This is a genomic window from Nocardia rhizosphaerihabitans, assembly GCF_014646295.1.
In the GTDB taxonomy this organism is placed as follows: domain Bacteria; phylum Actinomycetota; class Actinomycetes; order Mycobacteriales; family Mycobacteriaceae; genus Nocardia; species Nocardia rhizosphaerihabitans.
This window is the reverse complement of record NZ_BMNE01000004.1, coordinates 281,748-339,418: the sequence shown is the minus strand read 5'-3', so window position 1 is coordinate 339,418 and position 57,671 is coordinate 281,748. Positions and strand designations below refer to the sequence as shown.

Here is a 57,671-nt window from a genome sequence, read left to right as displayed (position 1 = left end):
CCGGAGGACGTCGAGGCCGCGCGCCGCGCCGAGGCGAAGCAGGAACTCGACGACGCCGAATCCGCGCTCGAGACAGCCCGTTCCGCGCGCGACGAAGCCGAAGCCGCCGCCACACGAGCCAAAACCGAACTCGAAGAGATCGAGTCCCGCATCGACAAGTTGCGCACCGAACTCGAGCACGCCGAGCAGCAGCGCCATTTCGCCCGCACCGCCGAGCATCAGGCACGCGGCGAATTGACTTCGGCGCGTAGTCAATTCGAGCGAATGCAACGATGGGCGGACCGCGCCCGAGCCCGGATGGACGAGGACTGACAAGGATTCAGCCAGCCAACGTGCCCGGGTAGAGAAATGCTTCCCGCGGCGGCGACGTCGAATCCAGCCACTCGCCCAGGAATTCACCGAGCGGCATCGAAGTCCGGCTCTGCAGGAACTCCCGGAATTCCGGCATCGAGGCATGGCCGTCACGACGCGCGTGCACGAAATCGCGGATGGCCGTGAAGAACACGTCCTCGCCGAGCAATTTGCGCAGCGCGTGCAGGAACAGCGGGCCGCGGTAGTAGACCGAGGTGAACTCGTTGCCCGCACCCGGATTCGCGAGCGCGATCTCCCAGAACTCGGGCTCGTCACGGAATTTCGCGATCGTCTCGCGGTATTTGGTGTCGACGTCGGCCTGCTCGACCCGCTCGATCCAGAGGTAGTCGGCGGTGTAGCTGGCGAAACATTCGTTGAGGCAGATGTCGGACCACTGCTTCACCGACATGGTGTCGCCCCACCACTGATGGGCCAGCTCGTGCACCACGGTGTTCAGATCGGTCCACGGCGCGTAGGTGGGCCGGGTCTGGGTTTCCAGCGCGAACGGGATCTCGGCGTCGACGTAGATGCCACCGGCGACGTCGAACGGGTAAGGGCCATACAAGTTTTCGAGGAAGTCGAGGATTTCCGGCAGGCGCTGTTCGTCCTCACGATTGCTTTCGGACTCCGGCGCGAAGGCGCTCAGCACCGGGGTGCCGTTCGCCCGCCGCTGTTCGAGGAAGGTGAAGTGGTCGACCGCGACCGTGGTCAGGTACCCGAGGACGGGCGACCTGGTCTCCCAGGTGGTGACGAGCCTGCCGTCGCGCACCTCGTGCACGGTGCGGTCGCCGGTCGACATCACCTCCCAGTCGGCGGGCACGGTGGCGTGCAGGGTGAAGGTCGCCTTGTCCAGCGGTGTGTCGTTGAGCGGATACCAGGTGCTCGCGCTGTGCGGCTGGCCGACGGCGAACGCGCCGCCGCTGGGCGCGTAGGTCCAGCCCTCGCCCGCGGTTTCGGCGGGCTGACCGGCGTAGTCGACGACGATCCGCATCGGCAGGCCGGGCGGCAGCGGGAGCAGCGGGGTGACGACCAGTTCGCGGTCGCCGTCACGGGTGAACGCCGCGGGCTGCCCGTTCACCGTCACCATCAGCACCTCGGGGCCGCGGTAGTCGAGGTTGAACTGGGCCAGCGGCTGGGTCGCGCCGGCATCGATGCGCGCGGTGCCGCGCAGGAAGGAGGTGGGCGGGTCGTAGTCGAGCGTCAGCTCGTAGTGGGCGACGTCGTAGCCGCCGTTGCCGTCCAACGGGTAGTAGGGATCACCCAGCCCCGGCGCCCCGATCAGCCCCGGATCCGCGTCGACCGGGCGGATACCGAGCGTCAGTATCGCCAGGATCGCGCAGATGGAGGCCGGCCATCGCATCTGGACAGGCACCTTTCGCCGGATCGAGCCCCGCGGACACAGTCCATCGTCCCAGCCGCGCCGCCAGGCTCCTAGCCAAGGTCGCCGGGCAGCTGCTGCGGATCGAGCAGCAGGCGCTTGGTCGCCGTGCGCCGCACCCGCGCGGCCAGCGAGAGGTTCGCGGCGAGCAACTGCCACTCGACCTCGGTGATCTCGCCACGGGCCCGCTCGATCACGGCGCTGTCGCGGGTGCCCCACGCGATCGGCATGGCCGTGACCAGCTGCCAGCGTTCGCCCACCTGCCGCGGCGCGCTGTCGGTGCGGACCGCGACCGCGGGCACCCGCTCCCCCGGCTCCGGCGCGTGGCCGGGCAGCGTGCGCACCTTGCGGGTGATCAGCGCCCAGCTACGCGTGGCCGCCGTGGGCTCGGCGACGTCGACGAGGGCGAGCAGCACGATGCCGGAACCCTCGGTCTCGGTGACCACGGCGGGCACCAAAGCACCGTCCTGGTACAGCTTTTCGATACTGGAGCGGTGCGGAGTCCACAGCGCGACCCACAGCGCGATCGCCGCGACGAGGACACACACCACCGCCAGCAGGTATCCCCACGCCTGCCCGCTCCCCAGCAGCGCGGTCGTGGCCGCGACGGCGAGCCCGGCGACCAGCAGTGCGACAACGCGCATCCTGCGTAACCCGGTGAACGTCTCGTTGACCGCATGAGCGTGCTCACGGTCGACCACGAATTCGAAGCGGCGCACGGTTCCTTCCTAGCACAAGTTGCGGAGGAGTTGCCTCCACTTATCTGGCGAGGACTTCACCGCACGGTACCGCGATCCGACCTGCCGATCAGCGCTACGCGCCGTCCATACAGGCGATCAGCGGCTCGAGCAGATCAGTCACCGATCGGCGGTCCGAGCAGATCGTCGGCATCGGTGATGCGGTACGCGTACCCCTGTTCGGCGAGGAACCGCTGCCGATGCGCGGCATACTCGGCGTCGAGGGTGTCGCGCGCGACCACGGAATAGAAATGCGCCTGTCCCCCATCCTGTTTCGGCCGCAACAGTCGACCGAGGCGCTGCGCCTCCTCCTGTCGCGAACCGAAGGTGCCCGAAACCTGCACCGCCACAGACGCTTCCGGCAGATCGATGGAGAAGTTGGCCACCTTGCTCACCACCAGCACCGGCACCTCGCCGGACCGGAACGCGTCGAAGAGCGCCTCGCGTTCCTTGTTCTTGGTGGCGCCGGTGATCACCGGGGCGTTCAGATCGATGCCGAGTTCCTCGAGCTGATCCAGGTACGCGCCGATCACCAGCGTCGGCGCGTCCTTGTGCCTGGCCAGGATGGACTCGACCACCGGGATCTTGGTGCGCGCGGTGGAGCACAGCTTGTAGCGCTCCTCCGGCTCCGCGGTCGCGTACGCCATCCGCTCGGCGTCGGTGAGCGTGACCCGCACCTCGATGCAGTCGGCGGGCGCGATCCAGCCCTGCGCCTCGATGTCCTTCCACGGCGCGTCGTAGCGCTTCGGGCCGATCAGCGAGAACACGTCGCCCTCGCGGCCGTCCTCGCGCACCAGCGTCGCCGTGAGGCCGAGCCTGCGGCGCGACTGCAGGTCCGCGGTCATCCGGAACACCGGCGCGGGCAGCAGGTGCACCTCGTCGTAGATCACCAGGCCCCAGTCGCGGCTGTCGAACAGCTCGAGATGCTTGTACTCACCCTTGGTCTTGCGGGTGATCACCTGATACGTGGCGATCGTGACCGGGCGGATCTCCTTGCGCTCACCGGAGTACTCGCCGATCTCGTCCTCGGTCAGCGTGGTGCGCGCCAGCAGTTCGCGGCGCCACTGCCTGCCCGCGACGGTATTGGTGACCAGGATCAACGTGGTCGCCTTGGCCTTGGCCATGGCGGCGGCGCCGACCATCGTCTTGCCCGCGCCGCAGGGCAGCACGACCACTCCCGAGCCACCGGCCCAGAACGAGTCGGCGGCCATCTCCTGATAGTCGCGCAGGTGCCACTTGGCGTCGGTGTAGTCCAGGCCGATGTCGTGCGCCTCGCCGTCGACGTAGCCGGCCAGGTCCTCGGCGGGCCAGCCGATCTTCAACAGCATCTGCTTGATGTGGCCGCGCTCGGACGGATGCACGATCACCGTGTCGTCGTCGATGCGGGCACCGAGCATCGGCGCGATCTTCTTGTGCCGCAGCACTTCCTCGAGCACCGCGCGATCCAGGCTCACCAGGCACAAGCCGTGCGCGGGATGCTTGACCAGCTGCAACCTGCCGTAGCGGCCCATCGTGTCGACGATGTCGACCAGCAACGGCTGCGGCACGGCGTAGCGCGAGAAGTTCACCAGCGCGTCGACGACCTGCTCGGCATCGTGCCCGGCCGCGCGGGCATTCCACAGCGCCAGCGGCGTGATCCGGTAGGTGTGCACATGCTCGGGCGCGCGCTCCAGCTCCGCGAACGGCGCGATGGCCTGCCGCGCGTTGCCTGCCAGCTCGTGGTCGACTTCGAGCAGCAGGGTCTTGTCGCTCTGCACGATCAATGGACCGTCGGTCACAGTGCTCCTCGGCGGCCGGAGCCGCGGGTTCGTGGCCTCGCGACCCTCGACTCAGCACTCGAGACTCGCGCCTGCGGCGCATGCGCTTCGACTGCTGGGGCGAGGGGCAGCCCCGAAAGGGCTCGTCAGCCCTGTGCGGGGTGCGTTCGGCCGGGATGTATCTCCGGTAGGTGCCGACGCGAGGGGGCGCTTCGGCAGCCTTTGTCGATTGTACGGACCGGGACCGACACGACCTGGGCCGATTCGCCTCGCCCGCGCGATGCCCGGGGTCCAGCTGGTGCCGACTGGACCGCGACAAGGCCGGGCTGACCAGGTCAGACTCGATGGGTGCTTCAGACAACGGCGGTTCTCGGGGTTGCGGCGGCGGCGCTCGGCATGGTGCTGACGCCGGGGCCGAACATGATGTATCTCGTCTCACGGACGGTGTCGCAGGGGCGGCGGGCGGGGATGATCTCGCTGGCCGGGGTCGCGGCGGGGTTCGGGGTGTATCTACTGGCCGCCGCGGCGGGGATCACGGCGGTGTTCGCGGTGGTCCCCGGGCTGTACGTGGGGATCAAGCTGGCCGGGGCCTGCTATCTGCTGTGGCTGGCCTGGCAGGCGGTACGGCCGGGCGGGGTGTCGGTGTTCGCGCCCGCCGAGCTACCGGTGGATCCGGCGCGCCGGCTGTTCACCATGGGATTCGTCACCAATCTGCTCAATCCGAAGATCGCCATCATGTACATGGCGCTGATCCCGCAGTTCGTCGATCCGGAGCGCGGGACGCTGTGGTTGCAGAGCCTGTCGCTCGGTGCGGTGCAGATCACGGTCGCGCTCACGGTCAACGCGCTGATCGTGCTCGGCGCCGCCGGTCTGGCCGCCTTCCTCACCGCGCGGCCGCTGTGGCTACGGACCCAGCGGTATCTGATGGGGACCGCGCTCGGCACCATCGCGGTGCTGCTCGCCACCGACAAGGCGCGGCCCGCGCCCGCCTGAGCTCTCTGCCCGCGGCGCGCCACGGTGAGGCCGGGTGGTCGCCGGTGCGCTCCTGCGTGTCACGCTGCTGGGTGGATCAGGCGAGAAGGAGTGAGCGGTGAGCGTTGGGGTGCTGGTGGCGGAGCTGGATTCCGCGGTGACCGCGGTGCATCACGGCGGCGAGCTGCTCGGGGTGATCTCGTTCGCCGCCTCCGGCGCGCTGGTCGCCGTCCGCAAGCGACTCGACCTGTTCGGCATGGCGGTCCTGGCCGCCGCGACCGCGCTCGGTGGCGGCATCGTGCGCGACCTGCTGATCGGGCGCACCCCACCGGCCGCGTTCACCGATCTCACCTACCTGTCCGCTTCCCTGCTGACGGCCTTCGTCCTGTATTTCATCGCGCCGTCGCCCCGGCTCACCAAGGGTCCGCTGGAGATCGCCGACGCGATCGGGCTCGGCCTGTTCTGCGTCACCGGAACCGTGATCGCCGACTCGGCGGGCCTCGGCGCACCCACCGCCGCGCTGCTCGGCATGACGACCGCCATCGGCGGCGGCGTCCTGCGCGACGTGCTCAGCGGCGAGGTGCCGAGCGTCCTTCGTCCCGATCAGGACCTCTACGCCATCCCCGCCCTGTTCGGCGCGGCCACCACCGCCACCCTGCTGCACTTCGACCTGTACCGGGCGTGGACCGGGCTGCTCGCCGCCGCCGGAGCCATCGGCTTCCGGCTGCTTGCCCGCCACTACCAGTGGCACGCGCCGCTGGCCCGGCACGCTCGCGACTGAGCCGTCAGCGCACCGGCATTCCCGCGCGCAGGCGCCGCACACCCTCGTCGATGGTCTCGTCGCGCTTGCTGAAGGTGAAGCGCACCAGGTGTTTCCAGTCGTCGGGATGGTCGGTGAAGACACTCACCGGCACCGCGACGACACCGAGGCGCGCGGGTAGTTCGCGGCAGAAAGCCAGGCCGTCCACAGCGCCCAGCGGACGGATGTCGGCGCAGACGAAGTAGCCGCCGGAACTGGCGGCGACGCCGAATCCGGAGTCGCGCAACGCGGCCGAGAGGCGCAGCCGCTTGTCGGACAGGTCGTCACGCATGGCGTGCACCCAATCGAGCTCGGCGTTGATCGCGTGCGCGACCGCGGGCTGAAACGGTCCGCCGCCGACGAAGGTGAGGAACTGCTTGGCCGCCAGCACGCCGTCGAGCAACGGTGCGGGCGCGCACACCCAGCCGATCTTCCAGCCGGTCACATTGAAAGTCTTTGCCGCGCTGGACACCACGACGGTCCGCTCGCGCATGCCGGGCAGGGTGGAGATACTGATGTGCTCGGCGCCGTCGTAGACGAGGTGCTCGTACACCTCGTCGGCCAGCACCAGCAGATCGTGTTCGCGGGCCAGTTCGGCGATGGCGGCGAGATCGGCGCGATCGAGCACCGAGCCGGTCGGGTTGTGCGGTGAATTGATCACCAGCATGCGGGTCTTCGGGGTGATCGCGGCGCGCAGGCTGTCCAGGTCGAGCACGAAACTGTCGCCGTCGGGGACCAGGCGCGCGGTCCGGCGCCGGGCACCGGCCAGCGCGACCGCGGCGGCGTAGGAGTCGTAGTACGGCTCGATGAGCACCACTTCCTGGTCCGGCTCGACCAGTCCGAGCAGGGCGGCGCTGATTCCTTCGGTGGCGCCGACGGTGACCAGCACCTCGGTGGCCGGGTCGTAGGCGGTGCCGTAGCGGCGGGCGCGGTCGTCGGCGATCGCCTGGCGCAGCACCGGCATGCCGCGCCCCGGCGGGTACTGGTTGAGCCCGTCGGCGATGGCCGCCCTGGCGACCTCGAGCATGCCGGCGGGCCCGTCGGTATCCGGAAATCCCTGACCCAGATTCACCGCGTCATGGCGGACAGCCAGTTCGGTCATCTCGGCGAAGATGGTCGATCCGAACGGGCGCAAACGGGAGACAGTGGGCGGCGCAGACGACATCTCCGCAGCGTATCCCACTTTTCGCGCGCGTTGCCGACCGATAGCGAACACGCATGTTTCACAAACGTTTTGCAGGCTTGACCTGCGCTATTGTGCGATCACCCAGGCTGAGCTAGCCTCGCCGTGTTCTACCTCACACACCACTGCGTGGTGGTATATCGAAAGGGGCTCCTTATGGCCTCACCTCTGCTCGATTTCATCGCCGGACCGGCTGCGTCGGAGGTTGCCGGTTCCGCTCTGCGATTCATCCACGACCATCTGATGGGCAGCCCGATCGTGGACTACTTCACCGGCTCGGCGACCCCCGACAACAACATGGGTTCCTCGACCGGCGACCACAACCTCGGCTCGTCGACCGGCGACCACCAGTGGGGGTCGACCTACCCGTAGACACTCGTAGCATCGGACCGGATCGCGCGGGTCCGGTCCGGTGCGGGAGTTCAGCGCAGCCGCGCGCCCGACAGCTTCATCACATTGGCGAAATCGTAAGCAGCCCAGACTTTTCCGTCGCGCACCGAGAATCCGAGGACGCGCACCGGCCGCCCGAACGGCGAGTTCGGATCGGTGAGCACGAGGCCCGATTGCCCGTTCACCGCGGCGAATCCCATGTCCAGCCCCGGTTCTTCCAGGTGCTTGCGCCACAGGCCCAGCGCGAGGCGCGCGATCTTCTCCGCTCCCGCAACCACATTCAGCGCGGTCTTGGTCGTTCCGCCCGCATCGGCGACGAAGGTCGCGTCCGGGTGCAGGGTGGCCGCCACCGCGACTACGTCGCCGGTCGCCAAGGCGGCGAGGAACTTCTGGACCGCCTGATCGTGCACCTCGTCGGGGACCGGTTCCGGCGCCTGCGCCGCCGCCTTGCGCGCCCGCACCGCCAATTGCCGTGCGGCATCGGCGGATACGCCCAGGATCTCGGCGATCTCGTCGAACGGCACGTCGAGGCTGTCGTGCAGGACCAGCGCCACGCGCTGCTGCGGCGTCAGCGCGTCGAGGACCACCATCGCCGCCATCCGGCTGTCCTGGTTGCGGACCACCACGTCCAGCGGATCAGGGGTGCGCGACGGCGTGGTGACGATCGGCTCCGGAAGCCACTGCCCCACATAGGATTCCCGGCGCACCGCCGCACTGCGCAGATGATCGAGACAGATCCGGCTGACCACCGTCGTCAGCCAGGCCCGCAGATCGTCGATCTCGGACTGGTGCACCCCCGCCATCCGCAGCCAGCTCTCCTGCACCGCGTCCTCGGCATCGCCGACGCTTCCGGTGAGCCGGTAGGCGACCGAAAGCAAGTGCGCTCGATGCGATTCGAACAGGTCGGCGAGAAGCGGGGAAACCATCGTCGATGATCCTACGGACCGGAAAACCTGCTGAGAAACCGGGCGTCGACCTGTCAGGATGACACGATGTACGAGCACACGCTCACCGACGGCACGGTCTGGCTCACCCGCCCGACCGGCGCCGACATCGACCGCATCACCGAGTGCTGCCAGGACCCCGAGGTGGGTCGCTGGACGACGATTCCCGTCCCGTACAGCCGCTCGGACGCCGAGCAATTCCTCGACCTGGTCGTCGCACCCGGCTGGGCGGGCAACGCGCCCGTCTGGGCGATCCGCACCGCCGAGAACGGGCAGGTCGAAGGCATGATCGGCCTGCACACCCGCGGCCCCGGCGTCTGCGAGATCGGCTTCTGGCTCACCGCCGACCACCGCGGGCACGGCCTGATGTCACGCGCCATCGCCCTGGTCTGCGACTTCGCCTTCGCCCCCGACGGCCTGGCGCTGGCCCGCATCACCTGGCGCGCCATGGTCGGCAACCACCCCTCGGCCGCCACCGTCCGCCGCAACGGCTTCCAGTACGAGGGCACCGCCCGCCTCGGCGGCATCCAACGCGGCGCCCGCGTCGACGAATGGCACGCGGCCCGCCTGTCCACCGACCCACCCGGCCCGGCCGACACCTGGCCCGTCGACATCGCACCCGGCTGAACTATCTCCCGCCGGCGACGGCTCGGTTCAGCGCGACAACCCGAAACGGGATGTCTGTTCCTGAAGAGCGCGCCTGCCGAACCCACAGCGCATGCCAGCATGGACACATGGGCTCACACACTCATGGATCTGCCGGATCGGCTTCGGTCCGAACCGGGAGCCCGGGGTGTGGCATGCCGGGGAGCGGCGATGTCTGATGACGCTCGGTTCGAATGGTTTGCCGATGTCATGGGTGTGCGGGCAGAGGATCTGGTGCTCGAGCTCGGGCCGGGGCCCGGAGCGTCATTGGTGCGGGTGGCAGCCCGGTTGCGTGGTGGGCGGATCGTTGGGGTGGATCGGTCGGCGACGGCGGTCGAGCGGGCGCGGGCGCGGTGTGCGGCGGAGATCGAGGATGGGCGGGTGCGGGTGATCTCCGGGGCGGTTGGGGAGGCTTCCGCCGGTGAGCTGTTGGGTCAGCTCGAGGGCGGGGAGCGGTTCGATCTGGTGTTCGCGGTGAATGTGAATCTGTTCTGGACCGGGCCCGCGGTAGCGGCGTGGGCGATGGTGCGCGAGTGCCTTGCGCCTGGCGGACGGTTCTGGCTCTGTTACGGCTACGGCAGCCCTGAGGGGGAGACGACGAGCCCGAAGCCGGATACCGCTGCGCTCGAAAAGCGCGCGGCGGCAGCGGGGTTCGAGTGCCGAGTACACGCGTCGGGTGACCTGCTCGCTGCGGAGCTTGGTTCGCGCAGCTGACTCGATGCCGGGTGACACCTGGTCACCGCGGAGCTGGGTACAAGCCGCTGACCAAGATCACCTCGCTCTGGTGGCGGTCGCTTCTCGGGCGATGCTGACACCAGAGCGTGGTGATCAACCGTCCAACTGGGCGACGTCGGTTCAGGGCTGGTCGGCGAGGATCGGTCAGCGGTTCTGGGCGCGGCGGGCGGTGCCGCGGTGGGCGGTGACGGTGGTGGGGTCTTCCGGCCAGGCGTGCTTCGGGTAGCGGCCGCGGAGGTCGGCGCGGACCTGGGGCCAGCCGTTCTTCCAGAACGAGGGGAGGTCGGCGGTGACGGCGACGGGACGCTGGGCCGGGGAGAGCAGGTGCAGCAGGATCGGGGAACGGCCGTCGGCGAGGGTCGGCGGGTCGGTCCAGCCGAAGATCTCCTGGACCTTCACGGCCAGGACCGGGGGTTCGGCGCTGTAGTCGAGGCGGACTCGGCTGCCGGAGGGGACTTCCAGGCGTTCGGGGGCGAGGTCGTCGAGGCGGGCTGCCTCCGGCCATGGAAGCAGGCGGCGCAGGGCGGTACCCGCGTCGATGCGGGCGAGGTCGGAGCGGCGGCGGGCGGTGGCGAGTTCAGGGCCGAGCCAGTGATCGAGGTCGGCGAGGAGGGCGTCGTCGTCGACGGCGGGCCACGGGGCGCCGAGTGTTCGATGCAAGAAGTCGAGACGTTGCCGCAAGTTGCGGGCGTCGTCGGTCCAGCGCAGGAGATCGAGCCCCTCGGTTTGCAGACCCTCCCGCACCGCCTGCTCCACCAACCACGTATCCGGTTCGCGCAGAACCTTTTCCGACAGCACGATCGCCCCGAGCCGTTCCACCCGCCGGGCAACCACGTCACCCGATTCCCACTGCACCTCGTCAGCCCGCGTCACCAATCCGGGCGCAGCCTCCCGGGCGAGCTCCTCGTCAGCGATGGCCGCCAACCGAATTCGCCCCTCGGCCCGCCCCGGATCACGATCGGCCACCGCCACAGCGAGCCATTCCGCCGCGCCAAGACCGGAACCCGGCGGCAAAGTCACCGCCGTACCCCCAGCCATGAGATACGAAGACCCGGTCGCCCGCCGCCGAGCCAACCGCTCCGGATGCGCCAGAGCAATCATGAGCGCAGCAACATCCGTGGGTTGCCCCACCACTGCGGATTGGCCGGTCGAGGCGGACTCACCGGCTGCGGAACTGTCGCTGGGTACGTCGGTCGCGGCGACCAGTTTGGCCAGGCGTTGAACTTCCTTGGTCCAGCGGGTTGGGCGTTCAGCGCGCAGAGCGCGTAGGGCCGCGGCTGCGTCGACGCCTGAGGCAAGGGAGTCGTCGTCCATGAGCGCCACCATTTCGGCGGCGGCGCGGGGGCCGACGTGGCCGGCGCCGTCGAGGAGGGCGCGGGCCAGACGGGGGTGCAGGCCGAGGGCGGACATGGCGCGGCCGCGTGGGGTGATGCGGTCGGTGCTGTCGAGGGCGCCGAGGGCGCGCAGGACGGCGCGGCCTGCGGCCAGGCCGCCTTCGGGCGGGGCGTCCCACCAGGCGAGGCCGGTGCCGTCGGGGGTGCCCCAGCAGGCCAATTCCAGGGCGAGACGGGTGAGTTCGGCGGTGCGGATCTCAGGTTCGGGGTAGGCGGGGAGGGTTTGGTGCTCGTATTCGGGCCAGCAGCGCCAGGCGGCACCGGGTGCTTCGCGGCCGGCGCGGCCGGCGCGCTGTTCGGCCACCGCCGACGAAACCCGCACCGTGGCAAGGCCGGACAGCCCGCGCCGATGATCGATGCGTGGCACCCGCGCCAAGCCGGAGTCGACGACAGCGCGCACCCCGGGCACCGTGAGGCTGGATTCGGCTACCGCCGTGGACAATACGACGCGACGCCGCGATCCCGGCCGCAGCGCGGTGTCCTGGGCGGCGCCACCGAGCCGCCCGTGCAGCGGCACGACATCGACATCCAGATCGCGCAGCAGTCCGGCCGTCCGATTGATCTCGCCGACGCCGGGCAGAAACACCAGCACGTCCCCGTCGGTCCCCGCCAGCGCAGCCCGCGTAGCCCGCGCGACCTGCGCTTCGACCCGTTCGCGAGGCAAGGAGGGAAGGTACCGGACATCCACCGGATAGGTCCGCCCCCGCACTTCGAGCACCGGCGCGGACAGCGAACCCCCGCCAGGGGAGTCCGTCGGCGGCAGCTCACCCGCCCCGAGAAGCTGCGCCAAACGATCCGCCGCCACCGTCGCCGAGGTCGCGAGCACCCGCAGGTCCGGCCGCAATCCCGACCTGGCGTCGAGCAGCAACGCCAGCAGCAGGTCGGCGTCCAGGTGCCGCTCGTGGCACTCGTCGAGCACCACGGTGCCTACCCCGGCGAGTTCCGGATCGCTCTGCAACCGCCGCACCAGCAACCCGGAGGTCACCACCTCGATCCGCGTTCTCGACCCGACCTTCCGGTCCCCGCGCACGGAGTACCCGACGGTCTCCCCCACCTTCTCCCCGAGCAGCGCCGCCATCCGCGACGCCGCCGCCCGCGCCGCCAACCGCCGCGGCTCGGCCACGACGACCCGCCCCTCGCTCTCGGCAGCCAAGGCCAACGGAACCAGGGTCGTCTTACCTGTTCCCGGCGGCGCGACCAGCACCGCGACCCCGCGATCGGCCAGCGTCTCGACGATCTCCCCCAGCGCGGGCCGCACCGGCAGGTCAGGCAGTTCAGGCAGCTTCATCACCTCTCAGTCTGCCGTCACCCACGTGCCGGGAATCTGCCACCCTGACCATGAGCCGCGCCTATGAGGACAACCACGATCGCACACATCGACGAACCTGGGCCTACACCGTGGACTGACGGGTATTCCGCCGGCGCCCACTCCCGGTTACGCTGCGGGAGATGAGTATCGAGTTCGCTCTGACGACGCTCGTCATCGTCGCCACGCCGGGCACCGGCGTCCTGTTCACACTCGCCGCCGGACTCGCACGGGGAGCGCGAGCCAGCGTGATCGCCTCCTTCGGGTGCACCCTCGGCATCGTCCCGCACATGCTCGCCGCCATTACCGGCCTGGCCGCGGTATTGAACGCCAGCGCCGTGGCCTTCCAGACCTTGAAATATCTCGGGGTCGCCTACCTGCTGTACATGGCGTGGAACACCTTCCGCGACAAGGGCGCGCTCGCGATTCCCGAGGGCGAGTCCGGCCCGCCGCCCTCGGCGCGCAAGGTGGTCACCTCGGCGATCCTGCTCAATATCCTCAACCCGAAGCTGACGATCTTCTTCTTCGCGTTCCTGCCCCAGTTCGTGCCGACCGGCGCGCCGAACGCCTTGGCGCGCATGCTCGAACTGAGCGGCGTGTTCATGCTGGCGACATTCGTGGTGTTCGCGATCTACGGCGCGGCCGCGGCGGCGGTGCGCTCGCACATCCTGTCGCGCCCGGCCGTCGTGACGTGGATGCGCCGCGTCTTCGGCGCGTCCTTCGTCGCGCTCGCCGGTCGCCTCGCCGTGCAGAACCAGTAGCCGGAAAGCACTGTGGCCCCGGAACATTCCGGGGCCACAGTGCGAAAAGAACTCAGCCGCGACGGGATTCGACGGCGGCGGCGAGCCGGTCGAGCTGGGCGGCGGTGACGTTCCAGTCGATGCACGCGTCGGTGATGGACTGGCCGTAGGTGAGCTCGTCGGCCTTGCCGAGGGTCAGGTCCTGGCGGCCCGCGACGAGGAACGACTCCAGCATCACGCCGACCACACCCTGCTCACCGCCGGCGAGCCGCTCGGCGATATCGGTGACGACGTCGACCTGGCGGTTGTGGTCCTTGTTGCTGTTGCCGTGGCTGGCGTCGACGACAACGCGCTGGGCCAGCGAGGACTTCTCCAGCCGCAGCTTGGCCTCGGCGACCGAGGCGGCGTCGTAGTTGGTGCCGTTGCTGCCACCGCGCAGGATGACGTGGCAGTCCGGGTTGCCGGTGGTGCGGATCAGCGCGGAGCGGCCGTCGAGGTCGGTGCCGGGGAAGACGTGGCTGGCCGCCGCGGCGCGCACGCCGTCGACGGCGACCTGCACGTCACCGTCGGTGCCGTTCTTGATGCCGACCGGCATGGACAGCGCGCTCGAGAGCTGGCGGTGCACCTGGCTGGCGGCGGTGCGGGCGCCGATCGCGCCGTAGGAGACCAAGTCGGCGATGTATTGCGGGGTGATCGGGTCGAGGAACTCACACGCGACGGGCAGGCCGAGTGCGGTGATGTCGACGAGCACCTTGCGGCCGATGCCGAGGCCGGTGTTGACGTCGAACGAACCGTCCAGGTGCGGATCGTTGATCAGGCCCTTCCAGCCCAGCGTCGTGCGCGGCTTCTCGAAGTACACGCGCATCACCACGTGCAGCCGGTCGCTCAGCTCCTCGGCCTTGGCGGCCAGCTTGCGGGCGTAGTCCAGCGCGGCGGCCGGGTCGTGCACCGAGCACGGGCCGACGATCACCATGAGGCGGTCGTCGTCGCCGTTGAGCACGTCGACGGTGGCTTTGCGGCCCGCACGAACGGTGTCGGCGAGCTCGTCGGTGATGGGGTGGACCGTGCGGACCTCGGCGGGCGAGCGCAGGGGGCTCACGCTGAGGGTGCGCTGGTCATCGAGGTCGGAATGCCGCGAGTCGACATCGGCTGCGGTGGTCATGTGTGGGTTTCCTATTCTTCGAGGCCGACCCACGGACTTTCGCGAACCCGTCGAGCCGGTCAGTGTCCGGCTCGGGGTGGAAGAAGTCAGCGCGCAGGGTCGCAGACCGGCCCACCCAGGGCCGGCTCGCTAAACCAGAAATATGCGCGCTGCATGCCGTGGACTGTACCACCGGTGAAACGCCGCCAACCGGGGCAAGGTTGCCCGGAGTGCGGACCATCACACCTGCGCGTCGGCGGATCTCCAGCCCGGAAGCCTTGACCTCTACCTTGCTCGAGCTTTTAGCGTTGGTGGCCGAGGAAAGGAAATCGACTGTGACAACACTGGTTACGGGCGCTACGGGAAACACCGGACGCCAGGTGGTACGCGAACTCGTCGGCCGCGGAGAGAAGGTCAAGGCGGTCACGCGCGATGCCGCCGCCGCGCGTACCTTGCTCGGTCCGGAGGTGGAGCTGGTCACCGGCACCCACAACGAGCCGTCCACGCTCGACGACGCCTGGCACGGCGTCGACCGGCTGCATGTGACGGTGACCGCCGGGCTCGGGCCCGAGCTGATCGGCCGGGCCGTCGAGGCGGGGGTGCGCCGCATCACCGTCGTCTGGGGCGGCGGGGTCGGCCCGGTCGAGGAGGCGATCGCGGAGTCCGGGGTGGAGTGGACGCGGCTGGAGCCGCAGGAGTTCATGTCGAACACGCTCACCTGGCTCGAGCCGATCCTGGCCGACGGCGTCGTGCGCGAGCCCTACGACCATCCGAGCGCGGTGGTCCACGAAGCCGATATCGGCGCGGTCGCGGCCGTGGCGCTGCTCGAGGACGGTCACCACGGCCGTTCCTACAACCTGACCGGACCCGCGGCCATCACCCCGCGCGAGCGGATCGCGATCCTGGCCGAGGCGGCGGGCAGGCCGATCGAGTTCGCCAGGATCACCCATCAGCAGGCGGTCGACCGGCTCATGGCGACCGGTGTCTCGAAGGCCGACGCGGACTATGTCATCGGCTGGTACGCCGAGTCGAGCCCGGAGTCGTACACGGTCGACCCGACCGTGGAGCAGGTGCTCGGCCGCCCAGCCCGCACCTTCGCGCAGTGGGCGGCCGAACACGGGCATCGATTCGCCCGGACCCACCGCACGTAGTCGACGGAGCCGGGCAGCGGGACCGGAGCGGGGTCGCTCAGCCCCACTGACCCGGCACGTAGTCGCCGGCCGGGGTGCGGGCGATGGCGTTCATCCGGTTCCAGGCGTTGATCATCGCGATGGCGGCGATCAGGGCGGCGATCTGGTTGTCGTCGTAGTGCTTGCGCACCTGCTCCCAGGTGTCGTCGGTGATCCGGCCACCGTCGGCGGCGCGGGTCGCCTCCTCGGTCAGCGCGAGGGCGGCCCGCTCGGCCTCGGTGAAGACAGTGGCCTCGTGCCAGGCGGCGACCAGGTTCAGCCGCGTCGCGGACTCGCCCGCGTGCGCGGCGTCCTTGGTGTGCATGTCGGTGCAGTAGCTACAGCCGTTGATCTGCGAGGCCCGGATCTTCACCAGTTCGTAGGTGGCCTTGTCCAGCGGGGAATCGTCGATGACCTTGCTCGCCATGATCAATCGCTTGGTGAAGCTGGCCGCGACGGGGTTGGCGTAGAGGTTGAAGCGCGGTTCCATGGTGGCTCCTTCGTCGTCCTGTGGGGTTCTACAGAGAGGACGAGGGAACCACCCCGAGGTGTGACAGCACCCGAATGTGATGCCGGTCACCAATCTTCAGATCAGGCCGCAGAGCTTCTCGGAGAGCTCCCACAGCTCGGAGGCCACCGCGCGATCCTTCGACGCGCCGGTGCTGCCGCAGCGGGCCGGGTATCCGCGCAGGCCGAGCAGGCCGTCGGGGCCGTAGAACGCGCCGGGCACGATGTCGGCGGCAGCCGCGAACAGGGTCGGCAGCGCGCCCTGCTCGGCGCTCTGGGCCAGCGTGCGGTTGCCCAGCCACATGATCGCGTCCTGGATGGATTCGGTGTGCGACATGAGTTCGGTCGCGGCGTAGCCGGGGTGCGCGGCCACCGAGACCACCGCCGAGCCCTCACCGGAGAGCCTGCGCTGCAGTTCGTAGGCGAACATCAGGTTGGCCAGCTTGGACTGACCGTAGGCGAGCCAGCGGTCGTAGCGGCGGCGCTCCCAGTTGGGGTCGTCCAGGTCGATCCGGCCGATGCGGTGCGCGCCGCTGGAGACGGTGACCACGCGATCGGTGATCCGGTCGAGCAGCAGGTTGGTGAGCGCGAAGTGGCCGAGGTGGTTGGTGCCGAACTGCATTTCGAAGCCGTCGGCGGTACGGCGCAACGGCAGCGCCATCACGCCCGCGTTGTTGATCAGCACGTCGACCCGCTCGATCGAGTCGGTGAAGGCGCGGACCGAGTTCAGGTTCGCCAGGTCGAGCTCACGGACCTCGGTCGCGCCCGGCATGCTCGCCGCGACCCGCTCCGCCTTGCCCGTATCTCGACAGGCCAGAATCACCTTGGCGCCCGCGGCGGACAGCGCCCGCGCGGTGGCGGCGCCTAACCCACTGTTGGCTCCGGTGACGACGATGGTGCGGCCGGTCTGGTCGGGCAGGTTCGCGGTAGTCCACTTACTCACTGGCGAAAGTCTACTGCGACCTGCGAAAATCGCGAATCGGCAAGAGCCGGTGCATGGTTCGCACCGGCTCCTGGGCGGTCAGGACTGCGCGAGGATCTCCTCGTCGGTCATCGCGGCGACCTCGAGGTACATCGCGGCGACCGCGTCGAGCCTGCCCGTGGTGCCCGCCTCGGCCTCCCGCTCCAGCATGCGGGCGGCCAGGCCCGCGATGCTGCGGGCGGTGAACAGGTCGGCGACCACGGTGTCGGGCGCGTCGAGCCATTCGCGGATGCGGGCCACCGCCGTGGTGGCCAGCACCGAGTCGCCGCCGAGGGCGAAGAAGTCGTCGGTGACGCCGATCTGCTCGGTCGCGAGGACCTCGCCGATCACCGCGGCGAGCGCGCGTTCGAGGTCGGTCCGTGGCGCGACGAATTCCGTCGCCGTCTCGCTCTTCTCGAGCACCGCGCGGACGGCCTTGCGGTCCGGCTTGGCATTCGAGGTGAGCGGGAGCTCGGCGAGCAGTTCGAGCCGGGTCGGGACCATGTAGGCGGGCACCAGCTCGGCGGTCGCGGCGAGCACGGCCTCGATGTCGAGGGTGGTGTCCGGGGTGGCGACGATCGCGGCGACCAGCTTCGGCGCGGCAGAGCCGACCACGGCGGCCACCGCGTGCCGGATGCCGGGCACCGCGCGCAGGGCGCTCTCCACCTCGCCGAGCTCGACCCGGTAGCCCCGGATCTTGACCTGGTGGTCGGCGCGGCCGAGGAATTCCAGGCCGCCGTCGGGCAGGTAGCGGGCCAGGTCACCGGTGCGGTACCAGCGCAGACCCTCGTGGGTGACGAACCGGTCGGCGGTGCGCTCCGGATCGGCACGGTATCCGGCGGCCACGCCGTCGCCACCGATCCACAGCTCACCGGTGACCCAGTCGGGGCAGTCGGTGCCTGCGGGCCCGACGACGCGGCACTGCACATTGCGCAGCGGGGTGCCGTAGGGCACCGCGCTCCACTCGGCGGGGACCCGCGCGCGGACGACCTCGCAGATGGTGGAGTGGATCGCGGTCTCGGTCGCGCCGCCGAGGCCGGCGAACCGGCACTCCGGGGCGACCGCGGCCAGGCGGGCGGGCAGGGCGACGTCGACCCAGTCGCCGCCGAGGATCACCGTGCGCAGCGACGGCAGCTGCTCGCCCGCGGCGGCGGTCAGCAGCATGTCGAGCAGGCTGGGGACGCAGTTCAGCATCGAAACCCGGTGGCGGCGGATGAGTTCCACCCAGCGGGCCGGGTCGCCGCGCTGGGCATCGTCCACGGCGACCACCGCGCCACCCGCGGCGAGCAGGCCGAAGATGTCGTAGACGGAGAGGTCGAACTCCAGGGCCGACAGGGCCAGTGCCCGGTCGTCGGCGCCGAGGCCGAAGCGCTCGTTCAGGTCGTCGATGGTGTTCATCGCGGCGCGATGCGGGACCTCGACGCCCTTGGGCTTGCCGGTGGAGCCGGAGGTGAACAGCACGTAGGCGATGTTCTCCGGGTCACCGAAGAGGGGGCGCGCCAACGGTTCCTGATGCGTTCGCGCCTCGGCGAGGTCGATCGCCCGCGCTTCGGGAATCTGCGCGCCGCCAACGGTGAGCACGGCGACCGCATCCGCGGTGCGCAGGATCTCCGCGCGCCGGGCGGCGGGCTGATCGAAGCCGATCGGCACGTACACCGCACCGGCAGCGAGCACGCCGAGCACCGCGAGCACCTGATCAGGACCCTTCGGCAGCTGCACCGCCACCGAATCACCCGGCGCCACACCGGCTTCACGCAGCGCACCGGCGACCGCCAGCGCATCGGCAGCGAGCTCGCCGTAGGTCAGTTGCCCGGCGGGCTCCCAGATCACGGCGGGCGCACCTGGATTCGTCGCCGCGTTCGCGAAGAACCCGGTATGCAGCAGTCCCCCACTCACCGGGCCCGCAGTGGCGTTCACCCGCGCGCGAGTTGCCGCCTGCTCCACCGGAATACGCACGCCGGCCTCGGCCTGCCACCCAGCGCTGCCGATCACGGCGCTCGACACCGCCCGGCCACTCTGCTCGCCGGAGGTCGCCGAGGACACGGCCCCGACCATCGCCGCCTGGGCACCATCGTGCGCATCGGTGATCGCTGCTTCGGCGCCACCCACCGAATCGGTGAGTGCGGAACTCTGGCCGCCCAGCCGCTCGATCGCCTCGATGTAGCGGGCGAACATCACGTCGACCATGCCTGCGGGGAAGGCGGATTCGCGGATGTCCCAGTTGAGGAGAAGGCCGCCGCGGACTTCGGTGATCTGGGCGTCGAGGAGTACCTGCGGGCCCTGGGAGATGATCCAGACCGGGTCGCCGAAGGTGTCGGTGACGGTGTCGGCGAACAGTTCGCCCAGGTTGAGGGCGCTGGTGTAGACGATGGGGGCGAGCACCGGTTCGCCGCGGTGACGGCCGAGGTCACGCAGGACCTCGAGGCCGGAGTAGGCCGAGTGCGCGCCCGCTTCGTGCAGGCGCTGCTGGAGGGCGCGGGCGCGGTCGGCGACGGTGGCGGGCTCGGTGACGTCGACCTCGAGCAGCACCGAGGAGGTGAAGTCGCCGACGACGCCGTCGACCTGCGGGTGCACCGGCTCACGGTGGAACAGCGGCAGGTTCAGCAGGAACCGGCGCTGCGCCGACCAGCCGCCGATGGTCTCGGCGAACACCGAGGCCAGCGCCATCGCCGGGGTGATGCCGCGGGCGTGCGCGGCGTCGAACACCTGCGCCTTGGCCTGCGGGGAGAGCCAGCGGTGCAGGCGGATCGTGCGGCTGGGGTCCGAGATCTGCTGGGCCTGCGGCAGTTCCGGCGAACCGGGCAGCTCGGGCAGGCGTTCCTGCCACCAGGCGCGGTCGCGGGCATGCTCCTCGCCGGCTCCCGCGGGGTGTTCGGCCAGGTACTGGCGGAAGGTGTAGTCCTGCGGCGGCAGCTGTTCGCCGTGGTAGAGGCGGGCCAGGTCGGTGATGAGGATGCGGTAGCTCATGGCGTCGGCGGCGAGCATGTCGACATCGAGGTGCAGGCGGGTGCGGCCGTCGGCGAGCCGGGTCAGCGCGATATCGATCACCTGACCGTCCTGCACCGCCATCCGCTGATGGGTGCGCGCGCTCCGCAGCTCCTCGAGCCGCTGCTCGGCATCCTCGGCGGACGCTTCGCGCAGATCGGTCACGCTGTACACCGCGCGTCCCGGCCGGTCGAGAGTCTGCTGGGTGCCGTCGGGCAGGAATCGGGTGCGCAGCATGGGATGCCGGCCGAGCAGCTGCTCCACCGCGCGCTCCAGCCGCTCCGGATCGACACCGGCACCGTCGAATTCGACGTACAGGTGCGCGGCGACACCGCCGAGTTCCTGGGCGTCCGAACGCCCGATCCAGTACGCGTGCTGCATGGGAGCGAGGGCGAACGGGGTGCCGTCATCGGGCACGATCACGGATTCGCCCGGAGTCACGCCGGCCACCACAGCGGAAGCCGAAGCCGTTGCGCTCGCCGCCTCGGCGGCGCTCGCCGCGAGGTCGTCCGGGTCGGCGCCGTTGAGTAGGGCGAACCAGGCGTCGACCGTCGGGTGGGCGGCCAGCAGGGCGAAGTTGACGGCGATGCCGCGCTTGCGCCAGCCGCCTGCGAGCTTCATGGTGCGGATCGAGTCGAGGCCGAGCTGGATGAGGTCGGTGGCGTCGGCGACGTCCTCGGGGGCGAGGTCGAGGTGGCGGGCGATCGCGGCACGGATCTCGGCGCGGTCGATCACGACGCCTGCGGGTGCTGTATCCATCTGCCGGTTCACTCCTTGCTCGCCGTCCGAGGCCGGACGGATTTCGGTACTGCCCGGCGGCAGCCTACTTCATTGAGATAGGGTTGCCTAACCTATGCAAGGTCGGGCTGCGACGCGGGCACCGAACTACCGGGCTCCCTGCCCGCATCGATCCCGGATCGACCAGCGGGAAGGCCGAGGCAGGGTGCGAGAACACGCCCGGACACACGGCCCGCCCGATCGATCCGCAGGACGGCCGGGACCGGGCGAGAAACACGCGGCGCGAGCCGCCAGAGCAGCGAGGCAGAACGTGACGTCGACATCGGCCGCAGCAGACCACCGCGAGGGCTACGTCCCCTTCCCCGAGCAGGCCGCCCAGGACTACCGCGCGGCAGGCTACTGGGCCGGACGCACACTCGGCGACCTGCTCCGTGACTCCGCGCGCACCCAGCCGCAGCGTCCCGCCGTCCTCACCGACGGCGGCACCCGGACCTACGCCGAACTCGACGCGGCCGCCGACCGGATGGCGCACGGCCTGCTCGCCCTCGGCATCAACCCCGGCGACCGGGTGATCGTGCAGCTGCCGAACGTCCCCGAATTCGCCACCGCCCTGTTCGGCCTGCTGCGGGCGGGCATCATCCCGGTGCTCACCCTGCCCGCGCACCGCCGCGCCGAGATCGAGCACCTGGCCGCGATCTCCGGCGCCGTGGCCTACCTGATCCCCGACACCCTCGGCGATTTCGACTACCGCGAGCTCGCCACCACGGTGCGACAGGCGGTTCCGTCCCTGCGCCACGTGCTGGTCGCGGGCGATCCCGGAGACTTCACCGCGCTGGATTCGATTGCCCGCGACGGCGATTCACTGCCCGAGGTCGATCCGTCCGAGATCGCGCTGATGCTGGTCTCCGGCGGCACCACCGGCCTGCCGAAGCTGATCGCCCGCACCCACGACGACTACGCCTACAACGCCACCGCCAGCGCGCAGGTCTGCGAGCTCACCCCCGACGACGTCTACCTGGCGACGCTGCCCGCCGCCCACAACTTCCCGCTGGCCTGCCCCGGCATCCTCGGCACCGTCGCCACCGGCGGCGCGATCGCCTTCACCCTCGACCCGAGCCCCGAGGCGGCCTTCGCCGCGATCGAGAAGCACCGGGTGACCGTCACCGCCGTCGTCCCGCCGCTGGCCCAATTGTGGAGCGCCGCGGTGGAATGGGAAGAGGCCGACCTGAGCTCGCTGCGCCTGCTCCAGGTCGGCGGCGCCCGCCTGGCCGAGGTCAACGCCCGCGACGTGGAACCCGCACTGCACTGCCGCCTGCAGCAGGTGTTCGGCATGGCCGAGGGCCTGCTCAACTACACCCGTCTCGACGATGACGACGAGCTGGTCTACACCACGCAGGGCCGCCCGCTCTCCCCCGCCGACGAGCTCCGCGTCGTCGACGCCGACGGCAACGATGTCGCGCCCGGCGAGGAGGGCGAACTGCTCACCCGCGGCCCCTACACCCTGCGCGGGTATTACCGTGCGCCCGAACACAACGCGCGCGCGTTCACCCCTGACGGCTACTACCGCAGCGGCGACCTGGTGCGGCAGCTGCCCACCGGGCACCTGGTGGTCAGCGGCCGGATCAAGGACGTGATCAACCGCGGCGGCGAGAACATCTCCTGCGACGAACTCGAGGAGCACCTGCTCGCGCACCCCGCCGTGCGGCACGCGGCGGCGGTCGGACTGCCGGATGCCTCGCTCGGTGAAAAGGCCTGTGTCGTCCTGGTTGTCACCGGCGAGCTGCCCAGCCTCGGCGAGATCAAGACCTTCCTCACCGAGCGCGGCCTGGCCACCTACAAGCTGCCCGACCTGGTGCGCCAAGCGGATTCGCTGCCGATCACCGCGGTCGGCAAGATCGACAAGAAGGCCCTGCGCGCCCTGCACAGCTGATACGACAACGGCGGCTCACCGAAAGGTGAGCCGCCGTTGTGCCGTAGTCGAGAATCAGGCCTTCACGACGTACGGCGCTACGCTGCCGAGCTTCTCGCAGGTCTCCTCGAACTCACGCTCGGGACGCGACTGTCCGACGATGCCGGCACCGGCCCGCAGCCACGCACCCTCACCGGTCTGATAGATCGCCCGCAGCACCAGCGTCGCCTCCAGCGCACCGGTCGGCGAAACACACACCACCGCACCGGAGTACAGGCCGCGCGGATCGTGATCATTGCGGAAGACGGAGTCGACGCCCTCGCGCTTGGGGATGCCGGAGGCGGTCACCGAGGGGAACAGCACCTCGAGCGCGTCCCAGCTGGTGCGGTCGGCGGCGAGGGTGCCACGCACGGTGGACGCCAGGTGCTGCACGCTGCCGCGCTCGCGCACCGCCATGAAGTCGGAGACGGCCGGGGTGCCTGGCGCGGCGACCTCGGTGATCTCGGCGAACGAGGTCTGCACCGAGATCGCGTGCTCGACGATCTCTTTCGGATCGGCGAGCAGTTCGGCGCGGGCGGTGCCATCGGCCTCGACACCGAGCCCGAAGGCGCGGGTACCGGCGAGCGGCTCGGTGGTGACGATCCGGTCGTCGTCGACGGAGGCCACCAGTTCCGGGCTGAACCCGGCCGCTTCCAGTCCACCGAGGCGCAGCAGGAAGGAGCGGGCCGGGGTGTTGTTGGCCCGGCCGAGCCGGTAGGTGGCAGGCACGTCGACGGCGAAAGGCAGGTCGACCTTCCTGGACAGGATCACCTTCTGGTAATGGCCGGAACGGATCTCCGACACCGCGGCAGCCACGCGACCCTGGTAGTCGGTCGGGTCGGGACGCACGTCGACCGGGAACGCGACCGGCAGGTCGGTGCCCTGCGACGCGGCGATCAGGTCGTGGATATCGCAGGCCTCGGCGGGGGTGGCGCCGCTGATCCGCACGCCGGTGGCGTCGATGCGGACCTCGATCCGCGGAATCATCAGGTGCACCAGCGGGGTCAGCGGGTTCAGGTACCGGGTCGCGGCCAGCGAGAAGGCGCAGAACTCGAAACCGATCCAGCCGTAGGCATTGCGGCCCTCCAGCGGCAGCTCGGCCAGCGCGGCGTCGACGACCTGGGCGGGACTGCCGGTCCACGCGCGCGCGGTGGTCTTGTCACCCCACACGGTGCGCAGTTCACCGGCGTCGAGTTCGACGCTGCCGAGCGGGTCGGCGGCGAACACCCACCCGCCGGGCTGCTCGTACATCACGTACTCGCCGAACCGATCGGCTGCCGCCAGGCGGGACATCGCTGCCGCCGGATCGGTCACATACTCCACCCGTACGGGCTGTTCCGTCGACGACAACGATCCTCCAAGGTAATGCTGACCTAACTTCTTCGTGGTTAGGTTAGCATTACCTCGTCGATTAGCCAGCCTCGTCCGTGGGCATCCTTCACCACCCCGGTCGCCGACACGGCAGTCCGCAACGCGCGGTAGCCCAAGTTCGGTGCGCCGAGGCGGATCTGCCGCTTGAATGGAGAGATGATCGACATCGGTGGGCGGCGCGGCCCGCGAACGGGACCCATGGCCGACTCGGTGGTCGCCCTGGTCGACGCGGCCTCCGGCGTCGAACGCGAACTCATCGGCACCTGGATCGCCGAGGGTGGCCTCGGCCGCGACATCGGCTCCGATGCCCCGGTGACCCAGCTCGACCTCGACGCGAAGGCGATCACCAAACGCCTGGTCGGCAGGCACGACGACCCGCTCGTCGTCCCGGTCCGGGTGCTGTGGCTGCCGCCGGAGCGCGACGGCGTCCGCCGGGTCACCTTCGCCGACCTGGCCTTGCTGACCAACCCGCGCAAACCCAACCGGCTCGTCCAGCGCAGGCTGCTGCGCACCGAACCCGACCGGCACCAGGTGCTCGTCGGGGCGCCGGCCCGGCTCAGCGAGCTGCGCACCAACAATCCCGAGGCCGCGGCCTTGCTGCGGGCGGGCACGGCCGATCCGTTCGCGCGGTCGGTGGTGCGCGCGGCGGTCGTCGCGCTGGAGCGAGCCGAGCGCACCGTCATCGGTGACCGCTACAAGGTGCCGCAGCTGGTGGCCGAGGAGATCCTCGACTCCCCCGAATTCCAGCGCAAACTCGACCTCATCGCCGACGAGACGGGTTCCGAACCCGACCAGGTGTATCGCAATGCGGAGAAGGCGCTGCGCGAACTGGTCGCCGCGCAGAGCAGGCTGGTCTCTGACCTGTTCACCCAGGCCATGCGACCGGTGCACGCCTCGACCTGGAAGGTCGACACCGACCTGCCCGGCCTGGACGCGCTGCGCAAGCTCAACCGCAAGCACCCGCTGGTGTTCCTGCCCTCGCACCGTTCCTATGTCGACGCGTTCGTGCTCGGTGACGTGCTGGCGCGCAACGACTTTCCGCCCAACCATGTGATCGGCGGGGCGAATCTCAACTTCTGGCCGATGGGCCCGATCGCCCGGCGCACCGGAACGGTGTTCATCCGGCGCAGTTTCGGTGACGACGAGGTCTACAAGGCGGTCGTCGAGGAGTACTTCGCCTACCTGCTGGCCAAGCGCTTCAACCTGGAGTGGTACTTCGAAGGTGGACGCACCCGCACCGGCAAGTTGCGACCACCCCGCTATGGTCTGCTCAATTTCCTTGCGGCGGCGGTCCGTTCACGACGCGTCGAGGACGTGATGCTGGTGCCGGTCTCGATCACCTACGAGCGGCTCAACGAGCTGGGTGCGATCGCGAGCGAACAGTCCGGCGGCAAGAAGAAGCCGGAGGGCCTGGGCTGGCTCGCCAGATATGTGCGCAGCCAGCAGCATTCGGCCGGTCGCGTGTACGTGCGGTTCGGTGCGCCGCTGTCGGCGCGGGAACGGCTGGGCGCCAACGGTGATCCGCTCGATCAGCGCCCGATGACGATCCCGCTGCGCGACACCACGACCGGCGAGGCCAGCGTGCCCGACGAGTCGGCGCTGCGCGAGAGCGAACGCAAAGCCGTGCAGCGGCTGGCCTTCGACATCGCCGTCGGCATCAATCAGATCACCCCGATCACAGTGAACGCACTGGTCACGCTGGCCCTGCTCGGCGTGAGCGAGCGCGCGCTGACGCTGGGACAGGTCCGCACGGTGGTCGACCCTGTCCTCGGCTACATCGCCCAGCGCGGGCTGCCCAGCGGCGAGCTGTCGGCGCTGCGTGACGATCAGGGCCTGCGGGTTGTCCTCGAACAGCTCGCGCTCGCCGGAGTTGTCACCGTGTATCGCGGTGGGCTGGAGCCGGTGTACGCGATCGAACCCGGCGCGCACCTGGAGGCGGCGTTCTACCGCAACAGCGCGGTGCACTGGTTCGTCAACCGGGCCATTCTCGAACTGGCCGCGCTGACCGCCGTGGAGGAACCGGGCGATGACCCGCTGCGCTCGGCGTGGCAGGCCGCCTTCGCCCTGCGCGATCTGCTCAAGTTCGAGTTCTTCTTCCCCGAGCGCCAGGAGTTCGCCGATCAGATCATCGACGAGGTGCGGATCATCGTGCCCGAATGGGACGAGAACACCCCCGACGATCGGCTCGATCGCCAATTCCTCGGCGCGCTCACCGATTCCGGCTTCGTGATGGCGCACCGCGTGCTGCGCTCGTTCTTCGACGCGCAGCTGGTGGTGGCCGAGCGCTTGGCCGCGCGGTCGGCCGAGGCGACGATCGATCGCAAGGAGTTCATCGACGAGTGCGTGGCGGTGGGAAAACAGATGCTGTTGCAACAGCGTTTGCACAGTCCGGAGTCGGTCTCGACCGAATTGTTCACCAGTGCCTGGAAACTGGCCGACAACCGCGGTCTCATCGCCCCTGCCGCCCCTGGCTCTGAAGCCGAATTGCTGGAACGGCGGCAGGAATTCGCCGCGCGGCTGCGTGATCTCGGTGAGCGCATCGCGCGGGCGGCCAGCCTCGATCCGTCGAACCGGACCGCGATCTGATGAGCACACTCGCCGAAGCACTGGCCGCTATCCGGTCGGGTCCGCAGGGATCGCAGATCGCCGCCGTGTTCGATTTCGGTGGCACCGTCGTGGACGGGCTACCGCGACGGAGTCTGGCGCGCAGGCTGTTCCGTCGCGGTGATGCGCGCAGGGCCGCACTGCTCGGCGGCATCGTGCGCGGTGGCGACGACGGTGACTACGTGCGGGTGCTGCAAGCCATCGAACGAAATTGGGCGGGTCGGTCCGAGTCCGAACTGGAAGAGCTGGGCCGCAGCGCTTTCCGCCGGGAGATATACGGCAGGTTGTTCCCCGAGGCCTGGCAGCTCGTGCGCGCTCACCAGCTGGCCGGCCACACGGTGGTGCTGGTCAGCGAACTCACCCGGTTCCAGGTGCTGCCCGCCGCCGAGCGCCTGGGCATCGAGCATGTCCTGTGCACGGAACTGGCTGTGCACGACGATGTCCTGACCGGGCACACCGAGGGCGCACCGCTGTGGCGTGCCGAAAAGGCCGACGCCGTCGGTGAATTCGCCGCGGCCGCCGAGGTGGAGATCGGCTATGTCTATGCCGACAGCGCCACCGACCTGCAACTACTCGACCTCGCCGAGACCCCCACCGTGGTCGACCCCGATCCAAAGCTGGCCGAGATCGCCACCGAGCGAGGCTGGCCCGCACTGACGTTCCGTCCACGCCTCGCGCCACGCCCCGTCGACTACCTGCGCACGATCGCCGGCTTCGCCGCGCTGATCGGCGGCGCGCTGGTCGGTGTGCTGCGCAAGTCCTACACCGGCCGACGCCAGGCCATGGCCGATGCCCTCATGCACGACGCCACCACCGCGACACTCGCGGCGATCAACGTGCGGTTGCGCGTCGTCGGTGCCGAGCATGCCCGCGCCCCGCGGCCCGCGGTGTTCCTGTTCAATCACCAGAGCCAGTTCGACGTGATCATCGTGCCCAAGGTGCTCGGCGGGGCGGTCACCGGCATCGGCAAGAAGGAACTGGCCAATCATCCGCTGTTCGGCCCGCTCATGCGGTTCGTCGGCGTCACCTTCATCGACCGCAGCGATACCGAACGCGCCAAAGCCGCGCTCGCGCCGGTGGTTTCCACCCTGCGCAACGGGCTCTCGATCGGTGTCGCGCCGGAAGGCACCCGGTCGTACACGCCGCGCGTCGGCCCGTTCAAGAAGGGCGCGTTCCATATCGCCATCCAGGCGGGCGTGCCGGTGATCCCGGTGGTGATTCGCAATGCGGGCGAGATCGCCTGGCGGGATTCGTCGATCGCGCGGCCGGGGATCGTCGATGTCGCGGTGCTGCCACCGATCGATGTCTCCGGCTGGGACCCCGCCGCGATGGACGACGAGGTCGAGCAGGTCCGGCAGCTGTTCGAGAACACCCTGCTGGACTGGCCGCAGGCCTGAGCCGGCCGGGCGCGGTGTCGCGCCCGGCCGGACTCTCAGCTCTCGAACAGCTGCTGCCCGAGATAGTGCCCAGGCCCTGGCACACCGGGCGGGATCGCGAACACGGCCGAACCGACGGGTGTCGTCCATTCGTTCAGCGCGTCGAATTCCGCCAGCCGCTGCTGCACCGGCAGGAACTGGGCGTCGACATCGCGCTGATAGGCGACGAACAGCAGGCCCGAATTCGACAGCTGCCCCGGCGCGGGGGCTTCGTCGTAGTTGAACCCGCGGCGCAGGAACCGTTCGCCGTCGTGGGTGTGCCTGGCCCGCGCGACGTGCGACGAGGGCGGAATGACCGGGATGCCGTTGCGGTCGACGGCCGTCAGGTCGGGCTCGTCGTGTTCGGCGGTGCCGGTCAGCGGCGCACCGTTGGACACCCGGCGGCCGACGGTGAGTTCACGGCCGTCGGCGTCGAGTTCGTCCCAGGTGTCGAGGTCCATCGCGATGCGCCGCAGCACCAGGGAGGTGCCGCCTGCCAGCCATGGCGTCGACGCGCCGTCGTCCCACACCAGCCGATCGAAGTCGACGGTGCGCGGCGCGATGTTGACGGTGCCGTCGACCTGGCCCATCAGATTGCGCATCGTCTGGCCGCGTGGCGCGTCGCGGAAGCCGCGCTGCACCCAGCGCACCGTCACCAGCGACTTGACGTGCTTGGACAGCACCCGCACCGCGTGTGCGACCGTCGTCGCCTCCTCGGCGCAGATCTGGAGGACCAGGTCGGCGCCGGTATAGGCCGGATCGAGGCGGTCGACGGGGAACGGCGGAAGCTGCCGCAACCAGCTCGGGCGCCGCTCGGCCATCTCTGCGCGGGTGAACAACTCGGGTCCGAAACCGACCGTGATCGTGAGGCGGGCGGGTCTGGTCGCGAGTTCCGGTTCGGTGTCAGCCAGCGCGGGCAGGCCCTGGGTGAGCCGTGACGCGTCGTCGGTCCAGATTCGGAGCAGGCCGATGATGTCCTCGCGGCCGGCACCGGGCGCCAGATCGAAACCGGCGAAGGCGACGTGGCCTGGTGGGTTCGTCTCGATGCCCGCCTGGTGCGCGCCGTAGAACGGGACGACGTCGAGCGCCTCGTCCCGGACTGCTTCTTCGCGTGTGAAACCAGCGGCACCCCAGCCGATTCCGGCCGCGCCGACGACGCCCGCCGCCGCGGCTCCCCCGCCGAGCAAGCGACGGCGGGAGAGCCTGGAATGCGGATCAGCCATGCGTGGGATGCTCGGTGCCCGGCGTGTAGTTCTCCTTGCCGCCGGCGAAGTCGCGCACCTGCGCGGTGACGACGGTGCTCGAACCGTCGGCGAAGGTAAGCGTGAGCGTGGTTTCCGCGCCGGTGCGCAGCGGCTGCTTCAGATCCATGAACATCAGGTGCTCGGCGCCGGGTTTCAGGGTGACTTCCCCGTGCGCCGGGATGGTGATGCCACCTTCCTTGGGACGCATGGTCTTGGCGCCGGTGCTGTCGGGCACCACCTCGTGGATCTCGACGCGATCCGAGGCGGGGCTGGTGGCGGAGACCAGCGTCACCGGGGCGTCGCCGGTGTTCTTCAGGTTGCCGAAGGCGGCGGACATGCCGGAGTCGGCGGCCTTGATCCACTGGTCGCTCATGGTGATCCGATCCCCTGCGGGTGCCTCGGGGACGGGGTCGGCGGCCGAGCAGGCGGTGGCGAAGAAGGTCAGCGCGGACAGGGCCGCGGCGGCGCCGAGACGGCGTGCGAGCCGAGGTGGACGCAGGGCGGTACGCGGGAATGCGGACACGGGAGAACTCCGATCATCGGGGTTGGGTGAGAACCCGAACCGACGCGCGGAGTCGACGAATCAACCGCAGGGACAGCGGGATTCATGGAACGGCGGACTACGCCGGAACGGGGTGAAGTCTGGTCGCGGCCGCGAGTGGCGGTCCGCGCAGGCCGATGCCGGGTCGCAGGAGGAGTTGCCGCAGGACCGCGCGTTCCTCGACCGGCGGCAGCCGGAACGCGGGCGCGGCGGGCGCGGTGACCCCGGCCAGCACGAGGACAAGGCGTCGCACGCTGGTGATCGCCCGTCGCACACCGATTTCGGCGGCGCGGATCGCCAGGGCGCCCGTCGGGATCGCCACCAGGTGCGCGAGCAGCATGGCAGCGGAGAAGCTGTGGTGATGGGTGTGGCCCAGCGTCAGCGCGGTGTGTCCGATGCCCTGGCCGACGGCCAGCACCGCCATGGTCGAGGCCGGACTGTCGCCGCGGGGCAGCGCGGTGACCACGACGCCGATCAGGGCGCACGCGGCGAACAGCAGCGTCAGCGACGATCCGGCGGGAATCGCGGTCGCGCCACCGAGTCCGTGCGCGAGCACGGCGACCGCACCGGAGGCGGCACCGACCGCCGCGCCACGCAAGCGCGCGGTGTGATCCGTCGGTGAACGCACCCAGCCATGCTACGACCATCTGTCGTAGTTGCCGAGCTCAGGACCTATGACCAGCGTCTCATCGAGTCGGCGCAGCAGAATCCAGACAAGGGCTTGACCTAAATAATGGTTTAGGTTTGATGATTGTCTCACCACCGAATGAGGGAGACCATCATGACCACCACCACCACCGCCACCCCGACCGCCGTCCGCACGCTGCCCGCACTGAACCGGGCGGTCGCCGTCCTGGGTGGCGTGGTCGCCGCCGTCGTGGCGAACTTGATCGTCTGGGGCATCGGCGCGGCGGCGGGCGGATCCTTCATCACGACCGACGGCGGCAAGGTGATGGACGTCGCTCCCGGGGGCGTGATCTTCATGTCGGCCGTGCCGCTGCTGATCGGCCTGACTGTCGCGGTGCTGGTGTCCTACCTGTGGACCGGGGTGCTGCGGGTCGCCGCGGTCGTCGGATCGGTGTTGTCGATCGCGACCATCGCGCTGACCGTGGCCTCCGACTTCGACACCGCCTCCACCATCGCCTTGTCGGTGATGCACGTGGTGCTGGTGCCGGTGATCGTGGTCGCACTGGAGGGCGTCCGCAAGAGCATCACCGCCCGTTGACCCACCGCGACGACAAAGGACCCCGCCGGAGATCTCCGGCGGGGTCCTTTCGTTCGTCTGTCCTTACACCGAGCGGCCGAACAGCAGCTTCCACGGCATCAGCGCCGACTCCAGCTGCACCTTCAAGCTCATCTTCGACGCGCCGAGCGTGCGCTCCTCGAACCGGATCGGCACCTCGGCGATCGTGTAACCCTTCTTGATCGCGCGGTAGTTCATCTCGACCTGGAACGAGTAGCCGTTGCTGCGGATCGAGGCCACGTCGATCGCGCGCAGGGTGTCGGCCTTCCATGCCTTGAAGCCGGCGGTCGCGTCCTTGACGCCGAGGCGCAGGATCAGGTTCACGTAGAAGTTGGCCCAGGCCGACAGCGCCTTGCGGTACCACTTCCACTCCGCCGCGGTCGAGCCGCCGGGCACGTACCGGGAACCGAGCACGACGCCGACATCGGCGGAGCTCAGCTTCTCCAGCATGGCCGGGATCACCTCGGCGGGGTGCGACAGGTCGGCATCCATCTGGATCACCACGTCGGCGCCCTCGGACAGGGCCTGGGTGATGCCCGCGATGTAGGCGCGACCGAGGCCGTCCTTCTCGGTGCGATGCAGCACGCTCACCACGTTCGGCAGCTCGGCGGCCAGCTTGTCGGCCACCTCGCCCGTGCCGTCGGGTGAGTTGTCGTCCACCACCAGCACGTGCAGATCGGGGACCGGCAGCGCCGTCAGCCGCTCCACCGCCACCGGCAGATTTTCCCGCTCGTTGTAGGTCGGCACAACAACGGTAACCCTCAAGGGTCGCCCTCCCTGCTCACCTGGTAACGCCTCGCGACCCAGCCAGCAGGCGCGAGGGCATGTCATCGATTCGTTATGACGGTACTCGATCGACCTGACGCCGACCTGAGCGGCCGTGCGGGCCCGTCACCACAGCTGGCGTGCGTGGACCAGCGCGTCGACGACCAGGACCACGCCGAACACCACGAAAAGCACCCGCACCACCGGCGGTCCGAAGCGGGTGATCCACCGCACCAGCAGGCGGTACACCCGGCGGGCGCGCGGCGTCTTGCGCATGGCCAGGGCGAGCACCACCAGTGGCAGGAGCAGGGCGATCGCGCAATATCCCGCCACGATCAGCGGCCACGCCACCGGCAGCGGACGCTGCGCCGACAACATCGCCAGCGCCGCCAGATACGGCACCGAGGTCGGCACCTTCGCCAGCCCGAGCGTGAACCCGACAACCCCCATCAACCACGGATACCTGCGCACCGGCTGCACCCAGCGCCCGCCACCACGCATCGTCGTATCCATCGGCACGGCCGCCACCACGATCAGCACCACGCCGATCAGCAGCTCACCCCAGTACCGCAGCAGCGGCGTCAACTCGAAGTCGAACAACCGAACCAGGAAATCGATCCCCAGCACCGTCGCGACCCCGAACATCACCGACACCGCGAACACGCCACCGAGAAAACTGAACCCACCGACGACGGGCGACCGGCGCGCCAGCCGACTGTCCGCCACCACCGCCGTAGTGATGGCCACCAACAGCACATCGAGCGCATCGACCACCGCGAACCCGAGCAACGTGATCAGCAGGACACCCATGACCGTTGCGACCCTACTCGGCGCCGCACCTGGGTTCCGGCGTGCGGTGCGCCCCAGTCCCACCCACAACGGCGCCGATCTCGTTACGCTTTTCGTGCCGGGAGTGCCCGACGAGCACCCGCGATCGTGAAGGGGAAGACATCGTGGCGGAAATGTCATTCGACCCGTCAGCGCTCGACGCGTATCAGCGCGCTGCAGCTCGGGTCGCGGATCTACTTGGTGAAGCGGCTACCAATACCAGCACGGCGGCGGGGGTGGATCTGTCCGGGCTCGGTGTGCTCGGGCGGGAATTCGCCGCGGCGTGGGCGGAGGCGGCGGGGGTACACGCGTCGACCTTGAGTACCGCGGGGAATCTGGTCACCGCGTATCAAGACATTCTGAATCGCTATGGCGCCGACGTCACCGGGATCGATACCGGGCTGGCCGGCGATCTGCGGGCGACCGAGAGCGAGGTGGCGTGATGCGCGCGAAATCCCTGGTCACCGAGAACACGCTGAGCACGATCACCCCGGCCGAGGCCGAAGCCAAGATCGCGCCGGTGGTCGCGCTGCTCGAGGTGCCGTTGCTGGAGCTGCGGAAATCGCTGGGCTCCAACACCTCCGCCGACCCCGATGCGGAGGTGGTGGCCGCGCTGACCTCGGCGACCAACGCCACCACCGCTACCGAAGACCCGCACCGGCTCGGCCTGTACGCGCTGGAGTCGACCGAGACCGCGGCCCCTGCCACGCCCGCGTTACGCCAGACCGCGACCGAGGTGTCGGCGGCCGCCGACCGTGGCCAGAAGCTGAGCACCCTGCTCGGACAGGCACATTCGACGCAGGCGACCGCGGCGGCCAAGGTCGACGCGATCATCGCCGACTTCCGCGCCAAGGCGAAAGCGGCCGCACCCGCGGTGAACGGCAACAACCTGGACGCGATCGTCGAGCTCGCGGAGGAGGCGATCCAGGAGGCGGTCGGCGTCGTCGGGAGCGCGAGCACCGAGATGGACCAGTACACCCGCAACACCAAGGAGCTGACCTCCGATCTCGGCGGGACGAATGGTGTGACCGTGCCGCAGGGCGCGACCGAGGTGGCGCCTGGCGTCTATGTGCTCGGCACCGGCGGCACGTCCACCGACACCATCGACACCGACACCACGACGACCGATCCGGCGACGGCGGCGCAGATCGCGTTGCAGGAGGCGCTGATCGACGGCGGCGTCGCGCTGGGCACCGCGGCGATCGATGCGGGCGTCACCTTCGGCACGCACCTGATCGACAAGATCGCCGAGGTCGCGATGCACGGCATCGACAAGGGCGCCGAGCTGGCGACCACCGGGATCGATACCCTCGCGGCGAATGTCACCGGGACCGAGGGCACGGCGACCAGCCCGGCCACGACGACACCGTCGCCCACCACGCCGTCCACCAGCGGCGGCGGCAACTCGGGCGGGCTGTTCGCCGGGCTCGGCAACGGTGACACCGCCGCCAAGCCGGAACCCGCGAACAACAACGGCAACAAGCCCGCGTCACCGGCACCGGCGAGCCAGGCGCCCGCCGTGGAACAGCCACAGCAGCAGGCTCCGGCGACCACGCCCAGTACGCCAACGGCGCCGGCGCCCGCACAGCAGCCGGTCCAGAGCGGGGTGATTCCGCCGTCCGCCCGTCCGCAGCAGGATCAGGAGACCGAGAAACCTTCGGCCGCACCGAGGCACGGGCAACCGGGAGTCGTCCCGGCGACGGCGTAAGGCGTCCGGATGGACAATCCGTTCGGGGCCTATTTCTCGTCGCCGGAGGATCCGGCGCGCCGTCGCCCGCAGGGCAAACGGCGACGTCGGCGCAGGCGCGAGGCCGAGCCGCAGACCATCGGCACCAATCCGGAGACATGGCCGCCGCCGGAGCCGGAACTCTACGACGACGCCTCCGGCCACCTCGCCAACGCCCAGACCGAGCCGATCTACCGGACGCCCGCCGACGAGGACGGGTTCACCGGCGACTGGAACGACTGGACCGACCAGGCCCCCGTCGACGAAACACCGCGCCGCGGTGACGATGTCGACTGGAACGACTGGGCCACCACCACCGCGACCGAGCAGAGCGGCGACCGGGTCGAGATGCCGGTTCTGCCGCGTCTCAAGGACTTCGGTGGCGGTGGGCCGATCGCGCGCAGGCCACGCAAGACCTACGACGACGAGCGCTACGACGATCCCCACAGCCGCGCGAAAGCCGCTGCCGCGGTGAAGGGGATCGTCGGCGCGCTGGTCTTCGTCGTCGTGGTCGGCTTGGCGGCCAACATCTTCCTCGGCTCCGACGACAAGCCGGTCGCGGCGAGGCAGGCGTCCGTATCCGGTTCGCCGACAACAGAAACCACCGTTCCTCCGCTGCCCGCGCACGCGGTGGCAGGCTGCGAATCCTTCCGCAGCCAATCCATCACCATCAGTGCCGAACGCGGCGACACCGCCACTCCCCAAGGCGCGATCCTGGGCTTCGAATACAGCTACTACGTCGACCGTGACGCCGCCAAGGCCCGCACCTACGTCACCGACGACGCCCATGTCGGCGACGAATCCGCCCTCGCCGCAGGCATTGCCACCTTCCCGACCGGGGTCAAGTACTGCATCCACATCACCCGGGCCGATTCCACCGACCCCACCCTCTGGAACGTCACCGTCCAGCAGCAATGGCCCGGTGACCCGGCCATCGAGAAGATCCAGCAGACGATGCGCACCGCGGAGGTCGCCCCCGGCCGTTACCGCATCACCAGCATCGACCACCGCCGATAGGCGCCCGGAAACGCAGAATCCCCGCACCAGAACTGGTGCGGGGATTTCTTGCGACCCTGACGGGACTCGAACCCGCGACCTCCGCCGTGACAGGGCGGCGCGCTAACCAACTGCGCCACAGGGCCGTGATGTATCGCTACATCGCGGGAGCGACTGTACCCCGGTAGCGGGCTTGGGCGTTAACCGAGCAGGTGAGGCCCTGGATCGACTATTGACATTGACGTCAACGTCAACGACGCTCGTGACCATGACCACAAGTGCGGCCCAGGAGCGGGCGCGGTCGGCACGTAAGGACAGTGCCGGGCCCCGCCGGGGTGAACTGCTCGATGCGGCGGGGCGGTGCTTCGCTGAGTTCGGGTACGACCAGACCTCGGTGGAGACGATCACCACGCGGGCGCAGGTCTCCCGGGCGACGTTCTACGCGTATTTCTCCTCGAAGGACGAGGTGTTCGGGGCGATCACCGAGCGGGTGTGCACGCAGTTCCTGGAAGCCCAGCTCGTGGTGGACGTCGAGGTCACCGAGCCCGCCGAGGTAATCGGGGCCACCACAAGAGCTTTCGCGGAGGCCGTGTTCGCCAATGGCGCGCTGGTGGCGCTGATCGAGCACCGCGCCGGGATCGATCCGGCGATCGGCGCCCAGTGGTCGCGAGTGCGTACCCGGCTGCGCAAGCGGTTCACCGCGTTTCTCGAGCGGGTCGACGCGCGCGGCGGGATCGATCCGTGCGCGCCGCTGTCGCGGATCGTCGAGACCCTGTCCGACGCACTGCTGATCGGCGCCTCCCGGCTCGCCGGGGCGAGCCCCGACCGGCGCGAACAGTTCATCACCGACCACATCGCCATCGCCGAGCGGCTGATCGGCTTCACCCAGGCCGAGCACGACATCGAGGACGTCCAGTGAAACTGCTGATCGCCAACCGTGGCGAGATCGCCTTGCGCATCATCCGGACCGCCGCCGAACTCGGTGCGGGAACGGTGGCGGTCTACGCCGAGGACGACGCGGACAACCCGAATGTGCACGCGGCGGACGAGGCGATCGGGTTGGCGGGCGCAGGACCAGCGCCCTACCTCGACCACGCCGCGATCCTGGCCGCCGCCAAGGAATCAGGTGCCGAATTCATCCATCCCGGCTACGGATTCCTCAGCGAGAACGCCGAATTCGCCCGGGCGTGCGCGGCCGGCGGGTGCACGTTCATCGGGCCGGACCCGGCCGTGCTCGATCTGTTCGGCGACAAGTCCTCGGCCCGCAGGACCGCCGTCGCCGCGGGCGTGCCCGTCTTGCCCGCGACCGAGGGCCCGAGCGAGGTCGCCGAGGTCAAGGCGTTCTTCGACGCGCAATCGGGCCCGATCATGATCAAGGCGCTGGCCGGTGGTGGCGGGCGCGGCATGCGGGTGGTGCGGACGAGCGAGGAGATCGACGACGCCTACCGGCAGTGCGCCGCCGAGGCTCAGCTCGGTTTCGGAAGTCCGGCGGTGTTCGCCGAGGCGTTGATGGAGAACGCCCGGCATATCGAGGTGCAGGTCGTCGCGGCACCCGGCGCGAGCGGCACCACGGCGCTCGCGCTCGGGGATCGGGATTGCAGTGTGCAGCGCAGGCATCAGAAGCTGATCGAAATCGCTCCCGCCCAAGGCCTTTCGGACGCACTTCGCCGTGAGCTGCACGAGGCTGCGGCCCGGCTGTGCGCGCATGTCGGCTACCGCGGGCTCGCCACCGTCGAATTCCTGGTCTCCGGTGAGGAATTCGTCTTCCTGGAGGTCAACCCGCGGATCCAGGTTGAGCACACCATCACCGAGGAGGTGACGGGCGTCGACTTGGTCGCCGTGCAGCTGGCGATCGCCCAGGGCGCGACGTTCGACGAACTCGGCCTGCCACCCGGAATCACCTCCGACGGAGGGCAATCCACCGGCGAGACTGCCAAAGCCGACGGCATAGCGATCCAGGCCAGGGTGAATATGGAGACGATGGCCACCGACGGATCGGCCATCCCGACCGCAGGCACCCTGACCGCCTTCGCGCCGCCCACCGGTCCCGGCGTGCGAGTCGACACCTTCGGCCGTCCCGGACTCACCCCGAGTCCGCGCTACGACTCGTTGCTGGCCAAGGTGATCATCCGCACCCGCGGGAACTCCTTCCCCTCCGCCGCCCGCAAGGCCGGGACCGCGCTGGCGGAATTCACCGTCGACGGTGTCCGCACGAACATCGGGTTCTTGCGGGAAGTGCTCTTCGACAGCCATTTCCAGACGGGCGTGGTCACCACCGCCTACCTCGGCGAGAACCTGCCCGCGCTGGTCGCGGCCGCCGAGGCGGGGCAGCCCGAGATCGCGGTTGCCACCGTCGAGCTGTATCCGGGACAGGAAGCGGTCCGCGCGCAACTGGCGGGCACCGTGGTCGAGGTGGCCGACGAAGGCGTCGAGGTCGGCGCGGGCGGACAGCTGGTCGTGCTCGAGGCGATGAAGATGCAGCACGTGCTCGCCGCGCCGGATGCCGCCAGGACCATCCGAGTCCTGGTGCGCCCGGGGCAGGTCGTCGCGCCGGGCGATCCGCTCGTGATCATCACCCGTACCGGCGCCGACGCCACCGGCGGCGTGCAGGCCGACCTGGATCCCGACCGTGCCCGCGCCGATGTCGACGAGATTCGCGCCCGTCACCTCGTCACGCTGGATGAATCCCGCCCCGAAGTCGTCGCCAAGCGACACGGGCTCGGTCGCCGCACCGCCAGGGAGAACATCGCCGACCTCGTCGACGCGGGCAGTTTCGTCGAGTACGGCGCGCTGGCCGTCGCGGCGCAACGCAGCAGGCGTACCGAAGAGGACCTGATCGCCAACACCCCCGCCGACGGCCTCGTCACCGGCGTTGCCACCATCGGCGCCGATCGCTTCGGCAAGGCGGCGGCCGAAGCCGTGGTGGTCTCCTACGACTACACCGTGCTCGCGGGCACCCAGGGCAAGAACAATCACGCCAAGACCGACCGCGCCTTCGAACTGGCCGCCCGCAAACAGGTGCCGGTGGTGCTGTTCGCCGAGGGTGGCGGCGGCAGGCCGGGCGACACCGACGTGACCGGCATGGGCCTGGACGTGCCGACCTTCCGCGCGCTCGCCGCGCTGCGCGGACAGGTGCCGCTGGTGACGATCGTGTCGGGGCGCTGCTTCGCCGGGAACGCCGCCCTGGCCGGGGTGTGTGACGTGATCATCGCGACGCCGGACGCCAATATCGGCATGGGCGGCCCCGCGATGATCGAGGGCGGCGGGCTCGGCGTGTACCGGCCCGAGGACATCGGGCCGATCGATGTACAACGGCGCAATGGCGTCGTCGACCTGGTTGCCCGGGACGAGGTGCACGCGGTGGCGCTGGCCAAGCAGTACCTCGGCTACTTCCAGGGCCCGGTCGACGATTACGAGGCGCCCGACCCGCGCCTGGCCAGGCATGTGGTGCCGGAGAATCGGCTGCGCGCCTACGACATCCATCGCGCGATCGAGGTGATCGTCGATGTGGGCTCGATGCTCGAACTGCGGCCCGACTACGGAGTCGGGATCGTCACCGCGCTGGTCAGGGTCGACGGTGTGCCGTTCGGCCTGGTCGCCAACAGCAGTCATCACCTCGGCGGCGCCATCGATGCCGAGGCCGCCGACAAGATGGGCGACTTCCTCGGGCTGTGCGAGTCGTTCGGCCTTCCGGTCGTCTCCCTGTGCGACACACCGGGGTTCATGGTCGGACCGGAAGCGGAGAAGACGGCGACAGTCCGCCGGTTCAGCGAGCTGTTCGTACTCGGCGCCCGGTTGAGCGTGCCGTTCGGCATGATCATCCTGCGCAAGGGCTACGGACTCGGCGCGATGGCGATGGCGGCCGGGCACTTTCGCGCGCCGAACTTCACCGTTGCCTGGCCGACCGGCGAGATCGGGCCGATGGGACTGGAAGGCGCGGTGCGTCTCGGCTTCCGCAAGGAGCTCGCCGCCGTGGCGGATCCGGCCGAACGCGACACGCTGTTCCAGCAGCTGCTGACCCTGGCCTACCAACAGGGCAAGGCGCTGACCGCGGCGACCGGGTTCGAACTCGACGATGTCATCGATCCGGCCGACACCCGCGCGTGGATCACCACGCTGGCCGGCGACGTGACGCGCGCAGGATCGGCACGAGCTCGGCATTGATGCCGCCGGGTTGGGACGCGCCCTTCTCGTCGGCCTCCCCGGCCGGCGCGAAAAGCGGGTCCGCTGAGCCCTGAGCTGGGGCGTCAGACTTGAAGTTGACGTCAACTTCTAATACGTTCGGATGCACCGACCGAAGGAATTCATCGTGAGAGTTGCACAGAAGGTGGCCATCGTGACCGGCGGCGGCGCAGGGATCGGGGCCGCACTGGCCACCGCCCTCGCCGCGGCGGGCGCGCGTGTGATCGTCGCCGACCTCGACGAAGCGGCCGCACTCGCCGTCTCGGCGCGAATCAATGCCGACCACCCGGACGCGACCGTGGGCGCGGGCGCCGACGCCGCCGACACCGCCGCCATCCAGGGCCTGATCGCGTTGGCGGAGCAGCACTTCGGCCCCGTCGATCTGTACTTCGCCAATGCCGGCGTGGTCGGCGCGCCCGGACTCGACGCCACCGAGAGCGACTGGGATCTCTCGCTCGCGGTGAACCTGCGCGCGCACATCCGCGCCGCGCAACTGCTCGTCCCCCAGTGGCTCGACCGCGGCGAAGGCTACTTCGTGAGCACCGCCTCGGCCGCCGGCCTGCTGACCCAGATCGGCTCGGCCACCTACTCGGTGAGCAAGCACGCCGCGGTCGGATTCGCCGAATGGCTCAATGTCACCTATGGCGACCAGGGCATTCGGGTCAGCTGCCTGTGCCCGATGGGCGTGAACACCGCGCTGCTGTATGCCGGGCAGGAGTCGGGCGAACCGCTCGGGGCCGCCGCCACCCGCGCGGTCGTGTCGGCGGGCGAAGTCCTCGAACCCGCCGAGGTGGCCGAGATCGTGCTCGAGTCCATCGCGGCCGAGCAGTTCCTGATCCTGCCGCACCCGCAGGTGCTGGAGATGTACCGCAACAAGGGCGCCGACTACGACCGCTGGCTGCGCGGGATGCGCCGCTACCAGGCCGCCCTGCTGGCCGAAACCCGCTGACACCCCTCGACTCCCTGGAGTACTCATGTCGCTGTTCGATCTGTCCGAGCGCGCCGAGAAGTACCGCGCCGACCTGCTCGATTTCATGGACACGCACGTCTATCCGGCCGAAGCCGTCTACGACGAGCAGATGCGCGCCGCGGGCAACCCGCACTTCCAGCCGCCGATCCTCGAAGAGCTCAAGGCCGAGGCCAAGCGGCGCGGCCTGTGGAACCTCTTCCATCCGCATCCCGGTCGCGGCCCCGGCCTGACCAACCTCGAATACGCGCCGCTGGCCGAGATCATGGGCCGCAGCCATCTCGCGTCGGAGGCCTGCAACTGCAATGCCCCCGACACCGGGAACATGGAGGTGCTCGAGCTGTTCGGCACCGAGGAGCACAAGAAGAAGTACCTCGAACCGCTGCTCGACGGGACCATGGCCTCGGCGTTCGCGATGACCGAACCGGGTGTGGCCAGCTCCGACGCCACCAATGTCGAACTGTCGATGGTGCGGGACGGCGACGAGTACGTGCTCAACGGGCGAAAGTGGTTCGCCACCAATGCCTTGCACCCGAACTGCCGGGTGCTGATCGTGATGGGCAAGACCGATCCGCAGGCAGCGCCGCACCGGCAGCAGTCCATGATGGTCGTCCCGATCGACGCGCCGGGTGTCACGATCCTGCGCGGGCTGCCCGTGTTCGGCTACCACGAACGCGAGGGCCACGCCGAGATCGACTTCGCCGACGTGCGGGTGCCCGCCACCGACGTGCTCAAGGGTGAGGGCGAGGGTTTCGCGATCAGCCAGGCCCGGCTCGGACCCGGCCGCATCCACCACTGCATGCGCAGCATCGGCATGGCCGAACGCGCGCTGGAGATGATGTGCAAGCGGGCGCAGTCGCGGGTCACCTTCGGCAAGCCGATCGCCGAGAACGCCAATATCCAGGACTGGATCGCCGAGTCGCGCATCGAGATCGAGATGATCCGGCTGCTCACGCTCAAGGCCGCGCACCTGATGGACACCGTCGGCAACAAGGCGGCGCGCACCGAGATCGCCGCGATCAAGGTCGCCGCGCCGACCATCGCGCTCAAGGTCCTCGACCGGGCGATCCAGGTGCACGGCGCCGGTGGCGTCACCGACGACTTCCCGCTCGCCATGGCCTGGGCTCAGCTGCGCACCCTGCGCCTGGCCGACGGCCCCGACGAGGTGCACAAGCGCGCCATCGCGCGCCAGGAACTGGGGAAGTACCGCAGCAAGGAGAGCAACTGATGACCGGACTCGACCTGACCGGCCGCACCGCCATCGTCACCGGTGAGGTCATGGTGATCGACGGCGGGCAGCGTCTCGGTGACGCGCCACTGTTCCGGAGTGGAGCGTCGCTCGGTGTCTGAGGTTGTCGTCGGAGTCGATCCCGACACGGTGACTCGGTGGTTGGGCACGCTCGGCATCGAGTACGCGGGGCGGCTGCGATTCGACCGGATCGGGCTCGGGCAGTCGAATCTCACCTATCTGGTCAGCGACGCGGCCGGGCGCCGGTGGGTGCTGCGCAGGCCGCCGCTCGGTGAGCTGCTGGCCTCGGCCCACGATGTGGTGCGGGAGGCGCGGATCATCGCCGCGCTCGAGCACACCGAGGTGCCGGTGCCGCGGATCTTCGGCGTGCTCGCCGATCCGGCGCTCGTCGAGGCGCCGCTGGTACTGATGGAGTTCGTGGACGGGCAGGTGATCGACACCATGCCGATCGCGCGGTCGCTCACTGCGCAGCGACGCAGGGCGATCGCGGAATCGCTGACGGCCACCCTGGCCCGGATCCACGCTGTCGATCCGGCGGCCGTCGGGCTGGCCGATCTCGCCAGTCACAAGCCGTACGCGCCGCGGCAGCTCAAGCGCTGGAGCGGGCAGTGGGAGCACTCCAAGACCAGGGAGCTGCCCGAGATCGACGAGCTCACCCGCAGACTCGCCGCCGCGGTGCCCGAGCAGCACGAGGTGTGCCTGGTGCACGGCGACTTCCATCTGCGCAATATCATCACCTCGCGCGACACGGGTGCGGTGACGGCCGCGCTGGACTGGGAGCTGTCCACCCTCGGTGATCCGCTGGCCGACATGGGCAGCATGCTCGCCTACTGGGCCGAGCCGGGCGAAGTCATCGGCGGTGACTTTCCCGCCTCCGCGCTCGACGGGTTCCCGGACCGCGCCGAGATGTCGCGGATGTACCTCGAGCTGACCGGCCGCGACCCGGCCGCGCTGCGGTACTGGCATGTCCTCGGGCTGTGGAAGCTCGCGATCATCGCCGAAGGTGTGCTGCGACGGGCACAGGACAACCCGATGAACAAGGCAGCCGCGGGCACGCCGACCATCGAACGAATCGACGCCGTGGTGCGTCTGGCCTGCGACGTCGCCGACGACGCGGGAATCTAGCGAAGGGATTCAGCATGAAGGCTTGGCAGGTCGATGAGCTCGGCGAACCACGGGATGTGCTGCGACTCGACGACATCGAAGATCCCGTTGCCGGACCGGGGCAGGTGCTGGTGCGCGTGCTCGCCGCACCGGCCAACTTCCCGGATGTGCTGCTGTGCCGCGGGCAGTATCAGGTGAAGCCGCCGCTGCCGTTCACGCCTGGTGTCGAACTGTGCGGCTCGGTGGTCGCGGTCGGTGCCGGTGTCACCGGGTTCGCGATCGGCGATCGCGTTGTCGGCACCACGACCTTGCCCGGCGGCGCGTTCGCCGAGCTGGCGGTGCTGGACGCGGAGAATGTCTTCCCCGCACCGGATTCGCTCGACGACGCCGAGGCCGCCGCCCTGTGCATCGGCTATCAGACGAGCTGGTTCGCCCTGCACCGGCGGACCCAGCTGCGGGCAGGCGAGACCCTGCTCGTGCACGCGGCGGCCGGTGGTGTCGGCAGCACCGCCGTGCAGCTGGGTAAGGCCGCGGGCGCGGCGGTGATCGGTGTGGTCGGCGGGCCGGACAAGGCCGACTACTGCCGCGAGCTCGGCGCCGACCTCGTCATCGACCGGCACACCGAGGACTTCGTGCCGATCGTCAAGGAATTCACCGGCGGGCGCGGCGCCGACGTGATCTACGACCCGGTCGGCGGCGACGCCTACGCCAAGTCGACCAAGTGCATCGCGTTCGAGGGCCGCATCCTGGTGATCGGTTTCGCCGGCGGCACCATCCCGCAGCCCGCGCTCAACCACGCGCTGATCAAGAACTACTCGATCATCGGCCTGCACTGGGGCTTGTACAAGCAGTACAACCAGCAGGCCATCCGCGACTGCCACACCGAACTGACCCGGCTGGCCGCGGCGGGTCAGCTGAAACCGCTGATCAGCGAACGGCTTTCGCTGGCCGATGTCCCCGACGGCCTCGGCAGGCTCGGCGACGGCAGCACGGTCGGCCGAGTCGTCTTCCACCCCTGAGCAGCGACTCGCCGGGCGCCGCGACCCCGGCCGCGCGCTATAAATACAGCATGGATCGACCCGCGGACACCGACGGCGAAGGCGCGCTGCCCTCGATGGCGCGCACTTCGCTGTTGCGCGAGCTGCCCGCCACCCCGCGCGGCCTGCGGACACGTTCGGCCCTGATCGACGCGGGCCGCAAGGTGTTCGAGCGGCTCGGTTACCTCGACACCCGGCTGGTCGACATCACCCAGGAAGCCAACTGCTCTTCGGGCACCTTCTACACCTATTTCGCCGGCAAGGAAGAGATCTTCGCGGCGATCCTCGAACACGCCCAGGAAGACATGCTGCATCCCGGCATGCAGCATGTCGCCGGTGACGACGACCCCGCCTCGATCGTCGAGGCGAGCAATCGGGCCTACTTCGAGGCCTACAAGCGCAACGCCAAGCTGATGGGCCTGCTCGAACAGGTCGCCAACATCGACCCCGAGTTCAGCAAGCTGCGCCAAGACCGCGCCGACGCCTTCATCCACCGCAATGCCCGCAGCATCGCGAGCCTGCAGGAACGCGGCCTGGCCGACCCCGAACTGGACCCGATGCTGACCTCACGCGCCCTGTCGGGGATGGTCAGCCGCCTCGCCTTCAACTACTTCGTCATCGGCGACGGCCACCTCGACGGCGAAGCACGCCCCATGGACGACCTCGTCTACACCGTCACCCGTCTCTGGGTGAACGCCCTGCGCATGCCCACCACCCACTGACGCAAAAAATCCCCTCTACCAGGAACTGGTGAGGGGATTTTGTGGTGGCCAGGGCCGGGATCGAACCGGCGACCTTCCGCTTTTCAGGCGGACGCTCGTACCAACTGAGCTACCTGGCCGCAGGCACCCGTACTGAATGCCATACGCGAAGCGCCGGATCACTCCGGCGCTTACTTGCGACCCTGACGGGACTCGAACCCGCGACCTCCGCCGTGACAGGGCGGCGCGCTAACCAACTGCGCCACAGGGCCTTGCTGTACTGCTACACAGTCCGGAGACTGTACCCCCTACGGGATTCGAACCCGCGCTACCGCCTTGAAAGGGCGGCGTCCTAGGCCGCTAGACGAAGGGGGCTCGTCCCGGATCTCTCCGGACCGGCTTTCAACGTTTCCGTTGGGAGCTCGCATAGCTTATGACAGGTGTGCGCAGACTTCCAAATCGCCTGGTCAGGCGCCCAAACCGAGGTCATCGAGGCGTGCTTGTGCGCGCCACCCGTCGCTGCGGAAGTTCTGGATCCACACCGGGGTCGCCATCGCCTCGACAATAACCTCCAGCACCTCGGCGAAGCGGGCACGCAGGTCCGCGGCCGAACCGTTGCCGATCGGGTCGACCAGATAGCGCTGGCCCGCCAGGGCCGCGGCGAGGGTGCGGGTGAAGCGGTCGGGGTCGGTGTCGGGGCGCAGCTGGCCGTCGTCGATCGCGCGCACCGCGAGGACCCGGGTGGCGCGGCCGACGATGCGTCCGCCGCCGTTGCCCGCGTCGCGATGGAAGTCGGGCTCGATCACGAGCCGGTACTCGGCCTGCACGATGGTGTCGTGCTCGAGCCGCAGCGCGATCTCGTCGACCATCCCGTGCAGCACGTCGAGCGGGCCGAGGTCGGCACGGGCCAGCCAGCGTTCCGCGCAGGCGCGGTAGCGCTCGACCGCGGTCTCCAGCACCGCGCGCGCCAGATCTTCCTTGGAGTCGAAGTGGAAGTACATCGCGCCCTTGGTCGCGCGCGAACCTTCCAGAATGCGGTTGAGCGATGCCGCGGCATATCCGCTCTTCCCGAACTCGACGGCCGCGGACTTGATTATCGCCGCGCGTGTCCGGCGGGCCCGCTCTTGCTGCCGTGCCATGCTCGAAACGCCTCCGAACCTTCTCACCGCCATCGATCAATAACCGACCGTTGACGCGAATAGTGGTTTTAATACAAACTTTCGGTATGAAATCTCGCAGAAAAGCCGGTACCCCGCCGGCTGGTATAGTTCGCCCGCCCGGGTGCGCCGCAGGGGGCGCACCCGGGCTCCACTACCTGTGAGAACCGCCTCCTCCTGCGGTAACGACTGCCCCTTTGCCGAAGGTTCGCGCATCCTTCGCGATTACCCCGGCACTTCGAACCCTTGATGAATTCCTCGACATCACAACCGGCACCGGCGCGCCGAACAACGCAGCACCGGTGATTGTTTCGAAATTCACCAGGCGATCACCGTACCCGCATTCGCGAGCCGACACGCGGCAAATGGAACACCCATCCGAACATCCGGTTCGGTTATCCAGTTCAGCAAACGAGGCGCAACCCGAATGGTTTCGTCGGCTATGAATTCCGTAGGCGCACAGCCCGGTTGACCAGGCCGACGACCGTCGGGCGAACCCCCTGCTGTTCGCCCGACGGTCGCGAGACCCGCGCCCACACCGGACCACCTGATCGACCACGTATCCCCTGCTCATCGAAACCTGTTGCGTGACAACAGTATTCGATACCATGCCGGGACCTGAAGCGCGAACGGTGGTGGGTACCAGTTGTTTACCGGGAATCGTCGGCGGCGGGAGCTTCGTTACCGTCGTCCACCAGGGTTGATCGGGCACCACGACGGAGCTGGGGACCGGTATTCGGCCCGACGGAGGGGCGTCCGCTAGACTCCCCTCCGCGCCCCTTTAGCTCAGTTGGTAGAGCTGGTGACTTTTAATCACTAGGTCGTAGGTTCGAGTCCTACAGGGGGCACCACGATTTACAGGGTTGACCTGCGGTTATGGCCTAGTTGGATCATCAAGTAGAGCCTGACGTGCCAACAAGGCTGCCGACAACGCTCTCCGAAGCGGTCCCAAGTCCTGATGATTCCCGCCCTGCGCCCCTGGTCTGCGGTTCCCCCAGGCCGTATTGCTGTGATTCCCGCCACGCTCGCGCTGGTTCAGCGGTCGTCGGGATGAGGTGGGAGGCCGGGGCAGCTGGGGCGATACTCCAGATCGGGGGAAACCCAGTCCGACCACTGTTGGCGGCTCATTTCGAACGTCAGCTTGTCGCACAGCAGCTCTGTCCATGCGGTGGGGCCGGGCCACGTCCACATGGCGGATTTGTTGTCGTAGCCCCAATGTCTGGTTCGGACGATCGTGCTGTCCCCACTGATCCAGACTTCTTCGATCCAGCCTGGTGACCCGTGCAACGGTTCGCCGATGGCGCGGCCGTCGTCCAGGTCCCAGAAGCGCAGGGTCTGGTCGCCGGAACCGGAGACGATGTAGCGACTGTCGGCGCTGATCGCCAAGCTGCGCACCATCGAGGTGTGCCCTTCCATCGGGGGCCCGATCTGCTCGCCCGTCCGCGTATCCCACCGGCGCAGGGCAGTGTCCTCGCCGGTCACGAACATGGAACCGTCGGGAGCCATCGCCGCCGACCAGATTCCCAGGGCACGGAGTTCCTTGACCATGACACCGGTGCGCACGTCCCACAGTCGTACCGAATCGCTGTGTGTGAGCAGGCGTGTTCCTGCGGCGTCGAATTCGAGGGTGCTGAAGCCGGCGGTGTGTCCAGTCATCGGGCCGCCGATCGGTGTACCGGTTTCGGTATTCCACAGTCGCAAGGTCTTGTCGCCGACGGCGGCGAGATAGCGGCCGTCCGGGCTGAGCGCGATCCGGTCGACCTCGGGCAACCCTTCGAACGGGCCGCCGACGGGTGCGGCGGTTTCGGTGTTCCACAGCTGCACTACGTTTCCGGTGGTGACCGTAGCCAGGCGGCTGCCGCGAGCACCGAATTCCAGCGCGCCCACCGGCTCACCGAATCCGGTCAGCGGACGGCCGACCTGCTTGCCTGTCTCAGTGTCGTAGAAGGTGACCGATCTGTCTGGGCCGGCGACGGCGACGCGACTGCCGTCCTCGCTGATCGCCGCTCGGGCGCTGTAGTCGTCGGGGTAGTCGGCCAAGGGCCCGATGTTACGGCCGGTCTGCGAGTCGACGATCCAGACCGACGCATTCATGCGGTCTTGCTTGACCAGTCGCCGTCCATCGGACTCGACCGTCAGCACCGGGCCGTAACCGGCCCTGGGCGAGCTGCTGTCCGCCGGCCAGGGCGCGCCGAGCGAGCTGGACTGGCCGATGTTCCAGACGCGCAGCGTCCCGTCCCACGCGGTGGAGGCGAGGCGGCGGTCGTCGGGACTGAACACCACACCCATGACAGCCCCCGCGTGGCCTGCCAGCGGTGCCCCTTCCGCGCTGCCGGTTTCCGCGTTCCACAGTCGCACCGTGTTGTCGGACGCTCCGGAGGCCAGCCTGGTGCTATCGGGACTGAAAGCGACGGCACTGACCACCCCCTCATGCCCGAGAAGCGGTGTGCCCATGGGTCGGCGCGTGTCGGCGTCCCAGAGCATCAGCGCCATCCCGAGCTCGGGCACATGGTCTTCCGCCCTGACCGCACCGGAACTTCCAGACGCGATGCGCCGCCCATCAGGGCTCCACGCGACGGTCTTCACGGGATACTTGTGCTGTCGCAGGGTTTCGGGTGCGGCCGTGGGAGATTCGACGTTCCAGATTCGTACGGTGGTGTCCTCTCCACCGGAGACGAGGTGCCTACCGTCGGGGCTGAACGCGACTGAGTGCACCGCGCCGTCGTGGCCGGTGAATTGCTCCGAGCGACTGCCGACGATGTCCCACCACCTGACTGTGCCATCCTGCCCGCCGGACGCCACCGACCGGCCGTCCGGCGAAAATGCGACGGTGTTGACGCCGTCCCGATGACCCGTGAGGGGCGGCGCGGCGGACTTGCCGGTGTCGGTTTCCCAGATCTGCACCGCGTTGTCCGGGGTGGTCGCGGCGATCCGGCCGCCATCCGGACTGAACACCGCGCGCAGGGCGCGCGGCTCCGGTTCGAAGACTCGATCGATCCGGGTCCCGGTCGCTGCGTCCCACAGCCGCATCTCCACGCCGCTGGTGAGGATCCGGTCGCCTGCCGGGCTGAAGGCGATGCTGAAGTCGGGCTTGGCTGTGCGAAGGTGCTCAGCCGTCGCGGCAGGATCATAGATATAGCGGCTCGGACCGTACGGCTTACCGGTCTGGACGATCTTGTCCACCGCCGCTGCGGCATTCAGCGTCCGCAGCAACCCGCCCTCGTCGAAGTCGGGTGCGATCTGCGCAGCGGCGAGGGTCTGCTGGATCGCCCGGATATCGTCGCGCGGCCGCGCACCACCCAGCATCGCTTCGGCCTCGGAGACCAACCGCAACGCGATCGCCTGATTGCGCTGGCGCTCGGCCTCCCGCTGCCGGTCGACGGCGATATAGGCGGCAGCAAGCGCGAGGATTGTGAGCAGCACCAGACTCACGACGGCGGTGCGCCGCACGCGACGAAACCGGCGATGCTCACGCAGATCCTCCCCCGCCAGTTCGTATTTCGGCTTGCCGTGGATCGGAGCGGCCAGGTCGGTGAGCTTCTCCCGGAGCAGCGGGGCACGTGGGTCCCACGGCGCGTCCTCGGTGACGTCGACGTAGAGCGGCTCGGTAGGCAGCACGCCCGGGCGGGTCGAAACCGGCAAAGCCACGGTCGATCGCTCCGGATCGAAGCGTTGAGTGTGCCGATCCCACTTCACCTTTCCGCCCGCGACGACGAACAGCAACTGTTCCGGACCTCGCGTACGCAGCCAGTACTCGATCTCGCGGTCGACCCATTCCGAAACGGCCGAGTGCGGCGACAGCACCACGATGCAGTACCGAGCCTGATCCATCGCCTCGGCGACCTTGCCCCACAGATCAGGGCTCGCGGTCAGGTCCGTCGCATCGCGGAACACCCGTAGCGCGTGCAGTCGCCCCATCCGGCGGCCGATGCGGTGCAGGCCCTTCTGGATGCCCGCCGCGACAGCGCGGTCGGCGTGCGAATACGACAAGAACGCGTCGTAGGCAGAGATCGGCGCGGGACCCGGCGGCGGATCCGCCGCGATCGTCATCGACTCACCCATCGTCTTCTCCCAGCACGGGACGACCGTTCCCCTCGACAGTCCTCCCACGACAGGCTCGGATCACGAGTACCCGGCTACTCGGGTTCGGCATCGGGGCCGCGCGATCCAACGTCACGTGGCGACGCGCCGCACGCAGACGCCGCCGAAACCAGGGGTTCCGGCATCTCGGCCCCCTACCCTGAGCGTGACCCGGGCGCTACCGGGCACCCCTCGACACAGGCGGAGCCGATGACTTCCTTCGATGATTTGCTCTCCCAGGTACCGATCGCCCAGATCGCCGACCAGCTCGGCGTCGACCAGGCGACCGCGACGAGCGCCGTCCAGGCCGCACTGCCGACGCTGCTCGGCGGGCTGCAGGCCAACGCGGCCGAACCGCAGGGCGCGGCGTCGCTGCTCGGCGCGCTCGACAACCACGGCGGGCTCGTCGAAGGTGACGGCGCTGTCGATCTGCAGCAGGTCGACGTCGCCGACGGCGAGAAGATCGTCGACAACGTCTTCGGTGACGAGAAGAACACCGTTATCAGCGCTTTGGGCGGCACCGGCGGGACCGGCGGCAACGACCTGATCGGCAAGCTGCTGCCGATCCTGGCGCCCATCGTGCTCGCCTACGTCGCCAAGCAGCTCACCGGCGGTGGCGGCGCGGCCGCACCGGCGCCCCAGCCGCAGGCCTCCGGCGGCGGTCTGGGCGACCTGCTCGGCGGGCTCATCGGCGGCAGCACCAACAGCGGCGGGCTCGGCGGGGTGATCGGCGAGGCACTGTCGAAGAACGCGGGCGGCGGTCTCGGCGGCATTCTCGGCGGGCTGCTCGGCGGCAAGCGCTGAGAGTTTTCCCACCGGGAGCTAACGTCGCGCGGCCCGCAGCGATAGACCCTACGCTGCGGGCCGAGCACCTAGACTCGGCAGCACGACGAGACGGCGTCGGCCGAGGTTGTGGCGTTGCTCAACTTCGGCGGAAATCCGCTCAGTTGCGTTTCGCATCACACCTACGGTGCCGTAAGGTATGGCCGCATCGCGACGTTCGACCGTAAGCACGACAGCGAAGGGTTTTTACATGGCAAGGGATCTGACTCAACTCGAACTGCTCACGGAGTTGGAGCCGGTTGCCGAAGAAAACGTCAACCGGCACCTGTCGCTGGCCAAGGAATGGCATCCCCACGACTACGTCCCGTGGGATGAGGGCCGCAACTTCGCCGCCATGGGCGGCATCGATTGGGATCCGGAGCAGTCCAAGCTCAACGAGGTCGCCAAGGCGGCCATGATCACCAACCTGCTCACCGAGGACAACCTGCCGTCCTACCACCGTGAGATCGCCGAGAACTTCTCCCAGGACGGCGCCTGGGGCACCTGGGTCGGTCGCTGGACCGCCGAGGAGAACCGGCACGGCATCGTGATGCGCGACTACCTGGTGGTCACCCGCGGCGTCGATCCGGTGGCGCTCGAGAACGCCCGCATGATCCACATGACCAACGGTTTCGCCTCGCCCACCGAGGTGGACGCCGGCTTCCTGCACTCGGTCGCCTACGTGACCTTCCAGGAGCTGGCCACGCGCGTGAGTCACCGCAACACCGGCAAGGTGTGCGACGACCCGATCGCCGACCGCATGCTGCAGCGCGTCGCCGCCGACGAGAACCTGCACATGATCTTCTACCGCAACCTCTGCGGCGCCGCCCTGGATCTGTCGCCCGATCAGGCGATCGAGGCCATCTCGCTCATCGTCGAGAACTTCCAGATGCCCGGCGCCGGTATGCCGAACTTCCGCCGCAACGGCGTCCTGATGGCCAAGCACGGCATCTACGACCTGCGTCAGCACCTCGAAGAGGTCGTCCAGCCGGTGCTCAAGAAGTGGAACATCTTCGAGCGCACCGACTTCACCGCCCGCGGTGAGGCCACCCGTGAGCGCCTGGCCGGGTTCCTCGACAAGCTGGGCCAGGACGTGCTCAAGTTCGAGGAGCAGCGCGACAAGATGCTCGCCCGCGAAGCCAAGAAGCTCGAACTGGCCCGCGTCTAGCCCGCACAACGACCAACGCCCGCCCTCCGCGTTCGGAGGGCGGGCGTTGTCGTCGGTGCGGGCTACTTGGTCGGCAGGGCGCCGTCGGTGCTGCCGACGTCGGTGATCTTCCAGTCCTTGCCCGCGTCGACGGTGATGTTGTAGGTGACCGTGTTGCGCAGGCCGTCGGGGTTCTGGGCGTTGGTGGTGCTCACGTCGACGAAGGCGGCGACCTTGTAGACCTCGCCCTCGTGCGACATCACCTTGGCGGTGATCGGCGTCGCGGCGGAGGTCCACTTCAGCGGGATGATGATCTGCTCGAGCTTGGCGCCGGTGGCGTCGAACTTGGCCGAGAGCTCCGGCGAGGTGCCCGCCTTCAGCTTGGCCACCCAGGCGTTGACGTCCTGGTAGTTCAGCGTCGCCGAGCCGACGGCGTAGTCGAGGGCGATCTGCTCGGCCTTCGCGTTGTCGGCGTCCTGGGCCTTCAGGTCGGAGAGATCGGAACGCGCCGAGCCGAGCAGCACGCCGAGCACGAGGGCGATGATCGCGAGGACGGCGATCACGGCGCCGCCGATCAGCGTCGAGACCCGCACCGCGACCGTGCCCTTGCCCGGCTGGGCTGGTGCGGTTTCGGTCGGGTCGGTGGCGTCGTCAGCGGGTTCGGCCATGGGTGGTTTCTCCGATTACGTGGGGACAGCGCACCGCCGGAGGCGACGATGCCAGCAGACACAGGCTACTGAGCCCGCGAGCACACCATGGACACCGCGTACCAGGTAAACCGTGTCGTCGCGGTCGCACCGGCGGCCATGACCCGGGGAAAAGCCCCAGGACGCGAGATCGATCACATCGGGCCGGATGCGACAATGACCGGGTGACTTCGACGTTGCCCCAGGCCCCCACGGCGCTGCGGATCGGACCGTACCCGGTCGATCCGCCGGTCGTGCTCGCGCCCATGGCGGGCATCACGAATCAGGCGTTCCGCAAGCTGTGCCGCGAGTTCGGCAGCTCGACCTCGATCTACGTGTGCGAGATGATCACCGCCCGCGCGGTGGTCGAGCGCAACGAGAAGACGCTGCACATGATGTCGTTCGACGCCGATGAGAACCCGCGCTCGATGCAGCTCTACGGCGTCGATCCGAAGACCCTCGGCGAGGCGGTGCGGATCATCGTCGGCGAGGGCTGGGCCGATCACATCGACCTCAATCTCGGCTGCCCCGTCCGCAAGGTGACCAGGCTCGGCGGCGGCTCGGCGCTGCCGTACAAGCGCAGGCTCTTCGCCAACATCGTCCGGGAGATGGTGCAGGCGGCCGAACCCGCCGGTGTCCCGGTGACCTTCAAGTTCCGCATCGGCATCGACGACGACCACCAGACCTACCTGGACACCGGTCGCATCGCCGAGGCCGAGGGCGCGGCCGCCGTGGCGCTGCACGCCCGCACCGCGGCCCAGCTGTACTCCGGCGCGGCCGACTGGTCGGCCATCGCCCGGCTCAAGGAAGCCGTCACCACCATCCCCGTGCTCGGCAACGGCGACATCTTCTCCGCCGACGACGCGCTGCGGATGATGAACGAGACCGGCTGCGACGGCGTCGTCGTCGGCCGCGGCTGCCTCGGCCGCCCGTGGCTGTTCGCCGAACTCAGCGCCGCGCTGCGCGGCGAGCCCATCCCCGACGGACCCGTGCTCGGGCGCGTCGGCGAGATCCTGCTGCGGCACGCGACCCTGCTCACCGAGCACGACGGTGAAGACAAGGCCATGCGCGACATCCGCAAGCACATGGCCTGGTACCTGATGGGCTTCCCGGTCGGCTCGCAGCTGCGCCGCAGCTTCGCCACCGTCTCCCGGCTGACTCAGCTCGAGGACCTGATCGGTCAGCTCGACCCGTCCGCCCCCTTCCCCACCGACGCCCTCGGCCCGCGCGGCCGCCAGGGCTCACCGCAGGCCAAGGTCGCGCTCCCCGACGGCTGGCTCGACGATCCCGAGGACGACACCGTTCCCTCGGCAGCCGATGTGATGCACAGCGGCGGCTGATTCCGGCCAGGTCAGCCTGCCTTTGTCATCGGTGCGCAACGAGTTCGCCTTCGATTCGTTTGCGCACAGGAGTGGCTACTCGTGGCGGAATCGTTATCATTGCGGACATCGTTCGGCTGCGGTACGAATCGGAGCCGTCGGTGACGCGCATGCTGCGGCAGATAGAAGAAGTGAGGTTCGTTGGTGGGTGACGATCGGCGCGGGCGAACGCCCCGGCCCGGAAGTCGCGCCCCCTGGGAGCGCTACCCGACGGCCGAACCCACCGAGCAGCCCGACACCGGTGCGCGACGTTCCAGGCACGCGGACGCGGCGCAGGACCCCGGTGCGGCGCCACTGACAGTGCAGGACCTCGTCGACCGCGTCGACAGCGAACGCACCAGGCGCGGCAGGCGCCCCGCCCCCGACGCCGATGCGGGTTCGCGTGCGGGCCGCCGGGCTCGCGAGCAGGCGCCGCGCCCCACCCAGCGTCCCGACCTCCCGCGCACCGACGGCTCGCCCGTCGTCGACGACATCGCAGGCAAACCGCATCGCGCCGAATCCCCCGCCGACCGCACCGCGACCACCGCGCTGCCGGCCCAGGTGCCCGAGCCGGGCCGTGGCGGGCGTAAGCCCGCCGCCCCGCGCCGCGCCCACGATCCGATCGGCGATCCGGCCACCGACATCCTGCCCGCGATCACCGCCGAGCCGCCGCAGCGCGCCAGGCCGGTCAAGGCCGCCGCCGCACCGCCGCGCCGTCCCCCGGCCGACGGCCGCCGCGGCAACCAGGCGCGGATGGCAGGCCGGGTCGCGTGCACGTTCTTCGCGGTGCTGGCGCTGGTCGTCACCGGCGGCGGCTGGAGCTACCTGCGTGCCACCAACAACAGCTTCACCCAGGTCTCGGCGCTCGACGGCACCACCGAGGACGTGCTCGACGGCGACATGCAGCTCGGTGACGAGAACTATCTGATCGTCGGCACCGACACCAGGGCGGGCGTCAACGCCGACCTGGGCGCCGGCACCACCGACGACGCCGAAGGCGCGCGCGCCGACACGGTCATGCTGGTGCACATCCCGAAGAACCGTTCGCGTGTCGTCGTTGTCTCCTTCCCTCGTGACCTCGACGTCACCCGGCCGCAGTGCGCGGGCTGGGACAACGAGAAGGCCGCCTACACCGATCAGAAGTTCCCCTTGGCGATGGGTGACAAGCTCAATGCCGTCTACGCGCTCGGCGGCCCCCGCTGCCTGGTCGACGTGGTGCGCAAGATGTCGGGTCTGAGTATCGGCCACTTCATCGGCATCGACTTCGCCGGATTCCAGGCGATGGTCGACCAGGTCGACGGCGTCGAGGTCTGCTCCACCAAGCCGATCATCGACGGAGTACTCGGCACGGTCCTGGAGACTTCGGGCAAGCAGCGCGTCAACGGTGAGACCGCACTCAACTACGTGCGCGCACGCCACGTCGTTGGCGAGGAGCGCAGCGACTACGACCGGATCCACCGGCAACAGCAGTTCCTGGCCGCCCTGCTCCGCGGGGCGTTGTCGAGCAAGGTGCTGCTCGACCCGGGCAAGCTGCAAGGCTTCGTCGAAGCGTTCCGGCAGCACACGTTCGTCGACGGCGTCGGCACCCAGGACCTGATGCTGCTCGGCCGATCGCTGCAGAAGGTCAATGCCGGTGCGGTGACGTTCATTACCGCGCCGACCGCAGGGACCACGTCGTACGGCAACGAGATTCCGCGCGAGTCCGATATCAAGGCGATCTTCCGCGCGATCATCGACGACCAGCCGCTGCCCGGTGAGGAGACCGCCCCGCCGGTCACCAGCTCGGCCGAAGCGCCGCCGACGCAGGCGCCCAAGGTGTATGCCGTCAGTCCGGGATCGGTGTCGGTCCGGGTGTCCAACGGAACCGGCCGCACCGGCGTCGCGCAGCAGGCCGCCAACAAGCTCAGCACGATGGGTTTCGGGATCTACAGCGTCGGGAACTACCCCGACGGCAGCGAGTCGACGGTCGTGCACTACTCGATGGGCAACGAAGCGGCGGCCGCGACCGTCGCCAGCTCGATCCCCGGTGCGGTCATCGAACGCGACGACAACCTGGACGGGATCGTCGAGGTCATCCTCGGTTCGACCTTCGCCGGACAGGTCCGCACCCCCACCGCGGTCGGTACCGAGATCCCCAACGTGGAGACCGGCAAAGCGATCGCGGCCGCACCGGTGGCCCTCCCGTCCGACCTCGAACACATGAACGCCGCCGACACCAGCTGCGATTGATCGACCACCCGGGCTGAGCTGGCACGACACTGCCACGCGGCATTCACCCGCCGTTGGGTGACAGCGCCGGGGGTACCCACTAGGGTCTGCAATCATGCGTGTCATCTACAACGAGCAAATGGCCGATCTCGCCAACCTCCTGGGCGAGATGGCCGGTCTCGCTGGCCAGGCGATGGAACAGGCCACCCAGTCCCTGCTGCAAGCCGATCTCAGCCTGGCCGAGCAGGTCATCGGTGAGCAGGATCGGATCTCGGTGATGATCTCCGAGGCCGAGGAGAAGGCCTTCGCTCTGCTCGCGCTGCAGGCCCCCGTCGCGGGCGATCTGCGTCAGGTGGTGAGCGCCATCCAGATCGTCGGTGACGTCAACCGGATGGGCGCGCTGGCACTGCACGTCGCCAAGGTGACCCGCCGCCGCCACCCCAACCACGCGCTGCCCGAGTCGGTCAACGGCTACTTCGCCGAGATGGGCCGCATCGCGGTCAACATGGGCGCGGGCGCCAAGGAGGTGCTCGAGACCCGTGATCCCGAGCGCGCCGCCCAGCTCAACCAGGACGACGAGGCGATGGACGACCTCCACCGCCACCTGTTCACACTGCTGATGGACCGCGAATGGAAGTACGGCGTCGCCTCGGCCGTCGACGTCACCCTGCTCGGCCGCTACTACGAGCGCTTCGCCGACCACGCCGTCGAGATCGGCCGCCGCGTGATCTTCCTGGTCACCGGCGTCCTCCCCGGCGACGAAGAGGTCGAGAGCTAGCGCGCACCAACGGAAAAGCCCCCGCACTCCTTCCAGGAGGCGGGGGCTTTCTCGTTGCTCTTACCCGAAGCGGCCGGAGATGTAATCCTCCGTGGCGCGCTGGGTGGGGTTGGAGAAGATCTTCTCGGTGTCGTCGATCTCGATCAGCCTGCCGGGCTTGCCCTGGGCCTCGAGGTTGAAGAAACCGGTCTGGTCACTCACACGCGCGGCCTGCTGCATGTTGTGGGTGACGATGACGATCGTGAATTCCTTCTTCAGCTCGGTGATCAGGTCCTCGATCGCCAGGGTGGAGATCGGGTCCAGTGCCGAACAGGGCTCGTCCATCAGCAGCACGTCGGGCGAGACCGCGATCGCGCGGGCGATGCACAGACGTTGCTGCTGACCACCGGAGAGGCCACCGCCGGGCTTGTCGAGCCGGTCCTTGACCTCGTTCCAGAGGTTGGCGCCCCTGAGCGAGCGCTCGGCGACCTCGTCGAGTTCCTTCTTGTTGCGCACGCCCTGCAGTTTCAGGCCCGCCACCACGTTGTCGCGAATGGACATGGTGGGGAACGGGTTCGGGCGCTGGAACACCATGCCGATGGTGCGGCGCACCCCCACCGGGTCGATGGCGGCACCGTAGATGTCCTCGCCGTCGAGCAGCACCGCGCCCTCGACGCGGGCGTTCGGGGTCACCTCGTGCATC

The 57,671-nt window shown here is 69.2% G+C and carries 48 protein-coding genes and 5 tRNA genes (2 of these 53 cut by a window edge); 29 read left to right on the top strand and 24 right to left on the bottom strand.

Annotated features, from left to right (window positions below):
• Positions 1-312 carry the final stretch of a hypothetical protein gene (locus IEY60_RS19160; RefSeq protein ID WP_189030185.1) on the top strand. Its footprint begins 549 nt before the window's first position, so 312 of the gene's 861 nt are visible here — the last part of the coding sequence; the start codon falls outside the window, past its left edge; the stop codon is at positions 310-312.
• A gap of 7 nt (positions 313-319) precedes the next feature.
• On the opposite strand, the gene IEY60_RS19155 is transcribed toward IEY60_RS19160, so the two are convergent.
• The 3 genes from IEY60_RS19155 to IEY60_RS19145 all read right to left on the bottom strand — a co-directional run bounded on the left by IEY60_RS19155 (position 320) and on the right by IEY60_RS19145 (position 4,244).
• Positions 320-1,711 (bottom strand): M1 family metallopeptidase, encoded by a 1,392-nt coding sequence (locus IEY60_RS19155; RefSeq protein ID WP_189030183.1) that lies wholly within the window; start codon positions 1,709-1,711, stop codon positions 320-322.
• Positions 1,712-1,782: 71 nt separating this feature from the next.
• Complete coding sequence (locus tag IEY60_RS19150) at positions 1,783-2,448, bottom strand: DUF3239 domain-containing protein (RefSeq protein WP_189030181.1); 666 nt, start codon at positions 2,446-2,448, stop codon at positions 1,783-1,785.
• Positions 2,449-2,582: 134 nt separating this feature from the next.
• The gene (locus IEY60_RS19145; protein WP_189030179.1) at positions 2,583-4,244 is read right to left on the bottom strand and encodes a DNA repair helicase XPB; all 1,662 of its coding nucleotides are present in this window, start codon (positions 4,242-4,244) and stop codon (positions 2,583-2,585) included.
• A 375-nt stretch (positions 4,245-4,619) separates the two neighbouring features.
• On the opposite strand from IEY60_RS19145, the gene IEY60_RS19140 reads away from it, so the two are divergent.
• On the top strand, positions 4,620-5,216 hold the full coding sequence (locus tag IEY60_RS19140; RefSeq protein ID WP_373291742.1) for a LysE family translocator: 597 nt from the start codon (positions 4,620-4,622) through the stop codon (positions 5,214-5,216).
• Between the two features lie 97 nt (positions 5,217-5,313).
• A complete protein-coding gene (locus IEY60_RS19135) occupies positions 5,314-5,976 on the top strand; it encodes a trimeric intracellular cation channel family protein (RefSeq protein ID WP_229739951.1) in 663 nt (220 codons plus the stop codon).
• A gap of 4 nt (positions 5,977-5,980) precedes the next feature.
• Here IEY60_RS19135 and IEY60_RS19130 read toward each other — a convergent pair whose 3' ends face one another.
• The gene (locus tag IEY60_RS19130; protein WP_189030175.1) at positions 5,981-7,159 is read right to left on the bottom strand and encodes a pyridoxal phosphate-dependent aminotransferase; all 1,179 of its coding nucleotides are present in this window, start codon (positions 7,157-7,159) and stop codon (positions 5,981-5,983) included.
• A 174-nt stretch (positions 7,160-7,333) separates the two neighbouring features.
• On the opposite strand from IEY60_RS19130, the gene IEY60_RS19125 reads away from it, so the two are divergent.
• Positions 7,334-7,549 (top strand): hypothetical protein, encoded by a 216-nt coding sequence (locus tag IEY60_RS19125; RefSeq protein ID WP_189030173.1) that lies wholly within the window; start codon positions 7,334-7,336, stop codon positions 7,547-7,549.
• Positions 7,550-7,599: 50 nt separating this feature from the next.
• Here the strand turns inward: IEY60_RS19125 and sigJ are convergent, their stop codons facing one another.
• The gene (sigJ, locus tag IEY60_RS19120) at positions 7,600-8,493 is read right to left on the bottom strand and encodes an RNA polymerase sigma factor SigJ (protein WP_189030171.1); all 894 of its coding nucleotides are present in this window, start codon (positions 8,491-8,493) and stop codon (positions 7,600-7,602) included.
• Positions 8,494-8,559: 66 nt separating this feature from the next.
• Between sigJ and IEY60_RS19115 the strand changes: the two genes are divergently transcribed.
• Together IEY60_RS19115 and IEY60_RS19110 are read left to right on the top strand one after the other, a co-directional pair.
• A complete protein-coding gene (locus tag IEY60_RS19115; RefSeq protein ID WP_189030169.1) occupies positions 8,560-9,138 on the top strand; it encodes a GNAT family N-acetyltransferase in 579 nt (192 codons plus the stop codon).
• 189 nt (positions 9,139-9,327) lie between these two features.
• Entirely contained in the window at positions 9,328-9,870 is a 543-nt protein-coding gene (locus IEY60_RS19110) for a class I SAM-dependent methyltransferase (RefSeq protein ID WP_189030167.1), read from the top strand.
• A gap of 165 nt (positions 9,871-10,035) precedes the next feature.
• Here the strand turns inward: IEY60_RS19110 and hrpB are convergent, their stop codons facing one another.
• A complete protein-coding gene (gene hrpB / locus IEY60_RS19105) occupies positions 10,036-12,573 on the bottom strand; it encodes an ATP-dependent helicase HrpB (protein ID WP_189030165.1) in 2,538 nt (845 codons plus the stop codon).
• A gap of 161 nt (positions 12,574-12,734) precedes the next feature.
• Between hrpB and IEY60_RS19100 the strand changes: the two genes are divergently transcribed.
• Complete coding sequence (locus IEY60_RS19100) at positions 12,735-13,352, top strand: LysE family translocator (protein ID WP_189030163.1); 618 nt, start codon at positions 12,735-12,737, stop codon at positions 13,350-13,352.
• Between the two features lie 52 nt (positions 13,353-13,404).
• Here IEY60_RS19100 and IEY60_RS19095 read toward each other — a convergent pair whose 3' ends face one another.
• The gene (locus tag IEY60_RS19095) at positions 13,405-14,493 is read right to left on the bottom strand and encodes a 3-deoxy-7-phosphoheptulonate synthase (RefSeq protein ID WP_189030161.1); all 1,089 of its coding nucleotides are present in this window, start codon (positions 14,491-14,493) and stop codon (positions 13,405-13,407) included.
• A gap of 314 nt (positions 14,494-14,807) precedes the next feature.
• Between IEY60_RS19095 and IEY60_RS19090 the strand changes: the two genes are divergently transcribed.
• Positions 14,808-15,623 carry an NmrA family NAD(P)-binding protein gene (locus IEY60_RS19090; RefSeq protein WP_189030158.1) on the top strand — a complete coding sequence of 272 codons (816 nt, stop codon included), beginning with the start codon at positions 14,808-14,810 and terminating at the stop codon, positions 15,621-15,623.
• Positions 15,624-15,660: 37 nt separating this feature from the next.
• On the opposite strand, the gene IEY60_RS19085 is transcribed toward IEY60_RS19090, so the two are convergent.
• The 3 genes from IEY60_RS19085 to IEY60_RS19075 form a co-directional block, all read right to left on the bottom strand.
• The gene (locus IEY60_RS19085; protein ID WP_189030156.1) at positions 15,661-16,131 is read right to left on the bottom strand and encodes a carboxymuconolactone decarboxylase family protein; all 471 of its coding nucleotides are present in this window, start codon (positions 16,129-16,131) and stop codon (positions 15,661-15,663) included.
• 96 nt (positions 16,132-16,227) lie between these two features.
• Entirely contained in the window at positions 16,228-17,091 is an 864-nt protein-coding gene (locus tag IEY60_RS19080) for an oxidoreductase (RefSeq protein ID WP_189030154.1), read from the bottom strand.
• A gap of 78 nt (positions 17,092-17,169) precedes the next feature.
• Entirely contained in the window at positions 17,170-20,853 is a 3,684-nt protein-coding gene (locus IEY60_RS19075) for a non-ribosomal peptide synthetase (RefSeq protein ID WP_189030152.1), read from the bottom strand.
• Positions 20,854-21,142: 289 nt separating this feature from the next.
• On the opposite strand from IEY60_RS19075, the gene IEY60_RS19070 reads away from it, so the two are divergent.
• A complete protein-coding gene (locus IEY60_RS19070; RefSeq protein ID WP_189030150.1) occupies positions 21,143-22,762 on the top strand; it encodes a (2,3-dihydroxybenzoyl)adenylate synthase in 1,620 nt (539 codons plus the stop codon).
• A 54-nt stretch (positions 22,763-22,816) separates the two neighbouring features.
• Here IEY60_RS19070 and IEY60_RS19065 read toward each other — a convergent pair whose 3' ends face one another.
• Entirely contained in the window at positions 22,817-24,103 is a 1,287-nt protein-coding gene (locus IEY60_RS19065) for a salicylate synthase (protein ID WP_373291741.1), read from the bottom strand.
• 204 nt (positions 24,104-24,307) lie between these two features.
• On the opposite strand from IEY60_RS19065, the gene IEY60_RS19060 reads away from it, so the two are divergent.
• The gene (locus tag IEY60_RS19060; RefSeq protein ID WP_189030138.1) at positions 24,308-26,737 is read left to right on the top strand and encodes a glycerol-3-phosphate 1-O-acyltransferase; all 2,430 of its coding nucleotides are present in this window, start codon (positions 24,308-24,310) and stop codon (positions 26,735-26,737) included.
• Complete coding sequence (locus IEY60_RS19055; protein WP_189030136.1) at positions 26,737-28,152, top strand: HAD-IB family hydrolase; 1,416 nt, start codon at positions 26,737-26,739, stop codon at positions 28,150-28,152. The genes IEY60_RS19060 and IEY60_RS19055 overlap by 1 nt, the downstream gene beginning before the upstream one ends.
• A gap of 35 nt (positions 28,153-28,187) precedes the next feature.
• On the opposite strand, the gene IEY60_RS19050 is transcribed toward IEY60_RS19055, so the two are convergent.
• From IEY60_RS19050 to IEY60_RS19040, 3 genes are all read right to left on the bottom strand, one after another.
• Positions 28,188-29,393 carry a Dyp-type peroxidase gene (locus IEY60_RS19050; protein ID WP_189030134.1) on the bottom strand — a complete coding sequence of 402 codons (1,206 nt, stop codon included), beginning with the start codon at positions 29,391-29,393 and terminating at the stop codon, positions 28,188-28,190.
• Entirely contained in the window at positions 29,386-29,937 is a 552-nt protein-coding gene (locus IEY60_RS19045; protein ID WP_229739950.1) for a copper chaperone PCu(A)C, read from the bottom strand. The genes IEY60_RS19050 and IEY60_RS19045 overlap by 8 nt, the downstream gene beginning before the upstream one ends.
• A 97-nt stretch (positions 29,938-30,034) precedes the next feature.
• Positions 30,035-30,583: a hypothetical protein gene (locus IEY60_RS19040; RefSeq protein ID WP_189030132.1), complete on the bottom strand. Its 549-nt coding sequence runs from the start codon at positions 30,581-30,583 to the stop codon at positions 30,035-30,037.
• Positions 30,584-30,736: 153 nt separating this feature from the next.
• Here IEY60_RS19040 and IEY60_RS19035 point away from each other — a divergent pair, with 153 nt between their 5' ends.
• A complete protein-coding gene (locus IEY60_RS19035) occupies positions 30,737-31,180 on the top strand; it encodes a DUF6069 family protein (protein ID WP_229739949.1) in 444 nt (147 codons plus the stop codon).
• Positions 31,181-31,243: 63 nt separating this feature from the next.
• On the opposite strand, the gene IEY60_RS19030 is transcribed toward IEY60_RS19035, so the two are convergent.
• Both IEY60_RS19030 and IEY60_RS19025 read right to left on the bottom strand, forming a co-directional pair.
• Positions 31,244-32,005 (bottom strand): polyprenol monophosphomannose synthase, encoded by a 762-nt coding sequence (locus tag IEY60_RS19030; protein ID WP_268241487.1) that lies wholly within the window; start codon positions 32,003-32,005, stop codon positions 31,244-31,246.
• 84 nt (positions 32,006-32,089) lie between these two features.
• The gene (locus tag IEY60_RS19025) at positions 32,090-32,773 is read right to left on the bottom strand and encodes a GAP family protein (RefSeq protein WP_189030130.1); all 684 of its coding nucleotides are present in this window, start codon (positions 32,771-32,773) and stop codon (positions 32,090-32,092) included.
• A gap of 152 nt (positions 32,774-32,925) precedes the next feature.
• Between IEY60_RS19025 and IEY60_RS19020 the strand changes: the two genes are divergently transcribed.
• The 3 genes from IEY60_RS19020 to IEY60_RS19010 are packed head-to-tail and all read left to right on the top strand — an operon-like array spanning position 32,926 to position 35,534.
• The gene (locus IEY60_RS19020) at positions 32,926-33,234 is read left to right on the top strand and encodes a hypothetical protein (RefSeq protein ID WP_189030128.1); all 309 of its coding nucleotides are present in this window, start codon (positions 32,926-32,928) and stop codon (positions 33,232-33,234) included.
• Positions 33,234-34,499 (top strand): hypothetical protein, encoded by a 1,266-nt coding sequence (locus IEY60_RS19015; protein WP_189030126.1) that lies wholly within the window; start codon positions 33,234-33,236, stop codon positions 34,497-34,499. Before IEY60_RS19020 ends, IEY60_RS19015 begins: the two co-directional genes overlap by 1 nt.
• 9 nt (positions 34,500-34,508) lie before the next feature.
• The gene (locus IEY60_RS19010; RefSeq protein ID WP_189030124.1) at positions 34,509-35,534 is read left to right on the top strand and encodes a DUF8176 domain-containing protein; all 1,026 of its coding nucleotides are present in this window, start codon (positions 34,509-34,511) and stop codon (positions 35,532-35,534) included.
• A gap of 51 nt (positions 35,535-35,585) precedes the next feature.
• On the opposite strand, the gene IEY60_RS19005 is transcribed toward IEY60_RS19010, so the two are convergent.
• Positions 35,586-35,659 (bottom strand) — tRNA-Asp (locus tag IEY60_RS19005).
• 116 nt (positions 35,660-35,775) lie between these two features.
• On the opposite strand from IEY60_RS19005, the gene IEY60_RS19000 reads away from it, so the two are divergent.
• The 8 genes from IEY60_RS19000 (at position 35,776) to IEY60_RS18965 (ending at position 44,774) form a co-directional block, all read left to right on the top strand.
• Entirely contained in the window at positions 35,776-36,432 is a 657-nt protein-coding gene (locus tag IEY60_RS19000) for a TetR/AcrR family transcriptional regulator (RefSeq protein WP_189030122.1), read from the top strand.
• On the top strand, positions 36,429-39,677 hold the full coding sequence (locus IEY60_RS18995) for an acetyl-CoA carboxylase family protein (protein ID WP_189030120.1): 3,249 nt from the start codon (positions 36,429-36,431) through the stop codon (positions 39,675-39,677). Before IEY60_RS19000 ends, IEY60_RS18995 begins: the two co-directional genes overlap by 4 nt.
• A 145-nt stretch (positions 39,678-39,822) precedes the next feature.
• Positions 39,823-40,644, top strand: a complete 822-nt coding sequence (locus tag IEY60_RS18990; protein ID WP_189030118.1) for an SDR family oxidoreductase — start codon at positions 39,823-39,825, stop codon at positions 40,642-40,644.
• A 25-nt stretch (positions 40,645-40,669) separates the two neighbouring features.
• Complete coding sequence (locus tag IEY60_RS18985) at positions 40,670-41,890, top strand: acyl-CoA dehydrogenase family protein (RefSeq protein WP_189030116.1); 1,221 nt, start codon at positions 40,670-40,672, stop codon at positions 41,888-41,890.
• Positions 41,890-42,012, top strand: a complete 123-nt coding sequence (locus IEY60_RS36250) for a hypothetical protein (RefSeq protein WP_268241481.1) — start codon at positions 41,890-41,892, stop codon at positions 42,010-42,012. Before IEY60_RS18985 ends, IEY60_RS36250 begins: the two co-directional genes overlap by 1 nt.
• A complete protein-coding gene (locus IEY60_RS18975) occupies positions 42,005-43,036 on the top strand; it encodes a phosphotransferase family protein (protein ID WP_189030114.1) in 1,032 nt (343 codons plus the stop codon). The genes IEY60_RS36250 and IEY60_RS18975 overlap by 8 nt, the downstream gene beginning before the upstream one ends.
• 14 nt (positions 43,037-43,050) lie before the next feature.
• On the top strand, positions 43,051-44,034 hold the full coding sequence (locus tag IEY60_RS18970) for an NADPH:quinone oxidoreductase family protein (RefSeq protein WP_189030112.1): 984 nt from the start codon (positions 43,051-43,053) through the stop codon (positions 44,032-44,034).
• A 50-nt stretch (positions 44,035-44,084) separates the two neighbouring features.
• Positions 44,085-44,774, top strand: coding sequence for a TetR/AcrR family transcriptional regulator (locus tag IEY60_RS18965; RefSeq protein ID WP_229739948.1), 690 nt, complete (start codon positions 44,085-44,087; stop codon positions 44,772-44,774).
• A 42-nt stretch (positions 44,775-44,816) separates the two neighbouring features.
• Here IEY60_RS18965 and IEY60_RS18960 read toward each other — a convergent pair.
• The 4 genes from IEY60_RS18960 to IEY60_RS18945 all read right to left on the bottom strand — a co-directional run bounded on the left by IEY60_RS18960 (position 44,817) and on the right by IEY60_RS18945 (position 45,892).
• Positions 44,817-44,893 (bottom strand) — tRNA-Phe (locus tag IEY60_RS18960).
• A 58-nt stretch (positions 44,894-44,951) separates the two neighbouring features.
• Positions 44,952-45,025, bottom strand: a tRNA-Asp gene (locus IEY60_RS18955).
• A 30-nt stretch (positions 45,026-45,055) separates the two neighbouring features.
• A tRNA-Glu gene (locus tag IEY60_RS18950) sits at positions 45,056-45,128 on the bottom strand.
• Positions 45,129-45,220: 92 nt separating this feature from the next.
• Positions 45,221-45,892 (bottom strand): TetR family transcriptional regulator, encoded by a 672-nt coding sequence (locus tag IEY60_RS18945; protein ID WP_189030110.1) that lies wholly within the window; start codon positions 45,890-45,892, stop codon positions 45,221-45,223.
• Between the two features lie 793 nt (positions 45,893-46,685).
• Between IEY60_RS18945 and IEY60_RS18940 the strand changes: the two genes are divergently transcribed.
• Positions 46,686-46,761 (top strand) — tRNA-Lys (locus IEY60_RS18940).
• Between the two features lie 184 nt (positions 46,762-46,945).
• Here IEY60_RS18940 and IEY60_RS18935 read toward each other — a convergent pair.
• Entirely contained in the window at positions 46,946-49,972 is a 3,027-nt protein-coding gene (locus IEY60_RS18935) for a toll/interleukin-1 receptor domain-containing protein (protein ID WP_189030108.1), read from the bottom strand.
• Positions 49,973-50,200: 228 nt separating this feature from the next.
• On the opposite strand from IEY60_RS18935, the gene IEY60_RS18930 reads away from it, so the two are divergent.
• The gene (locus IEY60_RS18930) at positions 50,201-50,794 is read left to right on the top strand and encodes a DUF937 domain-containing protein (protein WP_189030106.1); all 594 of its coding nucleotides are present in this window, start codon (positions 50,201-50,203) and stop codon (positions 50,792-50,794) included.
• Between the two features lie 229 nt (positions 50,795-51,023).
• Complete coding sequence (locus IEY60_RS18925; protein ID WP_189030104.1) at positions 51,024-51,980, top strand: acyl-ACP desaturase; 957 nt, start codon at positions 51,024-51,026, stop codon at positions 51,978-51,980.
• Positions 51,981-52,042: 62 nt separating this feature from the next.
• Here the strand turns inward: IEY60_RS18925 and IEY60_RS18920 are convergent, their stop codons facing one another.
• Entirely contained in the window at positions 52,043-52,627 is a 585-nt protein-coding gene (locus IEY60_RS18920; protein WP_189030102.1) for a hypothetical protein, read from the bottom strand.
• Positions 52,628-52,830: 203 nt separating this feature from the next.
• Between IEY60_RS18920 and dusB the strand changes: the two genes are divergently transcribed.
• From dusB to phoU, 3 genes are all read left to right on the top strand, one after another.
• Positions 52,831-53,985, top strand: a complete 1,155-nt coding sequence (gene dusB, locus IEY60_RS18915; protein ID WP_189030100.1) for a tRNA dihydrouridine synthase DusB — start codon at positions 52,831-52,833, stop codon at positions 53,983-53,985.
• 183 nt (positions 53,986-54,168) lie between these two features.
• Entirely contained in the window at positions 54,169-56,232 is a 2,064-nt protein-coding gene (locus tag IEY60_RS18910; protein WP_189030098.1) for an LCP family protein, read from the top strand.
• A gap of 94 nt (positions 56,233-56,326) precedes the next feature.
• The gene (gene phoU, locus IEY60_RS18905; protein ID WP_189030096.1) at positions 56,327-56,989 is read left to right on the top strand and encodes a phosphate signaling complex protein PhoU; all 663 of its coding nucleotides are present in this window, start codon (positions 56,327-56,329) and stop codon (positions 56,987-56,989) included.
• A gap of 60 nt (positions 56,990-57,049) precedes the next feature.
• Here the strand turns inward: phoU and pstB are convergent, their stop codons facing one another.
• A protein-coding gene (pstB, locus tag IEY60_RS18900) for a phosphate ABC transporter ATP-binding protein PstB (RefSeq protein ID WP_189030094.1) crosses the window boundary here: on the bottom strand, positions 57,050-57,671 show its 3' portion. Its footprint extends 155 nt past the window's final position; 622 of the gene's 777 nt are visible here — the last part of the coding sequence; its start codon lies off the right edge, out of view; it ends in the stop codon at positions 57,050-57,052.

Coding starts and splice junctions, on each gene's coding strand:
- IEY60_RS19155 (WP_189030183.1), bottom strand. CDS start 1,711: ATGCGATGGCCGGCCTCCATCTGCGCGATCCTGGCGATACTGACGCTC.
- IEY60_RS19140 (WP_373291742.1), top strand. CDS start 4,620: ATGGTGCTGACGCCGGGGCCGAACATGATGTATCTCGTCTCACGGACG.
- IEY60_RS19130 (WP_189030175.1), bottom strand. CDS start 7,159: ATGTCGTCTGCGCCGCCCACTGTCTCCCGTTTGCGCCCGTTCGGATCG.
- IEY60_RS19125 (WP_189030173.1), top strand. CDS start 7,334: ATGGCCTCACCTCTGCTCGATTTCATCGCCGGACCGGCTGCGTCGGAG.
- sigJ (WP_189030171.1), bottom strand. CDS start 8,493: ATGGTTTCCCCGCTTCTCGCCGACCTGTTCGAATCGCATCGAGCGCAC.
- IEY60_RS19115 (WP_189030169.1), top strand. CDS start 8,560: ATGTACGAGCACACGCTCACCGACGGCACGGTCTGGCTCACCCGCCCG.
- IEY60_RS19110 (WP_189030167.1), top strand. CDS start 9,328: ATGTCTGATGACGCTCGGTTCGAATGGTTTGCCGATGTCATGGGTGTG.
- hrpB (WP_189030165.1), bottom strand. CDS start 12,573: ATGAAGCTGCCTGAACTGCCTGACCTGCCGGTGCGGCCCGCGCTGGGG.
- IEY60_RS19100 (WP_189030163.1), top strand. CDS start 12,735: ATGAGTATCGAGTTCGCTCTGACGACGCTCGTCATCGTCGCCACGCCG.
- IEY60_RS19095 (WP_189030161.1), bottom strand. CDS start 14,493: ATGACCACCGCAGCCGATGTCGACTCGCGGCATTCCGACCTCGATGAC.
- IEY60_RS19085 (WP_189030156.1), bottom strand. CDS start 16,131: ATGGAACCGCGCTTCAACCTCTACGCCAACCCCGTCGCGGCCAGCTTC.
- IEY60_RS19075 (WP_189030152.1), bottom strand. CDS start 20,853: ATGGATACAGCACCCGCAGGCGTCGTGATCGACCGCGCCGAGATCCGT.
- IEY60_RS19060 (WP_189030138.1), top strand. CDS start 24,308: ATGATCGACATCGGTGGGCGGCGCGGCCCGCGAACGGGACCCATGGCC.
- IEY60_RS19055 (WP_189030136.1), top strand. CDS start 26,737: ATGAGCACACTCGCCGAAGCACTGGCCGCTATCCGGTCGGGTCCGCAG.
- IEY60_RS19050 (WP_189030134.1), bottom strand. CDS start 29,393: ATGGCTGATCCGCATTCCAGGCTCTCCCGCCGTCGCTTGCTCGGCGGG.
- IEY60_RS19035 (WP_229739949.1), top strand. CDS start 30,737: ATGACCACCACCACCACCGCCACCCCGACCGCCGTCCGCACGCTGCCC.
- IEY60_RS19025 (WP_189030130.1), bottom strand. CDS start 32,773: ATGGGTGTCCTGCTGATCACGTTGCTCGGGTTCGCGGTGGTCGATGCG.
- IEY60_RS19020 (WP_189030128.1), top strand. CDS start 32,926: ATGTCATTCGACCCGTCAGCGCTCGACGCGTATCAGCGCGCTGCAGCT.
- IEY60_RS19015 (WP_189030126.1), top strand. CDS start 33,234: ATGCGCGCGAAATCCCTGGTCACCGAGAACACGCTGAGCACGATCACC.
- IEY60_RS19010 (WP_189030124.1), top strand. CDS start 34,509: ATGGACAATCCGTTCGGGGCCTATTTCTCGTCGCCGGAGGATCCGGCG.
- IEY60_RS18985 (WP_189030116.1), top strand. CDS start 40,670: ATGTCGCTGTTCGATCTGTCCGAGCGCGCCGAGAAGTACCGCGCCGAC.
- IEY60_RS36250 (WP_268241481.1), top strand. CDS start 41,890: ATGACCGGACTCGACCTGACCGGCCGCACCGCCATCGTCACCGGTGAG.
- IEY60_RS18970 (WP_189030112.1), top strand. CDS start 43,051: ATGAAGGCTTGGCAGGTCGATGAGCTCGGCGAACCACGGGATGTGCTG.
- IEY60_RS18965 (WP_229739948.1), top strand. CDS start 44,085: ATGGATCGACCCGCGGACACCGACGGCGAAGGCGCGCTGCCCTCGATG.
- IEY60_RS18945 (WP_189030110.1), bottom strand. CDS start 45,892: ATGGCACGGCAGCAAGAGCGGGCCCGCCGGACACGCGCGGCGATAATC.
- IEY60_RS18935 (WP_189030108.1), bottom strand. CDS start 49,972: ATGGGTGAGTCGATGACGATCGCGGCGGATCCGCCGCCGGGTCCCGCG.
- IEY60_RS18930 (WP_189030106.1), top strand. CDS start 50,201: ATGACTTCCTTCGATGATTTGCTCTCCCAGGTACCGATCGCCCAGATC.
- IEY60_RS18925 (WP_189030104.1), top strand. CDS start 51,024: ATGGCAAGGGATCTGACTCAACTCGAACTGCTCACGGAGTTGGAGCCG.
- IEY60_RS18920 (WP_189030102.1), bottom strand. CDS start 52,627: ATGGCCGAACCCGCTGACGACGCCACCGACCCGACCGAAACCGCACCA.
- phoU (WP_189030096.1), top strand. CDS start 56,327: ATGCGTGTCATCTACAACGAGCAAATGGCCGATCTCGCCAACCTCCTG.